The sequence below is a fragment of the Mesorhizobium sp. B1-1-5 genome (assembly GCF_006443065.1).
Classification (GTDB): domain Bacteria; phylum Pseudomonadota; class Alphaproteobacteria; order Rhizobiales; family Rhizobiaceae; genus Mesorhizobium.
Genome location: NZ_VFWS01000018.1, coordinates 1 through 56,570 on the forward strand (window position 1 = coordinate 1; position 56,570 = coordinate 56,570).

The window sequence follows — 56,570 nt, forward strand, 5'->3', positions numbered from 1 at the left end:
CGGGCGACCGCTCCGGCCGGCGGGGCTACACCGTCGCCCGGCCGGCTGCAATCCTCAGGCGAAGTACCGCCTAATCCTGGCAGTGCCGCGGAATGTGCACGCGCCGCCAACTGGTCGAACCTTCCCGCACCGCCACTCTACGCGCTACCGTCCCGTAAGACGGCGGGATTTCCCGGATGCGGACCTGTTGCGGCCGCACCAGCACTTCATGGGCAACCGCTTCAAATTCCGCCGGCTGAACCACGCGCCGGACGCGCTCCGGCTGGATCACGACCGTTTCGGCGACGCGCGCATAGCGGGCCTTGCGCCATACCTTGCACAGCACCTTGCGGCCATGGATGACGCGCCATTCCCAGGCATAGCCGGCATCGTCGACCTTGACCGTGTGGTAGATCGTGCGCGTCACCGCAGGCACCCTCTCATAAGTGACGCGCGCCGGCGCGATCTGCTCCACGCCCTGGTAGGTGCCGTAAATCGGCGCGTCGTAGTCGACCACCTGTCCGCCGGGGTTCAGCATCACGTCCTCGTAGACGGTATCGTAAAGTGCCGGCCTGTGGGTCGGCTCGTAGCATTCGAGCGCGCGGCTGCCTGCGGCGGTTTCACAGACGCTGGCAAGCATCGCGACTGCCGCCAGCGATGCGGAGCTTTTGCGGATCATGACATTCCCCCGTTGAAAAGGACGTCTTCACAACGCAGGACTGTAACGGAAGCTCCGGGGGCGGACAGCGATTTCAAGGCTTTTCGTTAAGCATTGCGGTTAAGGAATTGCTACCTTGCGAGCGGCTTTCGGGGGCCAGCCGAGACCGGGCCGTCCCATTAGGCCAGGGCGCCCGTGCTCCGCGGGCTTGCCGCGCTTGATTCGAGTTAACCAGATGGCTAGGAGAGGCGGCCTTGCGCTAGGGTGAGCCGGCATCCTATTTAGGTCGTAACCAATCCAGAACGATTCCGCGCGATTGCTGATATACCAAGGTGCCGGAATCCATCTCCAACAAGGGTAGTCCATGAAGAACCCCGTTGAAACCTACATGAACCTCGTTCCGATGGTGGTCGAGCAGACCAACCGCGGCGAGCGTGCCTATGACATTTTCTCGCGCCTCTTGAAGGAACGCATCATCTTCATCACCGGTCCGGTCGAGGACGGGATGGCGACGCTGGTTTGTGCACAGCTTTTGTTCCTCGAGGCAGAGAACCCCAAGAAGGAAATCAACCTCTATATCAATTCGCCGGGCGGCGTCGTCACCTCGGGCATGGCGATCTACGACACGATGCAGTTCATCAAGCCGGCGGTGTCGACGCTCTGCATCGGCCAGGCTGCCTCGATGGGTTCGCTGCTTCTGACCGCCGGCCACAAGGATATGCGCTTTGCCACGCCGAACGCCCGGATCATGGTCCATCAGCCGTCAGGCGGCTTCCAGGGCCAGGCCTCGGACATCGAACGTCATGCGCAAGACATCATCAAGCTGAAGCGCCGCTTGAACGAGGTCTATGTCAAGCACACCGGCAAGAGCTATGACGAGATCGAGAAGACGCTCGACCGCGACCATTTCATGACCGCGGACGAGGCCAGGGACTTCGGACTGATCGACAAGGTCATTTCCAGCCGCGAGGCGGTCGAGACAGCCACCGCTTCAGCCTGACCTCGACGGCAAATGGCAGCATAACGCGGTTTTGGCGCGTCTTGCGGCATTTCGGCCACATTTGGCTGTTCCCTCAGGCGTTGGGATTGCCTACGTTAAGGCTATGTTGATTTTCGACGGCTTAGCTTTGCGTGGGGTTGCTGCGAATCATTGCCGCGTTTTCTGATTTGTGTTTCGTACGGAATGCGCTGTGTGAGCCGGGACACTGGCGGCGGCGGATTCCCGCGATAGATTGGTGAAGACGTCACTCAAAGCCAGACGGTCGGCGGGCGTCGGTGAAAGGACAGAAAAATGAGCAAGGTCAGCAACGGCGGCGGTGATTCAAAGAACACCCTCTACTGCTCGTTTTGCGGCAAGAGCCAGCACGAGGTCCGCAAGCTGATCGCCGGGCCGACGGTCTTTATCTGCGACGAATGCGTCGAGCTATGCATGGACATCATCCGCGAGGAGAACAAGACCTCGATGGTGAAGTCGCGCGAAGGCGTGCCGACACCGCAGGAAATCCTCAAGGTCCTCGACGATTACGTCATCGGCCAGCCCTATGCCAAGCGCGTGCTGTCGGTGGCGGTTCACAACCACTACAAGCGCCTGGCGCATGCCGGCAAGAACAACGACGTCGAGCTGGCCAAGTCCAACATCCTTCTGATCGGCCCGACCGGCTGCGGCAAGACGCTTCTTGCGCAGACGCTCGCCCGCATCATCGACGTGCCGTTCACCATGGCCGACGCCACGACGCTGACCGAGGCCGGCTACGTCGGCGAGGATGTCGAGAACATCATCCTGAAGCTGTTGCAGTCGGCCGACTACAATGTCGAGCGGGCGCAGCGCGGCATCGTTTATATCGACGAAATCGACAAGATCTCGCGCAAGTCGGACAATCCCTCGATCACCCGCGACGTGTCGGGCGAGGGCGTGCAGCAGGCGCTCCTGAAGATCATGGAAGGCACGGTCGCCTCCGTGCCGCCGCAGGGCGGCCGCAAGCATCCGCAGCAGGAATTCCTCCAGGTCGACACCGCCAACATCCTGTTCATCTGCGGCGGCGCCTTCGCGGGGTTGGACAAGATCATCTCGGATCGCGGCCGCAAGACCTCGATCGGCTTCGGCGCCACCGTGGCTTCGCCCGAGGATCGGCGTACCGGCGACCTGTTCCGCCAGGTCGAGCCGGAGGATCTCCTGAAATTCGGCCTGATCCCGGAATTCGTCGGTCGTCTGCCGGTCCTGGCGACGCTGGAAGACCTCGACGAGCCGGCGCTGATCCAGATCCTGACCGAACCGAAGAACGCGCTGGTCAAGCAGTATCAGCGGCTGTTCGAGATGGAGAATGTCGACCTGACGTTCCACGAGAACGCGCTGTCGGCGATCGCCAAGCGCGCCATCGAGCGCAAGACCGGCGCGCGCGGCCTGCGCTCCATCATGGAAGCTATCCTGCTCGACACCATGTTCGAGCTGCCGGCGCTGGAAGGCGTGCGCGAGGTGGTGATTTCGGAAGAGGTGGTGTCCGGCAACGCCCGGCCGCTCTACATCTATTCCGAACAGAAGGAAAAGAAGGGCAATGTCAGCGCCTGAAATGGCACTGTGCCCGACAATTTTCATGGAACGGCGCCCGCGTGGCGCCGTTTTGCTGTCAAGGGCGGGGAGGCGAGCAGTGGAAGGGCTCGAAGGACCGTGTTAACCCTTGATCTTTGCCTCGGCTACATCCACCTAACAACAGAAGGCCGAGGCGCCGAATTCTGTGCTGTAAAATTCCCGTCACAAACGGTGGTAGGCGGAACGACGCTCGGTCGTTAATATGAGATTCGCGGTTGGCTAAATAAGCGGCCGCGACATGAAAGGTTGGACAATGGCCAAGATATCCAAGGCTTCCGGCGACGGCGTTTTCGCAGTCCTCCCACTGCGCGATATCGTCGTGTTCCCGCATATGATCGTTCCGCTCTTCGTGGGCCGTGAAAAGTCGATCAAGGCGCTGGAAGAGGTGATGGGTCAGGAAAAACAGATCCTGCTTGCCACCCAGATGAATGCAGCCGACGACGATCCTGAGCCCGGTGCGATTTTCGACATCGGCACGCTCGCCAATGTGCTGCAGCTTTTGAAGCTTCCCGACGGCACGGTGAAGGTGCTGGTCGAGGGCGCCTCGCGCGCCAAAATCGTCTCGTTCACCGACCGTGCCGATTTCCATGAGGCCCGCGCCACGGCGCTCGCCGAGCCGGAAGAGGAAGAGGTCGAAATCGAGGCGCTTGCCCGCTCGGTCGTCACCGACTTCGAGAATTACGTCAAGCTGAACAAGAAGATCTCGCCCGAAGTGGTGGGTGCCGCCAGCCAGATCGACGATTATTCCAAGCTCGCCGATACGGTTGCATCGCATCTCGCCATCAAGATCCCCGAGAAGCAGGAGATGCTTGCAACGCTTTCCGTCAAGGAGCGTCTGGAGAAGGCGATGGGCTTCATGGAAGCCGAAATCTCCGTGCTCCAGGTGGAAAAGCGCATCCGTTCGCGCGTCAAGCGCCAGATGGAGAAGACGCAGCGCGAGTACTACCTCAACGAGCAGATGAAGGCGATCCAGAAGGAGCTCGGCGAGGGCGAGGACGGCCGCGACGAGGCCGCCGAGATCGAGGCGCGCATCAAGAAGACCAAGCTTTCCAAGGAGGCCCGCGAAAAGGCGGAGGCCGAGTTGAAGAAGCTGCGCTCGATGTCGCCGATGTCGGCTGAATCGACGGTCGTGCGCAACTATCTCGATTGGCTCTTGTCGATCCCGTGGGGCAAGAACTCCAAGGTCAAGCAGGACCTCGCCTTTGCGCAGGACGTGCTCGATGCCGATCACTTCGGCCTCGACAAGGTCAAGGAACGCATCGTCGAGTATCTCGCCGTGCAGAGCCGCCAGAAGAAGCTGAAGGGGCCGATCCTGTGCCTCGTCGGCCCGCCCGGCGTCGGCAAGACCTCGCTCGGCAAGTCGATCGCCAAGGCCACCGGCCGCGAGTTCATCCGCATGGCGCTCGGCGGCGTGCGCGACGAGGCCGAGATCCGTGGCCACAGGCGGACCTATATCGGCTCGATGCCCGGCAAGGTCATCCAGTCGATGAAGAAGGCCAAGAAGTCCAACCCGCTCTTCCTGCTCGATGAGATCGACAAGATGGGCCAGGACTTCCGCGGCGATCCGTCGTCGGCTCTGCTGGAAGTGCTCGATCCGGAACAGAACTCGACGTTCATGGATCATTACCTCGAGGTCGAATACGACCTGTCGAGCGTGATGTTCGTGACGACGGCGAACACGCTGAACATCCCTGCGCCCTTGATGGACCGCATGGAAATCATCCGTATCGCCGGCTACACCGAGGACGAGAAGATCGAGATCGCCAAGCGTCACCTGATGCCCAAGGTGATCCGCGACCATGCCCTGCAGCCGAACGAATTCTCGGTCGGCGAGGACGCGATCCGCGGCATCATCCAGACCTACACGCGGGAAGCCGGCGTGCGCAGCCTGGAACGCGAGCTGATGAAGCTCGGCCGCAAGGCGGTGACCGAGATCCTGCGGACGAAGAAGAAGACGGTGAAGATCACGGCGGACAACCTCGCCGATTATCTCGGCGTGCCGCGCTTCCGCTTCGGCCAGATCGAGGCCGACGATCAGGTCGGCGTGGTCACGGGTCTTGCCTGGACGGAAGTCGGCGGCGAGCTGCTGACGGTCGAAGGCGTCATGATGCCCGGCAAGGGTCGCATGACGGTGACCGGCAATTTGCGCGACGTGATGAAGGAATCGATCTCGGCGGCGGCGTCCTACGTCCGCTCGCGCGCCATCGATTTCGGCATCGAGCCGCCGCTGTTCGACAAGCGCGACATCCACGTGCATTTGCCGGAGGGTGCCACGCCGAAGGACGGCCCGTCCGCCGGTGCGGCCATGGCCACGGCCATCGTGTCGGTGCTGACGGGTATTCCGGTCCGCGCCGATGTGGCGATGACCGGCGAGATCACGCTGCGCGGCCGTATTCTGCCGATTGGCGGCCTGAAGGAGAAGCTGCTCGCGGCGTTGCGCGGCGGCATCAAGAAGGTCCTGATCCCGGAAGAAAACGTCAAGGATCTGGCGGAGATTCCGGACAACGTGAAGAACGGCATGGAGATCGTCCCGGTCTCGCGGGTCGGCGAGGTGCTCGCTCACGCGCTGACCAGGATGCCGGAGCCGATCGAGTGGGTCGAGCCGGTCAATGCGCCGGCTCCGGTCGACAGCGGCGACGAAGCCGGAAAGTCGCTTGCTCATTAGTTCTTTCTAATATTGCAGCGCACAAAGAGAGAGCCGGGCTTCAAGCCCGGCTTTTTCATGTGAAAAGCCACGAAAAAGTGGAAAAAAGCCCGGAATTCCGCGGTTTTCGGGCTTGGGTTCCGGAGCGCTTCTTTCTAAAGTCCGTTTCCTGCCGGATGAGTCGTGGTTCCGGTTTTCTCATGGAAGGGAATTTTTATGAACAAGAACGAACTGGTGTCCGCCGTCGCCGACTCCGCAAGCATTTCGAAGGCTGATGCGCAGTCCGCCGTCGATGCGGTGTTCTCCGTGATCACTGGCGAACTGAAGAAGGGCGGCGATGTCCGGCTTGTCGGCTTCGGAAATTTCACCGTGTCAAAACGCGCTGCTTCGACCGGCCGCAACCCGCAGACCGGCGCGGAAGTGCAGATTCCGGCGCGCACCGTGCCGAAGTTCTCGGCCGGCAAGGGCCTCAAGGACGCGGTCAACTAAGACCTTTTCTTTTAAGACCAGAAAAGCCGGGCAAGCCCGGCTTTTCTTTTTTGCGGCTGTTCGCGGCCGCTCAGGCCGTCGGCGCGTCGGCGCGCATCAGGCCTTCCTGTTTCAAATCCGCCCACAGCGCCGCAGGTATCTTGGTGTCGAGCAGGGCGCGGTTGCTTTCGACTTCGGCCCGCCGCTGGCCGCCAGGGATCACCGACACCACCGAAGGATGCTGCAGCGGGAATTGGAGCGCCGCCTCGATCAGGCGCACATTGTGGCGCTTGCAGACGGCTTCGATACGCGCAACGCGATCCAGGATCTCCTTCGGCGCCTCGCTGTAATTGTAGAAGGCTCCGGGCTTCGGGCCGGTCGCCAGCACGCCCGAATTGTAGGGGCCGCCCAGCACGATGCCGATGCCGCGCTTCTGGCAAAGCGGCAGGAACGATTCCAGCGCCTCCTGCTCGAGCAGCGTGTAGCGGCCGGCGAGCAGGAACAGGTCGAAATCGCCGCGTTCGGCGAGTGTCTGTGCCACCTGCCACTCGTTGATGCCGCCGCCAAAGGCCTTGATGACGCCCTGGTCGCGCAGCGAAAGCAACCCGTAATAGCCGGACGACATGAACTCCTCTATCCGGGCGTCGGAGGCTTCCTTGCTGCCATGGGTAAAGATGTCGACGTCGTGGACGAAGAGGATGTCGATGCGGTCGACACCTAGACGTTCAAGCGAGGCCTCGAAGGAGCGCATGACGCCGTCATAGGAGTAGTCGTAGACCTCCCGGCGCGACGGCGTCTCGAAGAACTTGCCGATGCCGGTGCGCTGGTCCGGCGGGGCGACGCGCATGATGCGCCCGACCTTGCTCGACAGCACATAGTCGTCGCGCTTCCTGCCGCGCAGGAACGGGTTGAGGCGGGTTTCCGACAGGCCGAGGCCATAGAGCGGCGCCGTATCATAGTAGCGGCAGCCGGTCGCCCATGCCGCTTCCAAGGTGGCGTTGGCGTCCTCGTCGGAGATGGCGCGATAGAGATTGCCGAGCGGCGCGGTGCCGAAGCCGAGCTCGGTGAAGGTGATGCCGCCATTGCCGATGCGGTCGAAGTGCCGTGTCTTCATGTCTGACGATGTCCCGGAGTGATTTGTCTAACATGACACTATCACGCTCGTGGCCCAGCAAAAGTGCCGAGGCTCGTTGGACAGCGATTTTCGCGGTGGTAGCATGAACAAAAACAAGCCTTTCGTGGTCGCGAGCCGCAATTCCATAGAGGCAAGCGGCACCCCGGCAGGCAAGGTGAGCCGTCATGACCAAAGCCGCATCAGGCATGTTCGCGACTGCGCTGGACGAGCTTGGCGCGGTGCTGGCGCGCACGGATGAAGCTCGCATCGACGCCGCCTGCGAAATGCTTGCCGGCGCCGGCAGGATCGCCGTCTATGGCTGCGGCCGCGAGGCGCTGCAGGTCAAGGGCTTCGCCATGCGGCTCTACCATCTCGGCCTGCCGGTCTCGGTCGTCGGCGACATGACCACGCCGCCGCTGGGGCGAGGGGATGTGTTCCTGGCGAGCTCAGGTCCCGGCGAGACCACCACGGTGTTGACCTTGATGCGGGTTGCCCGCGATGCCGGCGCGACGGTGCTGCTCTTGACGGCAGAACCGGAAAGCAGCGCCGCCAAGCTCGCCGACTTCGCCCTCGTCATCCCGGCGCAGACGATGGCCAGCGACCAGGGCGAGGCAAGAAGCTCGGTGCTGCCGATGGGCTCGCTGTTCGAAGGCGCGCTGTTTCTTCTGTTCGAGATCATGGTGCTGAAGCTCCAGGCGCTGACCAATGCGACGCCGGAAGCGATGCGCGCCAGGCATACCAATATGGAGTAGAGGATGCGCTACGAGCTGATGCTGCCGCACCAGATCCGCAAGGCGATCGAGGAGAACTGGCCGGTGGTGCTGCCGCTCGGTGTGCTCGAATATCACGGCGAGCACATGGCGGTCGGCATGGACACGCTGGCGGTAATCAAGACGGTCGAACTGATCGAGAAGGAAAGGGAAATCGTTATCCTGCCGCCCTTCTATTATGGCGCGGCAAGCTATGCCGTCGCTGCGCCGGAAGGCAGCGGCTCGGTGCAGGTCGGCGGCCCGGCGCTTTCGCCTTTCGCGGAGGAATTGTTCTACGGGCTGCTGCGCATCGGCTTCCGCAACATCCACGCCATCATCCATCATCAGACCGAGAATTTCGCGGCCGGCATGCCGACCGATCTGGCCTTCAAGACCGCCGGCCGGCAAGCAATCTTCCGCTTCCTCGAAAAGGAGCGCGGCGAAGGCTGGTGGGGCTCGAACGCGATGGCCGATTACTATGCCGGCCATGCGCAGGGTGAGAATGTCTTCAACTGGGTGCAGGTGCACCCGCTGATGCCGGCCGCGATGAACGGCAAATATCCGTTCGACCATGCCGGCATCGGCGAAACCTCGCTGATGCTGGCGCTATGCCCGGAGGCGGTGGACGAGAAGCATTTCGCCGACAACACCGGCTGGTACACGAAAAGCGCCGCGGAAGCCTCGGAGGGTCTCGGCAAGATCGGGGTCGCGATGATCCTTGACCATTTGCGGTCGATCCTGGTGCAATAGGCGCGGTTCTTCCTTCTCTCCTTGTGGGAGAAGGTGGATCGGCGCGCAGCGCCGAGACGGATGAGATGAGGGGTGTTCCAGCGGAGTGAGACGTCGGCTTTCCCTGGAACACCCCTCATCCGGCCGCTTCGCGGCCACCTTCCCCCACAAGGGGGGAGGGGAAGTCATCCTACTTCACCGAGCCGGCCGTCATGCCCATGATCAGATAGCGCTCGAGCGCGATGCCGATGATCGCCAGCGGCGCGATCGCGGCGGTGGCCAAGGCCGCCATCGACCACCAGTTGATGCCTTGCGAGCCGGTCTGGCTCGCCACCATGACGGGGATGGTCTTGGCATCTGTCGACGTCAGCAGGGCGGCGAAGAAATACTCGTTCCAGCACAGCACCATCGCCAGGATGAAGGCGGCGACCATGCCGGGCAGCGCGATCGGCATGACGATGCGGAAAAAGGCGCCCCAGATCGACAGCCCGTCGACAAGGGCTGCTTCCTCCAATTCAACGGGTATCGAATTGAACTGATCGCGCATGATCCAGATGACGATCGGCAGCACCATCAACGTATAGAGGAGCACGAGCCCGATGCGCGTATCGAGGAGGGCCACTTCGCGGTAGAGCACCAGGAAAGGCAGCGCCAGCACGACCGGCGGCAGGATGAGCTGCGACAGGAAGAAGAAGGAGATGTCCTCGTTCTTGAACCAGGCGAATTTGTAGCGGTAGCGGACAAGGCCATAGGCGGCGAGGCTGCCGATGATGATGGCGAGGCTCGATGCGCCGACCGAGGTGATGACCGAATTCATGAAGCGTTTGAGGAATTCGTCGCGCACGGTCGAGGTCTGGGAGATCGAATCCGGCGACAGGCCGAGCGAGCGCCAGCCCTTCCAGTCAGGCGTGAAGTCGACGAAGGGAATGAGATGACCTTGGGTGACGTCGACCGCCGATTTGAACGAGGTGGTGATCGTCCAGTAGATCGGGAACAGGCAGACGAAAGCCCAGAAGATAAGCGCGCCATAGATGAAGACGCGGCTGGCGATGAAGGCCGCCGGCGAGCGGATTTCGGAAACGGTGTAGTCGGTGGTCTGGACGCTCATGATGCCGCTCAGTTGACGTTGCGCACGAAGCGACTGGCGAATTTCAGCAGCCAGGTCACGAACACGACGATGATGACCAGATAGGCCATGGCCAGCATGGTGCCGTAGCCGACATTCGAGCGGTCGCGATATTCGCGGTAGATGAAGCTCGAAACGGAATCGGTGGCGCCGCCGGGGCCGCCGGAGGTCACCGTGATAATGATGTCGGCGAGCTTCAGCTTGAAGATAACGCGCAGGATCAACGCGGTCACCGACACCGGCAGCATCAGCGGAAAGGTAACCTGCCAGAAACTCTGCCACGCATTCGCGCCATCGACGCGCGCCGCCTCGATCACCTCCCGCGACATCGCCTGCAGGCCGGCGAGCAGCATGATCATCATGAACGGAATGAAGGTCCATGCGTCAAGCACCATGATCGAGATGCGGGCGGTGATCGGATCGGAGAAGAAGGCGGGATTGTTCCAGCCGAGATGACGCGCCAGCGTCGCCGCCGGTCCGAACCGGTACTCCATCAGCGATTTGCCGATCATCCAGGAGACTGCGACCGGCGACAGCATCAGCGGCAGCAGGAAAACGACGCGGAAGAATTTGCGGGCGCGGATCTGCGCATTGAGCAGCAGCGCCAGGCCGAAGGCGATGACATATTCGACCAGCACCGCAAGCACATAGAGCACCATGTTGAACAGAGCGTTGCGGTAGTAAGGGTCGGCCAGCATCTGCCAGAAATTGTCGAGGCCGTTGAACCTGCGCCCGCTAAAGGAACTGAGGTTCCAGTCGGTGAGCGCGATGTAGAAGCCGAACAGCGTCGGGAAAATCACCATGGCGATGGTGAACAGCAGGGCCGGCAACAGGAACAGCGCGCGCTGGCCGTCCTCGCCGCGCGTCAGCACCTGCCAAGCGCCGAGCGCTGCGCCCCACAGCACATAGGCGTAGATCACCGGGCGCCAGGTGTCGAAGCCGACCGTGGACATCTCGGTCTTGTAGAGGATCTGCACGACGATGATCGCCAGCAGGCCAAGGGTTGCAATGGCCAGCAGGCCCCAGCCGAGGCGCTTGCGGCCTGCCGGGATCAGGTCGGCCGGATGTGCCGCCCACGCATTCACGGTCGAAGTCTGCTCAGCCACGCCTCTCGCCTTCTGGAGCGCTTCACCGTTTCACGGAAACGGCGAAACGCTCTATCTCTTTGTTTTTACGCAATTCCGGACGGAAAACCGCTCACACTTTTCCTGGAATTGCTCTAACGCATCAAACCGGCCGAGCCGGTAAAAATGCGGCCCGGTGACGATGTGCCACCGGGCCGCGACGTCTCATAGGCCAGCCTACATGCCGAGCGAGGCTTTGTAGAGCTTGATCTGGTTTTCGCGGCCGATCTGGTCGGTCAGCTTTTCCCAGGCGGCGGCGATGGCGTCGGCGCCTTCCTGCGCCTTCATCTTGCCGGCAAAGGTGTTGGCCAGGATGTCCTCGGCGGCAGAATAGTACTGGAAGATGCCGGGGATGCGCGGCTCGATCGCCGCGTTTGGATGGTTGTAGCTGTCGGCTTCAGACTTCAGATACGAACTGATGAAAGCCTCGTCATAGCCGGCTGCCACCCATTCCGGGATATTGAAATGGGAGTTGCGGTAGGGCTGGAAGCCCGACGGGTAGGCCGCGCACCACAGCGACAGGTCCTTGCCGCCGAGATGAGCCGCCGCCGACCATGCGGCCTTCTTCTTCTTTTCGTCGGAATCGACGCGGGCCATGACATAGACGCCCCAGCCGAGATAGGCGCAGTTCGGCGCGTAGTTCGGACCGCTGGCGAGCTTTTCCCACTTGCCGGTCTTGGAATTGTAGACGTCGTCAGAGCCCGGCAGGATCGAGAAGCCGGTGACGTCGCCGACGACCGAGGAGTCGTTGGTCTTCGCATTCGACCCAGCATCTCCCCACCAAGCCAGCATCGAACCAGTGCCGCCCAGGAATTGGGAGAAGCAGGTCTGGTTAGGGTCGGCGTTAATTTGATCTTGGGGTTCGAAAGGCAGCGCATCGATGACGTCCTGAATCGCCCGCACCCAAGCCGGGTTGTTGACGCGCGGTTTCATAGTATCCGGATCGAACAGCCATGCCTTGTCATCGGGGTGCTTGGCATAGGCGCTGGCACGGCTGCCAAGGAAGTAGAAGCCGAAACCGCCCCAGGGCTTGGGCGCATCGAGATAGCCATAGACGTCTTGGCCCTTCATCTGCTTACCCTTGAGGAATTTGGTCACAGCCTGCACCTGCTGCCAGGTCTTCGGCACGCCCCATTCCGTAAGGCCTGCCTTGTCGCCGCTGTCAGCTTTCCAAGCCGCCGCCAGGTCGGAGTCGGAGAACACGTCGGTGCGGTAATTGAAGTTGTGCGTGTCGCCATCGACGGTCACCCGATACTGCTTCCCATTCCAGGTGCCGACCGGCGGCTTCAGATAAGCCACCAGATCGTCCATATCGATCTGCTTCTTCACCCAGTCAGGCATTTCGGAGGTAAGGCCCTTGCCGCAGACATCGCCTTCGAAAGGCGCGCCCATCTCGACGATGTCAAAATCGACTGTGTTGGTGGCGATGGCCTGCTGCAGACGCGGGTTGTAGTCAGCCTGCGCCAGGTCGATCCAATTGATCTTGGCACCGGTATAAGTTTCCCATGGCTTCAGGAAGCCGCGGAACAGCACGTTGTGCAGGTTCTGGTTGTTGAGGCCCATGAAGGTGAGCTCGACACCGGCAAACTCGCCTTCCTTGACATTGGCCTTGGTCGCCTCGAGGCAGAGCTCGCCGACCTTCTGGAAGTCGGCATCCGTCGGCTGGCCCTTGCCGACGCCCGGTATCTGCAGGATCTTGGCGCGCAGATCGTCGGCGGCCGCAGCCGGCCTGGTCAGCGCACCGAGCCCGGTGCCGGACGCCGCAGCAAGTGCCGCCATGCTGGCGGCGCCCTTCAGCAAATCGCGGCGCGTCGCCCCGGCTCGCACCAGTTTTTCGTAAAGATCGACTCTCATCTCAATGTTCCTCCCAGAACTTCAGTCGTGAATTGACTTGCCAATCTGTCGGACGCCGAAGCGTCTGTGGTTCTCCTATACCATAGGAGGACGGGGGGCCCATCCTGCGTCGCCTGGAGCTCCGATTTTCCGGGACAAGAACCGGCTGTCGGATTGGCACTCGCAACTATTCGCGTAATCGATTACCTTGTCAACAAGATTGGCTTTTTATCCATAAGATACCGACTTGCCGTTGCCGTTCGCAATGGCTAGCTTCACCGCAAACGATAAAGGGGAGACGATGGCTCAAGTCGCGATCAGCAGTGTGGCCAAGGCGTTCGGAACCGTCAAGGTCCTGCATGAGGTCAGCGTCGATATTGCCGACGGACAGTTCGTCGTGCTGGTCGGTCCGTCGGGGTGCGGCAAGTCCACGCTCTTGAGGATGGTGGCCGGTCTGGAGACCGTTTCCGGCGGCACCATCTCGATCGGCGACCGCGTCGTCAACAACCTGCCGCCGGCGAAGCGCGACATCGCCATGGTGTTCCAGAACTATGCGCTCTATCCGCACAAGACGGTGGAGCAGAACATGGCTTTCGCGCTGAAGCTGCGCGGCACCGATCCGGCCGTCGTCGCCGAACGGGTCAAGCGCGCCGCCGATATTCTCGACCTTGCGCCTTATCTCAAGCGCTATCCGCGCCAGCTTTCGGGCGGCCAGCGCCAGCGCGTCGCCATGGGCCGCGCCATCGTGCGCAATCCGCAAGTGTTCCTGTTCGACGAGCCGCTTTCCAACCTCGACGCCAAGCTGCGCGTGCAGATGCGCACCGAAATCAAGGAGCTGCACCAGCGGCTGAAGACGACCACCATCTACGTCACCCACGACCAGATCGAGGCCATGACCATGGCCGACAAGATCGTCGTGATGCGCGACGGCCGCATCGAGCAGGTCGGCGCGCCGCTGGAGCTGTTCGACCGGCCGGCCAATCTGTTCGTCGCCGGCTTCATCGGCTCGCCGGCGATGAATCTGCTCAAGGGCACCGTGAAAAAGGGCGAGAAGCCCGTGGTCGACATTGCAAGCTCGGCGTTTCCAATGCCGACCAGTATCGCCGCGGCGGACGGCCAGGCCGTCGTCTATGGAGTGCGCCCCGAGCACCTGGAAATCCATCCCGACGGCGTCGCATCGACGATTTCGGTGGTCGAGCCGACTGGCTCGGAGACGTTGGTGTTCCTACGGTTCGGCGAGGGCGAGATGGTGGCGCTATTCCGGGAGCGTCACGACTTCAAGCCGGGCGACACGCTCAAGCTCAAGCCGCGTCTCGACCAGGTCCACCTCTTCGACGCCGCAACCGGCAAGCGTCTCTAACCGCACACAACCCTTCAAGAGGAAACCATGCTCAAAGGGATCAACCCGCTGCTCAATGCCGATGTGCTCCAGGCGCTGCGGGCGATGGGCCATGGCGACGACCTGATAATCGCCGACACCAATTTCCCGTCCGATTCCGTGGCCAGGCAGACGGTGCTCGGTAAGCTGTTGCGCGTTGATGCGACGGCGGCGGAGGTGGTGAAGGCGGTGCTGTCGCTCTATCCGCTGGATACCTTCGTCGACGATGCGGCAGCGCGCATGGAGATCGTCGGCAAGCCGAACGAAATCCCGCCGGTGCAGAGGGAGGTTCAGAAGGAGATCGACGCGGCCGAGGGCAAGCCCTGGCCGATGATCTCTATCGAGCGCTACGCCTTCTACGATCGCTCCAAGAAAGCCTATTGCGTGATCCAGACCGGCGAGCGCCGCTTCTATGGCTGCTTTGCCTTCCGCAAGGGCGTCGTGCCGCCGGATGCCGAATAAGGACATGGCTACCGGCAAATCCATCATCATCCTAGGCGTGTTCGTTGCCGACACCGCCTATCGCGCCGACCGCCAGCCGCGCCTGGGCGAAACGATCCTCGGCAATTCCTTCAAGCTCGGCCCGGGCGGCAAGGGCTCGAACCAGGCCGTGGCGGCAGGCAAGCTCGGCGCCGACATCACCTTCCTGACCAGGCTCGGAGTCGATGCCTTCGCCGACATGGCGAAGCAGACCTGGAAGGACGCAGGCGTGAAAAGCGCCGTCATCGACACACCGGACAGCTATACGGGCGCGGCCTATATCTTCGTCGAGGAAGGCAGCGGCAACAACGCCATCATCGTCAGCCCGGGCGCGGCGATGCTGATCTCGCCTGCCGACATCGAAGCGCATGCCGGTCTGATCCGGTCCGCCGGTGTCTTCGTTACCCAGCTCGAACAGCCGATCGACGCAGCATTGAAGGCGCTCGAGGTCGCGCGCGGGGCAGGGGTGACGACCATCCTCAATCCCGCCCCGGCCGCCAGCCTGCCCGACCGCATCTACACACTCTGCGACTATGTCACGCCCAACGAGACAGAGGCCGAAGGGCTGACCGGCATCAAGGTTTCGTCGATCGACGACGCCCGTCGCGCCGCCGACGCGCTGCTGGCCAAGGGTGTCGGCGCAGTCATCGTGACGTTGGGAGAAAAGGGCGCGCTGCTGCACACCAAGGCCCGCTCCGAACATGTCGGCGCGGTCAATGCCGGCCCCGTGATCGAGACGACGGGGGCAGGTGACGCATTCAACGGCGGTCTCGCAGCCGCCCTGGCAAAAGGCGTCGAGCCGCTGGAGGCCGTACGCTTTGCCTGCGCGGTCGCCGGCATCTCGGTGACCCGCCCCGGCACCGCGCCGTCGATGCCGACATCGCAGGAGGTCGAGGCGCTGCTCGCCGGGGCCTGAGACCTCCGCCTTCCATTTTTGCGGCTTTTTAGCGGCCCCTTATCGCGGAACGCAACTGACGCGAGCGCGTTCATCGTCCTGTCTGCGCGCCGATTTGGAACGGGTAGGATGAAAAAGCCTTACGAAAAGCCCACGCTGGTAAAGCGCCAGAAGCTCACCGAACGGACGGCCCAGATTGTCGCTTCCGGGGTTGTGCTGGGCGAATGATTCGAGGGGGCAGCGCTAAAGAATCCTGCTGGTCAGCTCCAGCATCGTCGTTGCGCCTTGCTCGCTGCCGGGCATATGCACGACACGGAGCACACGAAGGTCCCTGCTCGACCCTTCGACCGGCATCGACACGCTTTCGCCGACCCGCGGCAATTCCTGGAAGGCGAGCTCGTCGACATCCCTCTCATCGTCGATGGAAATCCGACATCTCACAGCCATCTTATCTCTCCCGTCTTTTCGCCCGTTGGCTGAACGGGACAAGATTGGAATGGTTCCGGGATCAAGGCCGAGAGCCGGATGATTTCAGGTCGAGTCGACCTGAAATCTGAATCCGGCTCTAAATCAAAGAGATAGAGCAGGATGTCGTCCGAAAACCGCTCCACACTTCTCGACATCATGCTCTGGAGCGCACTTACGGTCTACTTGGCGCGGTACGAGCTGCCGACGCCTACGGCGCAAAGGCCGCAATTGCTCGGCCAAGGACGCAAAGTTGAAACTTTTTTGGAGGGAAAGGACCTAAGCCCTTGAAAAGATGGCGCGAGTGACGGGGCTCGAACCCGCGACCTCCGGCGTGACAGGCCGGCACTCTAACCGACTGAGCTACACCCGCGCACTTGACGAGCACGTGTCAGGCGTGTTCGTCGTTGGGCGGTGGATAAGGGGTTCGCCTGCGGGTGTCAAGCGCGGCATTCAAGCATTACAGCAATCAGGAGAAGGTTTTTTGACAGCGGCGCCGAGGCTGGGGAAATCCGCGCCCCGACGGGTGCGCGGTCCGTTCATTTAGCCTTGCGAACGCGGCCCTAACTGCTTAAAGGTCCGCGCTCAAGCGGGCGATTAGCTCAGTTGGTAGAGCGCTTCGTTTACACCGAAGATGTCGGCGGTTCGAGCCCGTCATCGCCCACCAGCCTGCCGGACAAGCTGAAGCAGAATGCGGCGACGGCCCTCGCTGGGGCCGCCACCTTATTGCGCGCCGGCTTCAGGCGCGGCTACTGCCTGACATAGCAGCGCTTGTGAGCGCCAGGAGCGGGATCATCGCCGAAGGCGTCGTTGCCGCATCTGACACCGTTCCTGAAAACATCCTGCGTGTACTGGCCACGTGCGCCGTATCTGACCATCGCGCGGCCGCGGAAATCGCAGAACTCACCCTCCCTGGCGCAGGCGGCCCATCCGCCGCGGTCCGGGCGGGAACCGTAATCGTCGTCCCCGTAGTCGTTGTCGCCATAGTCGCCGCCACCGCGCGCCACGAAATAACAAGCCTTTTCGCGGCCGGGGGCGGGGTCGCCAAACAGGCGATTCGAGCAGGGCACAGCCTGACGGTCGAAAAACCGTGCGGTGGTTCGGCCCCGCGCGCCGTAGATCACTTGGGTGGGGTAGGGCAAGCGACATATGCCGCCCTCATTCGCGCATCGCCGCAGTTGCTGCGCCGAGGCGGTGGCGGGGAAAAGGGCGGACGCCACGGCGACCAGCCCGGCCAGACATATGAAGGCCAGCGTCGTTCGGATCGAGACGTGAAAAGTTTTTGACACGAATTGTCTCCCGGTTTGGTTGCACGCCGGCATCCTACTGCAGGCCGAATAAATGCGCGATGAACGCCTTGGTTGCCTCGGAGCCTGACATTTATTTCGATGTGAGAGCAGCGCGCCGCGGTCCGACCGACCGGCTCAGCATTTGATCCGGTTCAGTACAGGCCCTGCCTATGCGTCGGCCTGGCCGATTGCCGGCCGCCAAAAGCACCGCGATGGTGGGCGGCAGGAGAAAGCCTGCGGCTCGTCCCCGACCAGATCGATCCCGATGAGGAGAAAAGATGATTGAGCTGCCTTTTGCCCGCGAAGAGTACCAGCGGCGGCTCGCAAGAATCCGCACCGAGATGGCAAAGCGCGGCATCGAGCTCCTGATCGTCAACGACGTCGCCAACCAGCACTACATCACCGGTTACGATGGCTGGTCGTTCTACACGCCCCAGGTGGTGCTCGTGCCGATCGAGGACGCCGAGCCGGTCTGGATCGGCCGCGCCATGGATGCGGCCGGCGGGCTGCTGACGGCCTGGATGAGGCCGGAAAACGTGGTCGGGTTTCCGGAGGACCATGTTCAGCGCGCCGATCGGCATCCCATGGACTGGATCGCGGCGTGGATCGTCGCCAAGGGCTGGGGCAGCCGCCATATCGGCGTCGAGCTCGAGGCCTATTATTTTTCGCCGAAGGCACATGCGCGGCTGTCGGCGGATTGCCCAATGCGAAATGGCACGACGCCGACCTGCTCGTGAACTGGATCCGCGCGGTGAAATCGGCGCCGGAAATCGCCTATCTGCGCAAGGCTTCGATGCTGGCCGAAGCAGCCGTCGCGCGTGCATTCGAAGTTATCGCGCCGGGGGTGCGCGAATGCGATGCGATCGCCGCCATCCAGGCAGCGCAGATTGCCGGCAGTCCGGATTTCGCCGGCGACATCACGGCGCTGCCGCCGACGATCCTCGGCGGCGAGAACGCTTCCGCGCCGCACATCATGTGGAGCGACCGGCGGCTCGGAAAGGACGAAACGATCGCGCTCGAACTGGCCGGCGTCTGCCGCCGCTACGCCGCCGGGCTCGCCAGGACCATGCAGCTCGGCAAGACGCCGACCCGCGTCGCGGACACGGCAAAGGCGGTGATCGAGGGCATGGATGCGGTGCTCGAAACCGCACGTCCGGGAACGGCCGCTGAGGCGGTCGAAGCTGCCTGGCGCAAGGTCATAGAGCGCCACGGGCTGAAGAAGGAATCGCGCATCGGCTATTCCATCGGCGTCGCCTATCCGCCGGATTGGGGCGAGCATACGATCAGCCTGAGGCCCGGCGACAAGACGGTGCTCCAGTCCGGCAATGTCGTTCATTCCATCCTGGGCATGTGGATGGACGGCTGGGGCATCGAGATCAGCGAAACCATTCTGGTGACCGATACTGGCAACGAGACGCTGACGAAATTCCCGCGGGATATCCATGTCAAAGCCTGACTGGCCGGCGCGAGCGGTCCCGCGGCCGATATCGATGCCGGGATTCCCGATCGGATGATCGAGATCGGGCACGGCGCAGGTTTGGATCAGCCGGTCAAAGGTACTGCGCGACCTTCTTGCCAACGGTAAGGAAGCGCAGCGGGTCGACCGCCTCGCCATCGTGGCGCACTTCGTAGTGCAGGTGCGGACCCGTCGAGCGGCCGCTGCTGCCGGTCTTGCCGATGACGTCGCCGGCGGCGAGCTTCTGGCCGACACTCACATCGATCTCGCTCAGATGTCCGTAGCGTGTGGCAAAGCCGTTGCCGTGGTCGACCTCGACCATGCGGCCGTAGCCGCCGGCCCAGCCGGCTCTTGTGACGACGCCGGCGGCGGTGACCTTGGCCGGCATGCCGATCGGCGCCCTGAAATCCATTCCCGTATGCAGGGCGGCGCTGCCCAGGATCGGATCGGTGCGCACGCCGAAGGGGCTGGTCACCGCGTGACCCGGGGCGGGATTGGCGAGCGGCAGCTTGCGCGCCTCTTTCTTGACCTGGTCGAGCGCATCGAGCGCCTCGTCCAACTCCTTGACCTTGCTGTCGAAACCCATGGAGGGATCAAGCGGAACCAGCGGGCCGCCGACATCGCTCTTGTTCAGTTCACCGTCGACCGGCAGGCCGGCCGCTTCCAGTGCCTGCGCTATGGCATCGGCATTCTTGTAGGCGTTGTCGGCAAGCGTGGCGATGCGCGAAAGCTGCTGGCCCTCAATGGCCTTCAGTGACGCACTGATCGAGACGAACAGCTTGTCGGCGCGATCGGCCGCCGTTTCGCTGTCCAGCGGATCGGACCGTGTCGACCAGAGCGAGAAGGGCCTTGTGTCGCCGGCGCTCAAGGATGCGACGGAATAGGTGGGCGCCTGCGAAAGGCTGCCTGTGACCTCGGCGTGCTCGTCGGGCTTGGGCGTCACCGCGTTCGTCGCGGGCGCGTCGCCGACCTCGTTCTCCGCGCGCTCGAGGATCGGCCCAAGCCGTCCGTGCCGTTCACTGAGCTGGGTCTGCCTGGCCAGCAGCTCGCTGACCTTGGTCTCCATCAGCTGCTGATCAAGAAGCTGGCGGCTGGTGATGCGGTCGACCTGGGCACGAAGTGCCGAGATACGGTCCTCATAGGCCTGCTGCATGCGCGCCTGCCGTGCCGTCGTGGCGCCGATCAGGTCGTCGCGCAGCACCAGATAGGATGTCGCGAGCAGATAGCCGATGGCGATCGCCGCCAGCGCCGAGCCGATGAGGGCGGCGAGCCAAGGGCGGATGGTGAAATGCCTTATCTCATTGCCCCTGGCGATGATGACCGTGTGCGGTTCCTTACGCCTGCCGAAGACAGCTGACTGACCGGTTGGTTTCACGGGGACCAAGCTTTCGTTACGGGACCAACGACAAGCCTGATTACACATTATTAGGGTTAACAAAGTTTTGCCGGCCGCAGCGTCTGAAACAACCATCTCGCGCATTGCGCGTGGGAGGTTGCAATGGCCGGGCTGACGGCCGACGATACCGCGAAAGCGTGCGCCTGCTTCTAAGGTATGTTGATATTCAGGTGATGCCGGCCTGCAAACGCCGGTTTACTGCGCTTCCGGTGCTCACGTACTTAAGTACGCTCCGCTCCGGTTCTCGAAAACCGCCGTTTTCGGCGCGGCCTGACCTGAATCTCAACACACCTTAGAGCGTGCGCACGGCCTCAAGCACCTCTTCGGCGTGGCCCTTGACGCGAACCTTGCGCCAGATACGGGCGATCCGCCCGTCCTTGCCGATCAGGAAGGTGGCGCGCTCGACACCCATATATTTGCGCCCATACATCGTCTTTTCGACCCACAAATGGTAGGCGTCGATCACTTTGCGCTCCTCGTCAGCGATGAGATCGACGGTGAGATCGTGCTTCGCCTTGAATTTGTCGTGTTTCTTCACGCTATCAGGCGACAGCCCGATCACCACGGCACCGGCCTTCTCGAACTCCGGCTTCAACTGCGAGAAGCTGATGGCCTCGGCGGTGCAACTTGTGGTGTCGTCCTGCGGATAGAAGTAGAGTACAACTGGCTTGCCCAGGAACGCCGCGAGGCTGAGGGAGCCGCCGCCGTCACGCGGAAGATCGAATTGCGGCGCTGCGTCGCCCACGTCGAGGTCAGCCATATCGATGCCCTTGTTTGCGGTTACGCGCGGGAAATCATCGATATAACGTGAGGCGGGGATTCGTCCACGACGAGTTCGTCACAACGGAATATTGCTTGGATCAGGAAGCACCGCAGCACGAGAAGATCAGGTTCAGGCGTGACGAGATCACCGACCTGGCGAGGCTTCCGTCCGCGTGCAGCGTGCCGCCGCTCGGCCGGGCAGCCGTGCGGCGGCGTTTCCGCATCCTCAGCCGGGTGTTTGCCGGGTTTTGCGCGCTCATGCTTCTGGCGGCGGCAGGTGTCTATGTCCTCGGCGCCTCCGGCATCGGCACGGAGCGCCTGCGGACGGAGGCGGAGACAGCCATCGAGAAGCTGGCCGGCGTCGATGTCAATGTCGCCGTCGGTGCGGCTCGGCTGACGCTGGACGGGTCGAGCTTCGTCGCCCTGCAGGTGAACGATGTCAGCCTGAAGACGGCCGACGGCAAGCCGATGGCCGATATCGGACGCGTGCGTTTCGGCATGCGCCTGCTGCCGCTGCTTTCGGGCGACGTCCGGCTGACGAGCGCCAGGTTTTCCGATGCCCATATCGTGGTGGCCGCCATGCCCTCCGGCGGCAGCGACTGGACGGCGGCGCTGCGCAACGCGGATGGCCTTGTCGACCCGGAGAAAGTGTCGGCGGCGGTGTTTTCAGGCGTCAACGATGCGCTTGATGCCGTGCGCGAGGATTCGATGCGACAGATCGATCTGCGCAATGTCGAGTTCAAGCTGCCGGACACCGGACTGGTCAAGCGCGTGACCGTCGCCTCGGCGACCGTCGCGCAGACAGGCGCGGGACGTATGCAGGTCTCCTACGATGCCGATGTCGATGGCCGGCACGCGACTTTGACCGCCTCTGCGACGCGCGATGCGACGGCAAGGCGCATTTCGTCGCTGGACGCCAATCTCAAGATAGAAGGCGCCCCCGGCGAGGGCAGTTCGACCGAGGCCGCCCGGGCGACCGATGGCGCCAAGCTGGGTTCGGTCGCGTTGAAGCTTTCCGGCTCGGAAGCGTCGGGCGACAACCCATCGCGCCTGGCGGCTTCGCTCTCGCTCAACGGATCCGTGCTCGACCTGGACGAGCGCGGGCTGCTGCCGACCGATGTCGATGCCGATGCCACGCTGGTGGCCGGTTCCAATAAGATCTCGGTCGACCGGCTGCTGATCAGGAGCAGCCGCTCCAGCTTCGACTTTGCCGGATCGATCGGGCCGAAGCCGGCAGTGGCGGGGGAGGAGCCCGCCTACCGCTATGACCTCACCAGCGACGGCTCGACGCTGGCGCCTTCCGAATCGCCGGAACCGGCGCTTCAGTTCCTGGCCCGTATCGCCGGGGTCTACCAGCCGAAGAGCCGCAAGCTCGTTGCCGAGCAGATCGGCGTACGCTCCGGCGGACCGGGCGAGGTGCTGGGCGCGGCCACCGTCGCCTTCATCGACAACGGCCCGCCAGGGGTATCGCTGTCGCTCAACGTGCACGACATGCCGGTCTCGCATGTCAAGCAATTGTGGCCGTGGTTCTCGGCCCGCAACGCGCGGCTTTGGGTGCTGGGCAACCTGTTCGGCGGCACGGTGACCGACGCCAAGCTGCAGTTCCAGGTCGCGCCGGGGCGCCTCGGCAACGGCGTGCCGCTTACCGGCGACGAAGTGTTCGGCCGTTTCCAGATCGAAGGATCGCGCTTCGATACCGCCGGGCGCATCCCGCCGGTCCGCGACGCCGTCGGCGTGGTTGTGTTCCACGGCAATGATGTCGATATCGCGCTCTCCTCGGGCAGCGTCTATATGCCGAGCGGCCGCACCGTGGCGGCAAGCGGCGGCACGCTGACGGTCAAGAATGCAAACCGACCGATTGTGATCGGGGGGCTCGACATCGACGTGGCGGGCGAGGCGCCGGCGATCGCCGAGCTGGCCTCCTATGAGCCGATCAATGCCATGCGCCATGTCGGACTGGCACCGGAAGACCTGTCCGGCACCGTCACCGGCCATGTCAGGGCGGACATTCCGCTGACCAAGGGCATGGATACCTCGAAGCTCGATTGGCTGGTTTCGCTCAACTACCAGGACCTGTCGCTGGCGAAGCCTTTCGAGGACCAGACCGTGACCGAGGCCGATGGCTCGATCACCGTCGGGCCAAAGCAGGCGGTGATTTCCGCCGAGGCCAAGCTCAACGGCATTCCGGCCGAGCTCGACCTCGTCGAGCCGCTCGCCGATGACGGGCCGGCGCGAAGCCGCAAGGTTACGCTAGTCCTCGACGACAAGACGCGCAACGCCAGCATGCCTGGACTGTCGGCCCTGCTTTCAGGAACCATCAAGGTGGCGATCGATAAGAGCGGCGAGGGCGCCCAGCAGGTTTCGGCGGACCTGACCAATGCCAGGCTCGACATTCCCTGGGCAGGCTGGAGCAAGGGCGCCGGCATTCCCGCCAAGGTCACTTTCGACATGGCGAAGTCCGGCAGCACTACCACGCTGACCGATTTCGCTCTCGACGGAAAAAGCTTCTCGATCGACGGCAATGTGACGCTGGTCAACGGCTCGCTGTCAGCGGCCCGTTTCAGCAAAGTCGCGTTGAACAGGGGCGACGACATCGCCGTTTCGGTCAAGCGTTCCGGCAAGAGCTACGCTGTCGATGTCAGCGGCGCGTCGCTCGACGCCCGCTCGCTGATCAAGCAGTTCACCTCGGATGTCGATACAGCCACGAAGGGCGCCGGCAGCGACGCGATCTCGGTGAGCGCCGATGTGGCATCGCTGACCGGTTTTCATGACGAGGTGCTTTCCAACCTCAAGCTCGAATACAGCGCCGCCGGATCGCGGGTGAACGGGCTAAACGTCACCGCCGCGGCAAGCTCGGGCGCCGCGATCGCGATCAACAACACCACCAGCGAAGGCGGCCGCGTGCTCAGGGTGAAGTCTGCCGATGCCGGCGCGATCCTGCGTTTCCTCAATGTCTACGAGCATATGGAAGGCGGCGCGATCACGCTCTCGCTCTCCGGCGCCGGCGACGGGCCGATGAAGGGTCAGGTGGATGCCCGCAACTTCTATGTGGTCAACGAGCCCAAGCTGGCCTCGATCGTGTCGACGACGCCGGCCGGCGATACACGCAGCCTGAACGAGGCGGTCAAAAGCAAGATCGATACGTCCAGGGTGCAGTTCGAGCGCGGCTTCGCCGAGATCGACAAGGGCTCCGGCTATCTGAAACTGGCGAACGGCCTGCTGCGCGGCCCGCGCATCGGCACGACCTTCCAGGGAACGCTTTACGACCCGAACAACAACATGGACATGACCGGCACCTTCATGCCGGTCTATGGTCTCAACCGCATCTTCGGCGAGCTGCCGCTGTTCGGGCCGTTGCTCGGCAACGGGCGCGACCGCGGCCTGATCGGCGTCACCTACCGGCTGCGCGGCAACGCCAACAAGCCGACGCTCAACATCAATCCGCTATCGGTGGTGGCGCCGGGCATATTCCGCTCGATCTTCGAATACAGGCAGCAACCGTCCCAAACTGCGCAGTAAGTTCGGCCGATCAGCTCGGCCGCACCAGCACGTGCTTTTTCTTGCCGAGCGAAAGCTTCACGACGCCTTCCGGGCCGACGTCCTTAAGCGTGACGACGCGCCGGTCGTCGGTCAGCGGCTGGTCGTTGATGCGCACGGCGCCGCCTTGGACATGCCGGCGCGCTTCGCCGTTCGAGCCGGCCAGACCGGCGCTTACGAACAGCGCCAGGATGCCGATGCCTGACTCGAGGTCCGATTTGGCTACCTCGACGCTGGGCAGCGTGTCGGCGAGCGCGCCCTCCTCGAAGGTCTTGCGCGCTGTCTCGCTCGCGGTCTCGGCCGCCTCGCGGCCGTGCAGCATGGCGGTGATCTCAGTGGCGAGGATCTTCTTCGCCTCGTTGATCTCCGAGCCGCCGAGCTTTTCAAGGCGCGCCACCTCGTCGAGCGGCAGGGTCGTGTAGAGCTTCAGGAAGCGCCCGACATCGGCGTCCTCGGTGTTGCGCCAGTACTGCCAGAATTCGTAAGGCGAGAGCATGTCGCCATCGAGCCAGACCGCGCCGGAAGCCGACTTGCCCATCTTGGCGCCGGACGAGGTGGTGAGCAGCGGCGTGGTCATGGCGAAGAGCTGCACGCCCTCCATGCGGTGGCCGAGGTCGATGCCGTTGACGATGTTGCCCCACTGGTCGGAGCCGCCCATCTGCAGCCGGCAGCCGACGCGCTTGTAGAGCTCGACGAAGTCGTAGGCCTGCAGGATCATGTAGTTGAATTCGAGGAAGGACAGCGACTGTTCGCGATCGAGCCTCAGCTTCACGCTATCGAAGGCAAGCATGCGGTTGACGGAGAAATGCCGGCCGACATCGCGCAAAAAATTGACGTAGTTGATCTGCATCAGCCAGTCGGCATTGTTGACCATGACCGCGTCGCCCGGGCCGCTGCCGAACTTCAGGTAAGGCGCGAAATTGCGGCGGATGCCGACGAGGTTGTCGTCGATGTCCTTGGGAGTGAGCAGCTTGCGCGCCTCGTCCTTGAAGGACGGGTCGCCGATCATCGAGGTGCCGCCGCCCATCAGCGCGATCGGCCGATGGCCGGTCTGCTGCAGCCAATGCAGCATCATGATCTGGATCAGCGATCCAGCATGCAGGCTCTTGGCGGTGGCGTCGAAGCCGATATAGGCGCTCACCGTTTCCTTGGCGAAGAGCTGGTCGAGGGCGGATTCATCCGAAATCTGATGGATGAAGCCGCGCTCGCTCATGATGCGCAGGAAATCGGATTTGAAGGCGGACATTTTTTCTTCCTGGAGGTCGCCGGGCGCTTGGCCATGCTTGATATGAAGGCGCGCGTTTAGCATCCAAGCGCGATCAGCAAAAGTGGTTTCCGGTTTTGTGTCCGATCGCGCCTCAACCAACAAACACGCGATCAGCAAAAGTGGTTTCCGGTTTTGCGTCCGATCGCGTGCGGCGCGGCGCGTCCTTGCTTCGCCCTTTTTGCTGGCGTAATGAGGCGCCGCGCAAAGACATGGCGCCATGCACCGCGACGGGGCCATCCCGCAGTTTCAGATCGGAAAAGCTCCCGCGATGAACAGGAACACCCTCTTCCTCTTTCTGTTCAGCATCGTGATGACCGTCAGCGGGCTTGCCAGCCTGCCGCCGGTGGACCGCGATGAATCCCGCTTCGTCCAGTCGACCAAGCAGATGGTCGAGACCGGCGACTATGTGGATATCCGCCTGCAGGATGTCACGCGCTACAAGAAGCCGATCGGCATCTACTGGCTGCAGTCGGCTGCCGTGGCGTTGAGCGGCGAGGGGGCCGCGGCGCCGATCTGGGTCTATCGCCTGGTCTCGATGCTTGGCATCGCGCTCGCGGTCGTCGGCATCGGCTGGACCGGGACAAAACTCTTCGGCGCCAGTGCCGGGCTGGCCGCCGGACTGATGATGGCGGCGATCTTTGCCACCGCCTTTGAGGGGCGCGACGCCAAGACCGATGCCATGCTTCTCGCCTGCTGCGTGATTGCGCAAGGCGCGCTGGCGCAGGTCTATTGGGCTTCGAAGCGCAACGATCCGGTTCCCGGGCATCTGCCGTGGATCTTCTGGATCGCGCAAGGCTTCGGCATTCTCATCAAGGGCCCGGTTTCACCGCTTTTGTCGCTGCTGACCGCCGCTGCCCTCTTTGCCTTCGACCGCGATTGGCGCTGGCTGGCCAAGATGAAGCTGGTGCGCGGCGTCGGCATCGTGCTGGTCATTGTTCTGCCGTGGCTGATCCTCATCACCTGGAAGAGCGGCGGCGCCTTCTTCCAGGAAGCGGTCGGCAAGGACATGCTGAACAAGGTGGCGCAGGGCGAGGAATCGCACGGCCTGCCGCCCGGATTCTATATGCTGACTTATTCGCTGTTCATGTGGCCCTTCGGGCTGATCGCGGTCGGCGCCGGGCTCCAGGCTATCAACCGGTTCTGGGACGATCCGCGCCTGCGCTTCTGCCTGGCCTGGTACATCCCGTTCTGGCTGGTGTTCGAGGCGATCCCGACCAAGCTGCCGCATTATGTGATGCCGGCCTATCCGGGCATGGCGCTTCTGGTCGGCTGGCTGCTCACCTTGCCGGCGGACAAGGCCAACGCGCCGCTGAAGCGCTGGCAGACATGGCTGTGGTGGGCGACGGCTTTCGGCCTTGCCGTGGTGGCGATCGGCCTTGCCGTGGTCTGCGTCGGCGCGCCGCTTTACCTCGCCAAGACCTTCTCCTGGTGGAGCATACCGGCAGCGATCGCCGCTCTGGTCACCGGCTATCTTGCCTTCCCCAGACAGCTTCAGGTGCCGCTGCCGCGCATCGCGGCGATCGCCGTCGGCGCCGGCATTACCTTCAGCCTGCTGTTTGGCGTCATTGCGCCGTCGCTGAAACCGATCTGGCTCAGCCCCGCCGTCAAGGCCGCCGTCGACGCCAACCGTCCTTGCGACACCACCGTGCTTGCCTCGGCGAAATTCCAGGAGCCGAGCCTGGTCTTCCTGGTCGGCACCAAGATCGTGCTGACCGACATCGAGGGCGTGGGGCAACATCTGCTCGCCGATCCATCCTGCGCGCTTGGGCTGGCGCCGATCAAGGACGAGCAGAAGCTTACCGATGTGCTGGCCGCTCAGGGCAAGTCTGCAAAGCGGCTGACCGAGATCGACGGCATCAACTATTCGTCGGGAGACAAGCTGTCGCTCGGGCTTTACCGGGTGGCGCCGTGATGAATAGCGTCGGGCATCGAATGTCCCTATAAGCGCCAAGCCATGTCCGCCGCGCCGCCCCTTGCCCTCTACCGCCGCTCGCTCGGCAATTTCCGCGACACGATGTCGATCGTGAAGCGACGCTTTGCCGTGCGGCCGGCGCGCTATCCAAGAATTTTGTGGAACGTCTGGCTCATAGCCTGGGCGCTGCTCACCATGGCGATCTTCCTGCGCCTCGACGCCGGCGCGGGCGAGATGCGCGGCGAATGGTCCCCCGGCTTCGTGCGCTTCACCGATTTCTTCACGCAGTTCGGCCTCGGCGGTTGGTACCTCATTCCGGCGGCGCTCTGCCTTGTCGCCGCCAATCTGACGGATTGGCGCGGCCTGTCCCGGCATGGCCGGATGATCGTCTACAACTGGACGTGTTTCGCGTTCCTGGTGCTTTGCGCCGTCGGCCTGTCCGGTCTTGCGGTCAACGTGCTGAAATACGGAATCGGCCGCGCTCGGCCGCTTTATTTCGACAGTTTCGGCGTCCTGTCGCTACATCCTTTCGCCATGGACGCGCGCTTTGCCGGTTTCCCGTCCGGCCATGCCACGACGATGGGCGCGGTCTTCGGCATCCTGCTGCTGTTGTTCCCGCGGCGCTGGACCATCGCGCTGGCGGTCACGGCCTGCGTCGCCTCCACACGCATCTTCGTCGGCGCGCACTATCCCAGCGACACGGTCGCGGGCTTCGGGCTCGGACTGGCGTTCGCGGTGCTATCGGGACTGGTGTTTGCCCGGCTCGGCTTTATCTTCGGCCAGGCAGGCTCGAAGCTGCCGGTGCGCAAGCGGACATTCCGGTTGGTACCGTCCCGTGCGCCAAGAGGCAGGGCTTCGACGGCCGATTCGGTCGAGGCCGGAGTCGATCAAACCCAGATTCCTTAAGACGCCTGGAGTGGCGGCCCTCCGCGCTTAGCGCAGCCGCTTCGGCCTCGGATCGGCCAGCTCGCCCGCTAGGCGACGGTCGAGATAGTCGGCGCACTCCTGGATCAGCAGCTCGGAATCGTTGGCGAAGAAATGGTTGGCGCCTGGGATCGTCTTCTGCGTGATGGTGATGCCCTTTTGCGTGTGCAGCTTATCGACCAGGCCCTGCACATCCTTCGGCGGCGCCACCTTGTCGGCATCGCCATGGATGATGAGACCGGACGACGGACAGGGCGCCAGGAACGAGAAGTCGTAGGTGTTGGGCTGCGGCGCGACCGAAATAAAACCCTCGATCTCGGGCCGGCGCATCAGGAGCTGCATGCCGATCCATGCGCCGAAGGAATAGCCGGCGACCCAGCAGCTCTTCGAATCCGGATGCAGCGACTGCACCCAGTCGAGCGCGGCGGCCGCGTCCGACAATTCGCCGGTGCCATGGTCGAACTCGCCCTGGCTGCGGCCGATGCCGCGGAAATTGAAACGCAGCGTGGTGAAATCGCGCTTCTGGAACATGTAGAAGAGGTCGTAGACGATCTTGTTGTTCATCGTGCCGCCGAATTGCGGGTGCGGATGCAGCACGATGGCGATCGGGGCGCTCTTTTCCTTCGAGGGCTGATAACGTCCCTCCAGGCGACCAGCCGGACCGGCGAAAATGACCTCAGGCATAAAATACTCCACATGGCATATGAATGCGCTAGCCCGGAACTTTCCTGATCCCGACTCACCCGCGGCCCCACATCTTCTGTGGCCTTGACGCCGGGCGAGCGTGTTCCTAGAAGCTGGTTTAGAATTGTTCAAAACTGGGAGGCCGAAACCCGATGGTCCGGCCGCCCGCGCCGCAAGCCGGGTAAATAGGACGGCTTGCCTTGCAATTTCAAGGAAATAACGCGCTATCCTGGCGGGATAGTCGGCGGAAGGACGAACTGAGCGAAAATGGCCGCAACCCGCGCCTATCTCGACTACAACGCCAGCGCGCCGCTCATTGCGGAAGCGCGGGCAGCGATGGTCGCCGCGCTCGATGCCGCCAACCCGTCATCCGTCCACACGGAAGGGCGCGCCTCGCGCCGGCTGGTCGAGGACGCGCGCCGCGACGTGGCGCGGCTGGTCAACGCCAGGCCTGAACATATCGTCTTCACGTCCGGCGCCACTGAAGCCGCCTCGACGCTGCTTACGCCCGACTGGCAGATGGGGCGCGGGGCTATCCGCATGAGCCATCTCTACGTCTCGGAAGCCGACCATCCCTGCATCCTGCATGGTGGACGCTTCGCGCCGGCGCAGGTGACGAAGATCGGCGTCGACCGGAACGGCATTGCAGATCTCGACGGGCTGGCCGCCGCGCTTGCCGCGCATGACAAGGCCGCCGGCCTGCCGCTGGTGGCGATCCACGCCGCCAACAACGAGACCGGCGTTATCCAGCCGATCGGGCGCATCTGCGAGATGGTCAAGGCAGCCGGCGGGGTGCTGGTCGTCGACGCCGTGCAGGCTGCCGGGCGGATTCCGCTCGATATGTCAATTCCTTATGCCGATTATCTGATCCTTTCCTCGCACAAGATCGGCGGCCCGAAGGGCGTCGGCGCGATCGTGGCGGCATCCGACCTGATGATGCCGCGCCCGCTGATCAATGGCGGCGGCCAGGAGAAGAGCCACCGCGCCGGCACGGAAAACGTCGCCGGGATCGCCGGTTTCGGCGCCGCGGCGCGTGCCGCGCTGGCCGGTCTCGCCGACATGGACGCCATCGCGAGCCGGCGCGACGAGGTCGAGGCGATTATGCGCGACCTCGCGCCGGACGCGGAAATCTTCGGAAATGACGCTGCCAGGCTTGCCAACACGACATTCTTCGCTATTCCCGGCGTCAAGGCCGAAACGGCGCAGATCGCTTTCGATCTTGCCGGCGTCGCGCTGTCTGCGGGTTCGGCCTGCTCGTCGGGAAAAGTCGGGCCAAGCCATGTGCTGAAGGCGATGGGGCATGGCGACAGCCTGGGCGCCTTGCGCGTCTCGATCGGCCGTGCGACCGGCGCCGAAGATATCGCGGCGTTCCGGGCGGCACTGGCCGGCATCGTCGCGCGCCGCGCGGGCAAGGAAGAAGCCGCCTGACGGCGGAGCATCGGAGCGAGAAACGCCTTGCGGTTCCCGGATTTCCGCTGCTCGAACAAGAATTCAGGCTTTAGGGCCTGGTAGAGCCGTGCGTTTTGTCCTGGCCGGGTGAATTTCCGGCGGACACGCACTATATGGAGCTTACTCCGCCGCGAGTCCCTCCCTGGGGCGCGATTTCGGCGGTGCCATAGTTTGAAAACTGCCGGGCCTTGACCCCGGCGTGGATGGAGAACGCTTATGCCTGCTGTGCAGGAGACGATCGATCGAGTTCGAAAGATCGACGTCGACCAGTATAAATATGGATTCCAGACAGAGATCGAGATGGACAAGGCCCCCAAGGGCCTTAGCGAAGATATCATTCGCTTCATCTCGGCCAAGAAGGATGAGCCGGACTGGATGCTGGAATGGCGTCTGGGGGCGTATCGCCGTTGGCTGACGCTGGAAGAGCCGACCTGGGCGCGGGTCCACTATCCGAAGATCGATTTCCAGGACATCCACTACTACGCCGCGCCGAAGAGCACGCCGGGGCCGAAGTCGCTGAGCGAAGTCGACCCTGAACTGCTCAAGGTCTATGAAAAACTCGGCATTCCGCTCAAGGAGCAGGAAATCCTGGCCGGCGTGCAGAAGACCGATGCCTCGGAGCTCGAGGAAGCCAGCGACAACGTCTACAAGTCGGGCCGCGTCGCGGTCGACGCCGTGTTCGATTCCGTTTCGGTGGTCACCACCTTCAAGAAGGAGCTGGCTCAGGCCGGCGTCATCTTCTGCTCGATCTCGGAAGCGATCCGCGAGCATCCGGAGCTGGTGAAGAAATATCTCGGCTCCGTCGTGCCGACCTCGGACAATTTCTACGCGACGCTGAATTCGGCGGTGTTCACCGACGGTTCGTTCGTCTTCGTGCCGAAGGGCGTTCGCTGCCCGATGGAGCTGTCGACCTATTTCCGCATCAACGAGAAGAACACCGGCCAGTTCGAGCGCACGCTGATCATCGCCGAGGAGGGGGCCTATGTCTCCTATCTCGAAGGCTGCACGGCGCCGCAGCGCGACGAGAACCAGCTGCATGCCGCGGTGGTCGAGCTGATCGCGCTCGACGATGCCGAGATCAAATATTCGACGGTTCAGAACTGGTACCCTGGCGACGCCGAGGGCAAGGGCGGCATCTACAATTTCGTCACCAAGCGCGGCGATTGCCGCGGCGATCGCTCGAAGATCTCGTGGACACAGGTCGAGACCGGTTCGGCCATCACCTGGAAATATCCGAGCTGCATCCTGCGCGGCGACGATTCCAGCGGTGAGTTCTATTCGATCGCGGTGTCGAACGGCTATCAGCAGGTCGATAGCGGCACCAAGATGATCCATCTCGGCAAGAACACGTCGAGCCGCATCATCTCCAAGGGCATCGCCGCCGGCTTCTCGCAGAACACCTATCGCGGTCAGGTCTCGGCGCATCGCAAGGCGACCAACGCGCGCAACTTCACCAATTGCGACTCGCTGCTGATCGGCGACCAGTGCGGCGCGCATACTGTGCCTTACATGGAAGCCAAGAATTCGACGGCGCAGTTCGAGCACGAGGCGACCACCTCGAAGATCTCCGAGGACCAGAAGTTCTACGTCATGCAGCGCGGCATCCCCGAGGAAGAGGCGATCGCGCTGATCGTCAACGGCTTCGTCAAGGACGTCATCCAGCAGCTGCCGATGGAGTTCGCCGTCGAGGCGCAGAAGCTGATCGGCATCAGCCTCGAGGGTTCGGTAGGATAGGGTAGAAGGATTTGAAAAGCATGGGTGCGATTGCAGTGGGCGCGCAAAAAGCGCTGGCCGAATTGACTCAGAAAGATGCCGAGGAAAGACAAAAGGCGAGCTTTGAAGCGGGTAGGAACAAGGAACTGCTTAACCTCGCTTTGCAGGATGAGGAGGCTGTGAAAGGGCTTGGTTACCGCCTGGAAGCAAATGACGGCCCGATCGGTTTCTTTGAAATCGATGGTAATTCACAACAGCCAGGTATAGTTGTCGGATACGACGCTAAGTCAAAGCAATATATCTTTACTGCATTCGGAGTTACTAAGGAATTTAAAACAGCTGATGAAGCACTTCAAGAAATCGGCGTAGCTCTTCAAACAAAAAAATGGGGTGGCGAATATGGCGTCATCCGCCTTTGGGATTAGGATAGATGCTTGAAATCAGAAACCTTCACGCCCGCATCGTCGATGACGGCACCGAGATCATCCGCGGCCTGACCCTCTCGGTGAAAGCCGGCGAGGTTGCCGCCATCATGGGTCCGAACGGCTCGGGCAAGTCGACGCTGTCCTATATCCTTGCCGGCCGCGAGGACTATGAGGTCACCGAGGGCGACATCCTCTACAACGGCCAGTCGATCCTCGAAATGGATCCGGCCGAGCGCGCCAGCGCCGGCATCTTCCTCGCCTTCCAGTACCCGATGGAGATACCGGGCGTCGCGACCATGGAATTCCTGAAGGTCGCGATGAACGAGCAGCGCAAGGCGCGCGGCGAGGAGCCGCTCAAGGTGCCGGAATTCCTGAAGCGCGTGAAGGAAGCCGCCGCCTCGCTCAATATGGATATGAACATGCTGAAGCGGCCGCTCAATGTCGGCTTCTCGGGCGGCGAGAAGAAGCGCGCGGAGATCCTGCAAATGAAGCTGCTCGAGCCCAAACTCTGCGTGCTCGACGAGACCGATTCCGGCCTCGATATCGACGCGCTGAAGATCGTCTCGGACGGCGTCAACGCGCTGCGTTCGCCGGATCGCGCCATTGTCGTCATCACCCACTACCAGCGCCTGCTCGAGCACATCGTGCCTGATACGGTGCACGTGCTCTACAAGGGCCAGGTCATCAAGTCGGGCGACAAGTCGCTGGCGCTCGATCTCGAGGCCAACGGCTATGCCGGCGTGATCGGGCAAGCCGCGTGAGATGGGAGCAGTCGAGGCGAAAGTCATGAACATGCATGCACAGCCCCAGCGGACCTTGGCCGAGACGGCGCTGATCGACACCTTCGGCGAGCGGCTGTCGCTGCTGCCCGGCGACGGCGCGGTGATGGTCAAGCGCGACGACGCGATCGAGGCGATCAAGCACGGCCTGCCGACGCGCCGCGTCGAATCCTGGCATTATACGGACCTGCGCCGGCTGCTGACTTCGGTGCCGGCTTTCGAGGCCGGCGCCGTCGTCAAGGCACTTGCACCGATCCTTGAAGGCTCGGCCGTGCTGCCGGTGCTGAACGGCGTCTCGCAGACGAAGCTGCCGGAGATCGACGGCGTGACAGTGCAGCGCCTGTCGGAGAAGCTGACCGACGGCAGCGTCGCGCCCGGGCTCGATCCCTATGGCAGTGACGACGCGATCGGCGCGCTGAACACGGCTTTCGTCGCCGACGGCTATTTCGTCGACATCGCCGATGGCGCCGAGCTGGAAAAGCCGGTCGAACTGCAGAACCTGCAGGCCGGTGGCCAGTCGCATGTGCGGCTCTTGGCGCGCGTCGGGGCCGGCGCCAAGGCAGTCATCGTCGAGCGTCAGAGGGGTGAGGCAAGCGAAGACGGCGAGGCGCTCGTCTCTTCGGTCAGCCAGCTCGTGATCGGCGACGGCGCCGAGGTGACCTGGCTGATCGTGCAGGAGCAGCCGGACACGGCCACGCATCTCGCACAGTTCAAGGCGCATATCGGCAAGGACGCCAAGCTGACGCTGTTCGTCATGAACGCCGGCGGCAGGCTCGTTCGCCAGGAGGTCGTCGTCAGGACGACAGGCGAGGGCGCCGACTTCAAATTGCGCGGCATCAATCTTCTGGCCGGCGACACCCACACCGACGTGACCATGGTGCTCGACCATGCCGTGCCGCACACGACGTCGACCGAAGTGATCCGCAACGTGGTGACCGGCAAGGCGCGCGGCGTCTTCCAGGGCCGCATCAACGTGCATCAGTACGCGCAGAAGACCAACGCCAAGATGGCCTGCAACACGCTGCTTCTGTCTGACGACGGCGAGTTCTCGACCAAGCCGGAGCTGGAGATCTTCGCCGACGACGTCGTCTGCGGCCATGGCGCAACCGTCACCGAGATCGACCACGACCATCTGTTCTACCTGATGGCGCGCGGCATCGACGAGAAGTCGGCGCGGGGTCTTCTGGTCAAGGCGTTCGTCGCCGAAGTGATCGAGGAACTGGACGACGAGGCGCTGGTCGAAGCGTTGGAAGCCCGGCTCGACGGCTGGTTTTCGACGCACGGGTAAGCGCCTTTCCTTCTCCCCTTGTGGGAGAAGGTGGCCGAGCGAAGCTCGGACGGATGAGGGGTGTTGGAAGGATCGCGGCCTTGGCCGACAAGGACTTCGAGATGGACCAGAAGATCGAAACCACACCATACGACGTCGAGGCGATCCGCCGCGACTTCCCGATCCTGTCGCGCCAGATCTATGGCAAGCCGCTGGTCTATCTCGACAATGGCGCCTCGGCGCAGAAGCCGCAGGTGGTGCTCGACACCATCCAGCACGCCTATTCCCAGGAATACGCCAACGTGCATCGCGGCCTGCATTTCCTGTCGAATGCCGCGACCGACGCCTATGAGAACGCCCGCAAGTCGGTGCAGCGGTTTCTCAATGCGCCGAGCACCGACAACATCGTCTTCACCTCCAACACCACGTCGGCGATCAACACCGTCGCCTATGGCTGGGGCATGCCGCGGATCGGCGAGGGCGACGAGATCGTGCTGTCGATCATGGAGCACCACTCCAACATCGTGCCGTGGCATTTCATCCGCGAGCGGCAGGGCGCCAAGCTCGTCTGGGTGCCGGTCGACGATCTCGGCGCCTTCCACATCGAGGAATTCGAAAAGCGCCTGACCGACCGCACCAAGCTCGTCGCCATCACTCATATGTCCAATGCGCTGGGCACGGTGACGCCGATCAAGGAGATCGTGCGCATCGCGCATTCGCGCGGAATTCCTGTGCTCGTCGACGGCAGCCAGAGCGCCGTGCACATGCCGATCAACGTGCAGGATCTCGACTGCGATTTCTTCGTCTTCACTGGACACAAGGTCTACGGCCCGTCGGGCATCGGCGTGCTCTACGGCAAGAAGGACAGGCTGGAGGAGATGCGGCCCTTCATGGGCGGCGGCGAGATGATCGAGGAGGTGACGGAGGACATCGTCACCTACAATGAGCCGCCGCACCGCTTCGAGGCCGGTACGCCGCCGATCGTGCAGGCGATCGGTCTGGGCGCCGCGCTCGACTACATGGAAAAGGTCGGCCGCGAGCGGATCGCCGCGCATGAGGCGGACCTCAAGGCTTACGCGCATGAGCGGCTGCGCGCCATCAACTCGCTGCGCATCTTCGGCGATGCGCCCGGCAAGGGCGCCATCATCTCGTTCGAATTGCAAGGTATCCATGCGCATGACGTGTCGATGGTGATCGATCGGCAAGGTATTGCTGTCCGGGCCGGAACGCATTGCGCCCAGCCGCTGTTGAAACGCTTCGGCGTCACCTCCACATGCAGGGCATCGTTCGGCATGTATAATACCAGGGCCGAAGTCGACGCTTTGGCCGAGGCGCTGGAAAAGGCGCGAAAGTTCTTCGGGTGACGATGATGGACGACGTGAGCACCACCGCGGAAAAAGCGCCGGAAACGGCCGCGAACGGCATCGTTTCGGCCTCGGCGATCCCCGCCGACGAGCTGGCGCGGCTGACCGACGACATCGTTTCGGCGCTGAAGACCGTCTACGACCCGGAAATTCCGGCCGACATCTATGAACTCGGCCTCGTCTACAAGATCGATATCGAGGACGACAGGTCGGTCAAAATCGACATGACGCTGACCGCCCCAGGATGCCCGGTGGCCGGTGAAATGCCCGGATGGGTCGAGAACGCCGTCGGCGCCGTGGAAGGTGTGTCCGGTGTCGAGGTCGCCATGGTGTTCGATCCGCCCTGGACGCCCGACCGCATGTCGGAAGAGGCGCAGGTCGCGGTCGGGTGGTATTGAGGCCTGTACCCTTGCGCCAGTCGTAAAACTTCACCATTTTAGGTGAGAATCATTCGGCAGGCCTTGAACCTGCATGGAATGGAGTAGGAAAAACATGGGACGCTTCGCCGTCATCACGATGACCGACAAGGCCGCCGACCGGGTGCGCGAGATCGTCGCCACGCGGGAAGGTGCGCATGGCATCCGGCTCGGCATCAAGAAGGGCGGCTGCGCCGGCATGGAGTATACGGTCGACCTTGTGACCGAGCCGAATCCCAAGGACGACCATATCGAACGCGACGACGCGCATGTCTATGTAGCGCCGGAGGCGGCACTTTTCCTGTTCGGAACCGAGATGGATTTCGAGCAGACGACGCTGCGCACCGGCTTCACCTTCAAGAATCCGAACCAGAGCTCGGCCTGCGGCTGCGGCGAATCCGTCGAATTGAAGCCGGCGGACTTGAAGGCGCTTGCCGAGGCGCGCGCCTCGGCCTGACCAGGCCCGCCAGCGCTTCCACTCAGTCCGGCAGCGCGGCGATGACGACAAGCTCGACGACGAGATCAGGCTGCGCCAGGGCGGCGACACCGATCACCTCCGATGGCGGCGGGTTGTTGTAGCTGCAGTGCTTCGGGCAATGTTCGGCAAAGAATTCGTCCAGCACGTCCAGACGAAAGTTGGGTGAGCTGAGAACGCCGCCGGACGGAAAAGGCCCTTTGACGTAGAACGTCACCTTGACCAGATGGTCGAGCGAGCTGCCGAGTTCCTCCAGATCCGACTTGATGTTGGCCAGGATTTCGCGCCACTGCGTTGCCGCGTCGCCGACAGCGCCGCCCTGGTGTTTCGAGGGATCGTAGTCGTCGACCGTGGCGGTGTTGCCGGACAGAAAAACATATCCCTTGGCGTCCGAGACGACCGTTCCCTTGCCCCAAGGCATCAAACGATCGCCTTTGAATTTCTTGTGCGTCGTGAGGTTCATTTCTGCCTCCTGTCGCCAGATGCTTGTCTTGATGCAATTCCAGGCGGAAACCGCTGCGCAGTTTTTCTGGAATTGCCCTAATCAACCCACATGCCGGTTCGCTTGTGCCAGTCGGCAATCGATTCCTCCGGATAGACGTCGAATACCTTGTCGTTCTTGCCGACGACCGGCTCGACCCAGTTCGCCTTGTATTTCAGCATCAGATGCACCTTTTCCGGCGGTTCCGGCAGGTCGGTGTCGATCGCCGAAGCGAAGGGGTGAACGAGGTCCGGCCAGGTCGGGTCGTAGAGCCAAAGTGCTGCGCCGCATTTCCGGCAGAAATTGCGCTCGCCGGTCGAGACCTCGCAATGCGGATGCTCATCATCCTCGATCTCGGCCCGGTAGACGCCGAGATTGCGTTTGCCCCTGATATCGAGCGTCTCGTAGTCGGCGCCGAGATTGATGGCGAAACCGCCGCCGCCTTGCTGCTTGCGGCAGATCGAGCAGTAGCAGAGCATGAATGGCACGGGCGTGTGGCTTTCCACCTCGAAGCGGACGGCGCCGCAGCGGCAGGAGCCTTTGAGCAGGACGGGCATGGCGGGAACTCCGTTTCCCGGTTTCAACCTGTCAGCATGCCTTTGGTTGCGGCGATGACAAGGCCGGTGACGGATGAGATGATCGCGGCATGGACAATGCGCGTCTTGAAGAACTGTTCGAAAGCCTGGGACCGATCGCCATCCGAAAACTGTTCGGCGGCAAGGGCATCTATTGCGACGGCGTCATCGTCGCGGTCGTCGTGCGTGGCGAGCTGATGCTCAAGGCGGACGAGGAGAGCATCCCAGACTTCGAAGTCGCCGGCTGCCGCCAGTGGACCTATACCGGCTCGCGCCACGGCAAGGAGGTGGCGATGCCATATTGGAGCGTGCCCGACGAGGCCTTCGACGATCCGGACGAGATGGCAGTGTGGGCGCGGCGCGCCTATGAGGCGGGACGAAGGGCGGGGAAGTAATAATCCGGCGTCAAAATCCAGCCAGCAGCTGGCACGCCAATTTCGGCGGAAGCGGTCATTGGCGACCTTGCTGAGAGAACGGTAGTTTGCAAGGCTGTATCGTCGCGGCGAGACTTTCCGCAGCGCTCAAGAACCTAAGTTAACCGTACTTGAAGCCCAATTTTCATGGCAGTAATCATTAGACCAGAGCAACTTGGCGACGTGCGGGTCATTCACGACCTGACTATTGCCGCTTTCGAACCCATGTCGTTTAGCGATGGTTCGGAGGCCCCGATCATTACCGCGTTGCGGAATGATGGCGACCTGACGGTTTCACTTGTTGCCGTCAGTGGCGGAGACATTGTGGGACACGTGGCCTTCTCACCGGTGACAATTGGAGCTGAAAGCCATGGATGGTACGGGCTTGGTCCGGTATCTGTATGGCCGGATAAGCAGCGGCAAGGCATCGGAAGTGCATTGATTAACGAAGGGCTTGCAATCCTCAGGGCGAACGGAGCAAAAGGCTGCGTGTTGATCGGTGATCCGGCCTATTACGGGCGGTTCGGCTTCAGAAGCGACGGCAACTTGAGCTATCAAGATCTGCCCGCGCAATATGTGCAATCACTGCCTTTCCAGAGCGAACCCGCCAACGGACAGCTGAAATTCAGCCCTGCATTCAACCGGTAGAACGGATTCAAAGCTGAGGGGATTAGATTCTGCCCTATAAAGCTTTGGCGATCTCCGCCGCCAGCCGCGCATTGTTCTCGACCAGCGCGATGTTGGTCTTGAGGCTGCGGCCGCCTGTCAGCTCAAGGATCTTCGACAAAAGGAACGGCGTCACCGCCTTGCCGGTGACGTTTTGCGCCTCGGCCGCTTTTTGCGCGGCCTGGATATAGCCGTCCATCTCGGCGGCCGGGATTTCGTCATTCTGCGGCACCGGGTTGGCGACGAGGATGCCGCCGCCCAAGCCCAGCGCCTGACGCGTACGGTAGAAATGCGCGATGTCTTCCGGCGCATGAAGGGTCAGCGGCGCGCGGAAGGGCGACTGCCTCGACCAGAAGGCGGGCATCGTCTCGCAGCCATGGCCGATGACCGGCACGCCGCGCGTTTCCAGCACTTCCAGCGTCTTTTCGATGTCGAGGATCGCCTTGGCGCCGGCCGAGACGACGATGACCGGCGTGCGTGCCAGCTCGTCGAGGTCGGCCGAGATATCGAAGCTTTTCTCAGCGCCCTTGTGGACGCCGCCGATGCCGCCGGTGGCGAACACTTTTATGCCGGCCATATGCGCGGCGATCATGGTCGCCGCAACCGTGGTGCCGCCGGTGCGCGTTTGAGCGACCGCGAAACCGAGATCGGCGCGCGACAGCTTCATGGCATCGCCCGTCATGGCAAGCGATTCGCGCTCGCCGTCGGAGAGGCCGATCTTGATGCGGCCCTCGACCACGGCGATCGTCGCCGGTACCGCGCCGCCATCGATGATGATCTGCTCGATCTTGGCGGCCATGGCGCCGTTGTCGGGGTAGGGCATGCCGTGGGTGATGATGGTGCTTTCCAGCGCCACCACGGGCCGGCCGGCGGCAAGCGCCTCCGCCACGGGCGGATGGATGTCGACAAAGGGGCGGGCGGTGTCAGGCGTCATGGCTGTCTCCGATCCGAGGGATTGCTCCGGCAGTGGTGGCCCTATGCCACTTCCCGCGGCTCCGGCACAAGGGCAAGCGCCTGCGTGAAGGTGGTGATCGTGAAGGACGGCACGGCCTGCGGGCTCTCTATGGCGAGCATTGCCGCGGCAAGGCCTTCGCGTAGTGCTGCGCGCAGTGGCAGGCCGCGCAGCAAGGCGGCGACGGTTGCGCCGGTCAAGGCGTCGCCGGCGCCGGTCACGTCGGCCACCTTGCGCGGCGCGGGCGGGTCGATCTCGAAGATGCCGGTGTCGTCGAAGCCTAGCACCGGAGCGCTGCCGGACGTGACCACGCCGGCATTCAGGCCAGCGCGCCTGAGCGCGTCGACAAGGGTCTTGCCGGATGGCTCGGCGCCGACCAGCGCGGCGGCCTCGCGACGGTTCATGAAGAGCAGCGACAGACGGTCGAGCAGCGGCGCCAGGCGGACGACCTTGGCCGGCGAGACGGCTATGGCGAAGACCGGCCGGCCCCCGGCAAGCGCCAGCAGGCGCTCCAGCGCCGCCGTCGGCAGGTTGGCGTCGCACATGATGGCGTCGGCGGCGGCGATCGCCTCGCGCACCTTGGCGCGCCTTATTTGCTTGGGGAAGGCAAGGTCGTAGAGCGCCATGTCGGCAAGCCCGACGATCAACTCGCCTTCGGCATCGATCAGCGCCGTGTAGCTCGGCGTCGTGCGGTCGAGGAACACCACCGAAAGGTCGGTTATCCCGGCGTTGTCGATCGCCGAGGCGACCGTGTCCGCCGCAGCGTCGCCGCCACGCACCGAGATCAGCGAGGCCGACACGCCGCGCTTCACCACGCTGCGCAGCGCGTTGAAAACCACGCCGCCGACGTCCTCGCGCATGATGCCGGGATTCGAAGCCGCGGGCACATAGATGCCCGAGACCTGGCCGCGCCGGTCGATATGGGCGCCGCCAAGCGCCAGGATTGTTGGGGATGTCGGCATTTCGGGTCGGTGACTTTCGTTGGTCGCGCGGCTGCGCACACTAGAGCGGTTCAGCGTTTCACGGAATCGCCGAACTGCCCTAAGTCTTTATCCCGGACGGAAAACCGCTACGCACTTTTCCTGCAATTGGTCTAGGTTTCCTCAGGTCGCCCTGCAATCGGGGTCGCGATTCGGACGGCCGGATATCGAAATCTCTTCTGGACCGGTGGCTGCACCCTGTACCAGCCTTGGTGAGACAAAAATAGAACAAATCCAGATATTGATTATTTTTCAGATATTTGTTGCCCCTTGCCAAATGAGAACAAAAAAGGTACAAAACAAGCAGGGATCACGGATTGTCCGGCCTTCATTGACGACCAAGGGGTGATGTATCATGGCTCAGAATTCTTTGCGGCTTGTAGAGGATAAGGCAGTGGACAAATCAAAGGCTCTGGACGCGGCGCTGTCGCAAATCGAGCGCGCGTTCGGCAAGGGCTCGATCATGCGGCTCGGCGCCAACGAGCAGGTGGTCGAGATCGAAACCGTGCCGACCGGCTCGCTCGGCCTCGACATCGCGCTCGGCGTCGGCGGCCTGCCGCGCGGCCGCATCATCGAGATTTACGGGCCGGAAAGCTCGGGCAAGACGACGCTGGCGCTGCACACGGTTGCGGAAGCCCAGAAGAAGGGCGGCATCTGCGCCTTCGTCGATGCCGAGCACGCGCTCGATCCGGTCTATGCCCGCAAGCTTGGCGTCGACCTCGAGAACCTTTTGATCTCGCAGCCCGACACCGGCGAGCAGGCGCTGGAGATCTGCGACACGCTGGTGCGTTCGGGCGCCATCGACGTGCTGGTCGTCGACTCGGTGGCGGCACTGACGCCGCGCGCTGAAATCGAAGGCGAGATGGGCGATTCGCTGCCCGGTCTTCAGGCTCGCCTGATGAGCCAGGCGCTGCGCAAGCTGACCGCCTCGATCTCGCGTTCCAACACCATGGTCATCTTCATCAACCAGATCCGCATGAAGATCGGCGTCATGTTCGGCTCGCCCGAGACGACCACCGGCGGCAACGCGCTGAAATTCTACGCCTCGGTGCGCCTCGACATCCGCCGCATCGGCTCGGTCAAGGACCGCGACGAGGTCGTCGGCAACCAGACCCGCGTCAAGGTGGTGAAGAACAAGCTGGCCCCGCCCTTCAAGGTGGTCGAGTTCGACATCATGTATGGCGAGGGCGTGTCGAAGACCGGCGAGCTGATCGATCTCGGCGTCAAGGCCGGCGTCATCGAGAAGTCGGGCGCCTGGTTCTCCTACAATTCCCAGCGCCTCGGCCAGGGTCGCGAGAACGCAAAACTGTTCCTGCGCGACAATCCCGACACGGCGCGTGAGGTCGAGCTTGCATTGCGCCAGAATGCCGGGCTGATCGCCGAGAAATTCCTTGAGAATGGCGGCTCGGAAGGCGGCGACGACGGTTTCGAGGACGAAGCCGGCGCCCTGTAAAGTGCGTTTACGCCTGGGATTTTGGGCTCTGCGCGACCCGAGGGCGGCCGAGGATAGTTGGTTGGCTTAGCCGGAGTTCGGCCACAATCCTGGTTTATCGTCTTATGCTTATGTAATCGAGTTCTTGTATTGCGTAACCCGAACCGCCGGCCTTCGTGCCGGCGGTTTTGCGTTTCGCGGGCAGCGCTGAGCCGCCGCTCGTCGGCCGATTGGCCGCGCTGCAATGAATTCAGCAATGCGCTTTGGTCCATGCTTGTGCATGTCGTTTTCCCAAAACCGCTTGCGCAGTTTTGAGCGACACGCCTGTTTTGCGTGTTTCTGGACAGGCTCAAGAGCTATCGCTAAAAGGCCAATCTATCTTCTGAAACACCAAAGCCCATTTGCCGCCGGCCGGGCCGGCGGTTCTTGCGAAAAAGGCAGTATGCAATGAGTGGCGTGAACGACATCCGGTCGACATTCCTCGACTACTTCCGCAAGGAGGGCCACGAGATCGTCGCCTCCAGCCCGCTGGTGCCGCGCAACGATCCGACGCTGATGTTCACCAACGCCGGCATGGTGCAGTTCAAGAACGTCTTCACGGGCCTGGAGAAGCGTCCCTATTCGCGGGCCTCTACCGCGCAAAAGAGCGTGCGCGCCGGCGGCAAGCACAACGACCTCGACAATGTCGGCTACACCGCGCGCCATCTGACCTTCTTCGAGATGCTCGGCAATTTCTCGTTCGGCGACTATTTCAAGGAGCGCGCGATCGAGCTTGCGTGGAACCTGATCACCAAGGGTTTCGGCCTCAAGAAGGACAAGCTGCTCGTCACCGTCTACCATACCGACGACGAGGCGGCGGCTTACTGGAAGAAGATCGCCGGCTTCTCGGACGATCGCATCATCCGGATTCCTACCTCGGATAATTTCTGGGCGATGGGCGACACCGGCCCCTGCGGCCCGTGCTCGGAAATCTTCATCGATCGCGGCGAGCATATCTGGGGCGGACCGCCCGGCAGCCCGGAAGAGGATGGCGACCGGTTCCTGGAATTCTGGAACCTGGTGTTCATGCAATACGAGCAGGTGACCAAGGATGAGCGCGTCGACCTGCCGCGTCCCTCGATCGACACCGGCATGGGCCTGGAGCGCATGGCCTCTATCCTGCAGGGCGTCGAAAGCGTCTTCGAGACCGACCTGTTCAAGCATCTGATCGACGCTGCGTCCTCCGCGCTCGGCCAGGGGCCAAGCCAGGAGAACGTCGGGTCGTACCGCGTCATCGCGGATCATCTGCGCTCGTCCTCGTTCCTGGTGGCCGACGGCGTGCTGCCGTCGAATGAGGGGCGCGGCTATGTGCTGCGCCGCATCATGCGCCGTGCCATGCGCCACGCGCAGCTGCTGGGCGCCAAGGAGCCGCTGATGTGGCAGCTGGTGCCGTCGCTGGTGCGCGAGATGGGCCAGGCCTATCCCGAGCTGGTGCGCGGCGAGGCGCTGATCACCGAAACGCTGAAGCTTGAGGAAAGACGCTTCCGCAAGACGCTGGTGCGCGGCCTCGGCCTGCTTTCGGACGCGACCGAGACGCTCAAAGCCGGCGACATGCTGGACGGCGAGACGGCCTTCAAGCTCTACGATACCTATGGCTTCCCGCTCGATCTGACCCAGGATGCGCTGCGCCAGCGCAGCATCTCGGTCGATATCGCCGGCTTCACCGACGCGATGGAGCGGCAAAAGGCCGAGGCGCGCGCGCATTGGGCTGGCTCGGGCGAAGCCGCGACCGAGACGGTGTGGTTCTCCGTGCGCGAAAAGACCGGCGCGACCGAATTCCTCGGCTATGAGACTGAAGCTGCGGAAGGCATCGTCCAGGCCCTGGTCAAGGACGGCAAGACCATCGACAGCGCGAGCCAGGGCGATGCGGTCGCCGTGGTCGTCAACCAGACGCCGTTCTACGGCGAATCCGGCGGCCAGATGGGCGACACCGGCGTGATTTCCGGCGAGGGTTTTTCAATCGAGATCTCGGACACGCAGAAGAAGGCCGATGGTTTGTTCGTGCATCTCGGCAAGGTGGCCAAAGGCACGGTCAAAACGGGTGATGCCGTCGAGCTGAAGGTCGATCATGCCCGCCGCTCGAGGCTGCGCGCCAACCACTCCGCGACGCATCTCATCCACGAGGCGCTGCGCGAGGTGCTGGGCACCCATGTCGCGCAGAAGGGGTCGCTGGTTGCGCCCGAAAGGCTGCGCTTCGACATCTCGCACAACAAGCCGATCTCGGCCGAGGAACTCGAGGAGGTCGAGCGCATGGCCAACGAGATCGTCGTGCAGAACAGCCCGGTGACGACGCGGCTGATGTCGGTCGACGACGCGATCGCCGAGGGCGCCATGGCGCTGTTCGGCGAGAAATACGGCGACGAGGTGCGTGTCGTGTCGATGGGCACCGGCCTGCATGGCGCCAAGGCCAATCGGCCTTATTCCGTCGAGCTTTGCGGCGGCACGCATGTGAAATCGACCGGCGATATCGGCCTGGTGCGCATCCTGTCGGACAGCGCGGTGGCGGCCGGTGTGCGCCGCATCGAAGCGCTGACCGGCGAGGCGGCGCGCAAGCATTTGGACGAGCAGGACAGGCGGCTGAAAGCCGCGGCAGCGACCTTGAAAATCGCGCCGGCCGATGTGCCGTCGCGCGTCGAAACATTGCTTGAAGAGCGCAAGAAGCTCGAAAAGGAGCTTACGGAAGCGCGCAAGAAACTGGCGCTTGGCGCAGGCCCAGCCGTATCCGATGCTCCGCCCACCAACGAGACTGTCGCAGGCGTCGGCTTCCTCGGCAAGGCGGTCAGCGGCGTCGCGCCGAAGGACCTGAAGCCGCTGGCGGATGCCGGCAAGAAGACGCTCGGCTCCGGCGTGGTCGTCTTTGTCGGCGCCGGCGAGGACAACAAGGCAAGCGTGGTCGTTGGCGTCACCGACGATCTGACCGGCCGCTTCAGCGCCGTCGATCTCGTCCGCGTCGCGTCCGCCGCGCTTGGCGGCCAGGGCGGCGGCGGCCGGCCCGACATGGCGCAGGCCGGCGGCCCCGACGCGTCGAAGGCCAACGACGCGATCGCGGCGGTGAGAGCGGCGCTGGAGGCAGCTTAAGCGAGCGGGTTTGAATTTACCGCACGCTTGGCGGGACAGCGCCCCCTCTGTCCTGCCGGACTATCTCAAGAGGGGAGATTAGCTGCGTCAGCCACTCGCCTTTTTCTGCGTGGTTGTATTTCAACGTGGGAGATTGGCGAAAGCCGATGCGCCGTCCGATCTCCCCCCAAGTGGGGGAGATGTCCGGCAGGACAGAGGGGGGCGCTGTCCCTCGACTGTCCTGATTCTTATCAGCCAGGCTTTTCTGTCAGCGCAAAGCTCGGCCGTCCAGCTATTCGCGCATACCAATCCCGGATATCCGCAAAGCGCGCCAGCAGATCGCGTCCTTCCGCGACTTTGACGAAATAGGCAATGATCGGCGCCGCATGCAGGTCCGCCAACGTCAACTGGTCGCCGAGCAGCCACGGGCCCTTGTGCCTTCAGCGAGGTCAGAACCTTGAGCACCGTCTCAGCCTGGCTCAGCCCGCCGGCAATCAGCGCCTCATCCGGCGGCACCTTCTCCAGCCGCTCGACCGCCACGTCCCAGACCATGGCACGATAACCATAGGCGTCGAGCATGCCGGTTATCTGGATCATCCTGGCGCGGCCGCGCGCGTCGGCCGGCTGTAGGGCCGGGCCGTCGAAGGCTTCGTCGACATAGCGCGTGATAGCACCGGTCTCGAACAGACGAAAACCATCGTGCTCGAAGGCCGGGATGCGGCCGAACGGATGATGCTCCAGATACCAGGCCGGAATGCCATCGGCGGCGAAGATGTCGAGCGGTACCAACTCGTAGTCGACGCCTTTCTCCCTCAGCGCCATCCGCGCGATGCGCACATAAACGCTGTAGTCGGCGCCGTAGAGAGTTGGCTTGGCCATCGATCAGCGCTCCCCTCCGCTCGTCGGAGTACCAAAAAAGAAGGCTCCTTCCGGAGCCTTCGGTATGCCGAATGTGGGTTTTACCCCATGGCCTTCTGCAAATTTTCGTCGATCTTGTCGAGGAAGCCGGTGGTCGAGAGCCAAGGCTGGTCGGGGCCGATCAGCAGCGACAGGTCCTTGGTCATGAAACCGCTCTCGACCGTCTGAATGCAGACCTTTTCCAGCGTCTCGGCGAAGCGCTTGAGCTCGGCATTGTCGTCGAGCTTGGCGCGGTGGGCGAGGCCGCGCGTCCAGGCGAAGATCGAGGCGATCGAATTGGTCGAGGTTTCCTCGCCCTTCTGATGCTGGCGGTAGTGGCGGGTGACGGTGCCGTGCGCGGCTTCCGCCTCCACCGTCTTGCCGTCCGGCGTCATCAGCACCGAGGTCATCAGGCCGAGCGAGCCGAAGCCTTGCGCCACGGTGTCGGACTGCACGTCGCCGTCATAGTTCTTGCAGGCCCAGACATAGCCGCCCGACCATTTCAGGCTGGAAGCGACCATGTCGTCGATCAGGCGGTGCTCGTACCAGAGCTTCCTTGCCTTGAACTCGGCCTCGAACTCCTTCTCGTAGACTTCCTGGAAGATGTCCTTGAAGCGGCCGTCATAGGCCTTGAGGATGGTGTTCTTGGTGGACAGGTAGACCGGGAAATTGCGCAACAGGCCATAGTTCAGCGAGGCGCGGGCAAACTCGCGGATCGACTCGTCGAGATTGTACATGGCCATGGCCACGCCGGCGCCCGGCGCGTCATAGACGTCGTGCTCGATCACCTGGCCGTCCTCGCCGACGAACTTGATCGTCAGCTTGCCTTTGCCGGGGAAGCGGAAGTCGGTGGCGCGGTACTGGTCGCCGAAGGCATGACGGCCCACGACGATCGGCTTGGTCCAGCCCGGCACCAGGCGCGGCACGTTCTTCATGATGATCGGCTCGCGGAAGATGGTGCCGCCGAGGATGTTGCGGATGGTGCCGTTGGGCGACTTCCACATCTTCTTCAGCTTGAATTCCTCGACGCGCGCCTCGTCGGGGGTGATCGTCGCGCATTTCACGCCGGCGCCCCATTTCTTGATGGCATTGGCCGAATCGATCGTCACCTGATCGTTGGTGGCGTCGCGGTGCTCGATGCCGAGGTCGTAATATTCCAGTTTCAGGTCGAGATAGGGGTGGATCAGCTTGTCCTTGATGAACTGCCAGATGATGCGGGTCATCTCGTCGCCGTCGAGCTCGACGACCGGGTTCGCCACCTTGATCTTCGCCATGGAAAGAATGCCTCGTTGCTGGGGGATCTGAACGGCCTTGCCCGCATGGCTTCGGCCCGGGATGCGGAGCGTATATCAAAGGCTTTTTCAGCGCGCAAACCGTGATGCGCGCCGGGGCAGACGGGTGCCGCTGTTGTGAATGCTTCATTTTCCGGTCCGGATGTGGCAGGGACGCCGAAACGCCGCAAACCCCGGTTACCCAAAGCCATGCCAGCCTTCGAAGACACAACCAAGATCGCTTCCGCCGGACCGGCGATCATCCTGGTCGAGCCGCAGCTCGGCGAGAATATCGGCATGGTCGCGCGGGCCATGGCGAATTTCGGCTTGTCCGAGCTCAGGCTGGTCAACCCGCGCGACGGCTGGCCGAGCGAGAAGGCGCGCGCAGCCGCCAGCCGCGCCGATCACGTCATCGACGCCACCAAGGTCTTCGACGATCTGCCCTCGGCGGTCGCCGACCTGAACTTCGTCTTCGCCACGACAGCGCGCGAGCGCGACGGCTTCAAGCCGGTGCGCGGTCCGGTGGAAGCGGGCAGGGCGCTCAGGGCGCGCAGCGAGGCGGGGCTGCGCACCGGTATCCTGTTCGGCCGCGAGCGCTTCGGCCTCTATAATGACGAGGTCGGGCTCGCCGACGAGATCGTCACCTTTCCGGTCGATCCCAGCTTTTCCTCACTCAACATCGCCCAGGCGGTGCTGCTCATGTCCTATGAATGGATGAAGTCTGGCCTCGCCGACGAGACCCAGACCAACTTCTCCGGGCCGGAGCTGGCGCCGGCGCCCAAGGAGCAGCTGCACAGCCTGTTCGCCTATCTGGAAAACGCGCTGGAAGCGCGCGGCTATTTTCGCCCGGAAGAAAAGAAGCCGAAGATGGTCGACAATCTGCGCGCGGTGCTGACGCGCGCGGGCTTCGCCGAGCCCGAACTCAAGGTGCTGCGCGGCATCATCTCGTCGCTCGACAGGTTTTCGCCGGCCATGCCGCGGGGCGATGGCTCGCCCGGGGACGATCCGAGACGGTTGCCGGCCGGCGCGCGCAGTCGCGCCAAAGACGAAGAAAGTTAAGATCGGTAAGCTGCGAGCATTTGAAGTAACCGAATTTTATTCGGTTGCGCCTCATCCTTGCTGCAATAGTGGGGGTGGCACATGTTTACGTCCAATATTGGTCGACTGCGCTTTTTCCTTTACTCTCTCGGTCTCGCCGTAGCCGAAACCGTGGTGATCGTCATCTGCATTGTCAGCACGATCGGCTTCGAAGGGCTGATCAATTCAGGACCCGGCCCGGCGCGCCAGGGCATGGCAGGCGCGGTGCTCATCGCCTCCCTCATCTTCGTCGCGCTTCGCGGCAACATCGCCTCGTGCCGCTCCCGCGACGCCAACGGACGCCGCTGGATCCTGTGGGCCTACATCGCCCTTTCGGCCGTCTATGCCCTTCTGCAGGCAGGCGTGCTGCTGGTCGTCAAATTCGACGATCCCGAGAGCATTCCCGGCGGGCTGAACCTGCTTGGGCTTTCGGTATTCGGCCTCTGGTGCACGATTTGGTGGGCGAAGCCCGTCGCGGGCAGCAACATCGATGAATTGACCGATGTCTTCGACTTCGATGGCCCGCTGCCGGCATCGACGCGCGCCGCACGCACCGCTGTGCCGGCCGCTCCACGCGCCGCGGTTGCCGCTTCAGCCGCTCGCATTCCGCCCGCGCCGCAGCCCTTCGGCAGGCCGCGCCCCGCCGGTTTCGGCAAGCGCGGGATATGAGTGAGACAGAGCATGATGTCGTCCGAAAACCGCTTCACACTTTTCGGCATCCTGCTCTAGCGATTGCGCGAAAGCTGCTCGCATTCGCCTCTTCAAGACCACGATCATTCGCGATAGAAGCGCGTCGGTCCAATTCCGGGCCCTGCCGCTTCTCTTTGTTTTGACGCAATTCCGGACGGAAAACCGTTTCACACTTTTCCTGGAATTGCTCTGGTAACCGGATGACAATGAGCGATCGATCAAGCCAACGCCCGATCCTGATGTTCGATTCCGGCGTCGGCGGGCTGACCGTGCTGCGCGAGGCGCGCGTGCTGATGCCCGACCGCCGCTTCGTCTATGTCGCCGACGACGCGGCTTTTCCCTATGGCGCCTGGGAGGAACCGGCGCTCCAGGAACACATTCTTGCGCTGTTCGGCAAACTGCTCGACCGACTTCAGCCGGCGATTTCGGTCATTGCCTGCAACACCGCCTCGACCCTGGTGATCGATGCGCTGCGCGACAAATTCCCCGGTCATCCCTTTGTCGGCACCGTTCCGGCGATCAAGCCGGCCGCCGAACGCACCCGCTCCGGCCTGGTCTCGGTGCTGGCGACGCCCGGCACGGTGAAGCGCCAATACACGCGCGACCTGATCAGCAAGTGGGCGCAGAAATGCCATGTGCGCCTGGTCGGCAGCGATCGGCTGGCGGGGCTGGCCGAGATCTATATGCGCCAGGGTTTCGTCGACGAGGAAGCCGTGCGCGCCGAAACTGCGCCCTGCTTCATCGAGCGCGACGGCAACCGCACCGACATCGTCGTGCTTGCCTGCACGCATTACCCGTTCCTCGCCAACCGCATGCGCAAGACCGCGCCCTGGCCGGTCGACTGGATAGATCCCGCCGAGGCGATTGCGCGGCGCGCCATGTCGCTGCTCGAACCCGTTGGGGAGACATCCGGCGACAGCGAGCCCGATCTGGCCGTCTTCACCTCGGGCAAGGTGGATTTCGCCACGAGGCGGCTCATCCAGGGTTTTGGGCTGACCGCACCTTAGTGCTCAAGGGGGGTGGCGGGCTCGAAGACGATGCTGCGCTGATCCGGGTCGGCCGAGACCAGCTTTAGCGTCAGGCCGTCTCCCTGCCGGAGCCCTGAGGCCCTTACATTGGCAACGACAGGCATATCGGCAAGCTGCACGCGCACGCCATGGTCGACGAAGTCGGTGACGATGGCCTTGAACGTCTCGCCCTCATGTCCCTTGAGCATGACGGCCTCGGCAAGGTCGATGGCAGCGTGATTGATCTGCGAGGCGCGGGCATCCGCACGCCCCATCACCTTCGGCAATCTGGCGAAGGCGTCGGTGACGGCCTGGGGCACGGGCTGGCCGTTGGCGATCGCCAGCGCGCAGCGCACGACGTAGCGGTCGGCCAGCCGCCTGAGCGGCGCGGTGGCATGCGCGTAGGTCGCGGCCATCGCCTCATGCCAGGGGACGATGCCCTCCTGATAGGGTTGGTAGGACGCGCCATTGCCCGCGCGGCGGATTTCCAGCATTAGCGCCGCCTGTTTCGGGTCGGCCGGATCGAGTGTGCGTTGATAGTCGCGCAAGCTGGTGGAGGCTGGCCAGGGCAGGCCGAGCGCCTGTGCCGCGTTGCGCAGCCTTTGCACCTTGGAAGCATCCGGCCCCGACATCACCCGGAACAACCCGGTCTTGTGCGCCAGCATGGCGTCGGCAATCGCGATATTGGCGGCCAGCGAAAGTGCTGCATTGTCCTGCTCGGATTGCTGCAGCGGCCTGAACGAAAGCCGGAACGTGCCGTCGACGAGCCTTTCCACCTCCTGCTCGGGCGGATCGACGCGCGAAGCGCCGCGGCGCTCTTCGTTCGTCGCCATGCGCCGCGCCAGTTCCGCGAAGCCGGCCGGAACGTCGGCGGCCTTGACGCTGTCATAGGCGAGCTTGGCGCGGCTTTGAATGATTGCCCGCTCCGCGCCGTCCAGCTTCACCGCACCGTCTCCAGCAACCCGAACCGTGAAGACGACCGCCGGACGCGGTCCATCGGGCAACAGGCTCGCCGCGGCCTCGGCAAGCAGTGGCGGGTAGAGCCCGGCCTTGCCGTCCGGCAGATAAAACGTCTCGCCCCGGCCCCAGGCTTCGCCATCAATCGTATCGCCGTCCTCGACGAACCAGGCCACGTCAGCAATGGCATAGTGCAAGAGAAGATCGCCGCCGCTGGCCTCTATCGAGAAGGCCTGGTCGAGATCGGTGGAACTCGCCGGATCGAGCGTGACGAAGGGCATTGCCGTCCGGTCGGCATGCTGCCCGGGCACACGCTTTGCCGCCGCCTCCGCCACGGCCATCACCGCAGGCGGAAATCCACCCGGCACATGGAATTCTGCGCGGATTTTCGCAAGGCCGGAGGAAAGCGCCTGTGAGGGATCGTTCAGGGATTTCATGCGACCGTCCTACACTGGCGTTCCGGGCGCGGGAAGGCTTGCCAGGATACCGCCAAGGTCGGCCGCCTAATGGCCAACTCAAGCAGACCGGCGGGCCGAGCCGCTGCTGCTGGAACTGCCGGTTCAGCCCGGCGTTTCTTCTCACAGCAAAGGAGAAATCGCCATGCCCGCCAAATCGCAAGCCCAGCAAAAGGCTGCCGGCGCAGCGCTGTCCGCCAAGCGCGGCGAGACGAAGAAGAGCGAGCTCAAGGGCGCTTCGCGCGAAATGTATGAATCGATGAGCGAAAAGCAGCTCGAAGAGTTCGCCGAGACCAAGCGCAAAAGTCTGCCCAGCAAGAAGTCGTAGGTCGAATGAAAGGCCCGCGGCGTCGGCCGCGGGCCTCCGTCAACCCCTTTTGGCGCAAGATGAGCTAGCGGCGCCACCAGCAGCGTTTGGTCTTGTAGCGGATGACGTGGCGATGGCCGTGGCGCCAGACCACTCTTTTCGTCACCACGACGCGGCATATCTGCCTGTGGCCGCTCCAATGCCTGGCCATGGCAGGTTCCGGCGTCATGACCGCCATAGATCCCGCCAATACAGCGGCCCCGGTCAGGGTAAGGAAGAACTTCTTCATGGGAATTCCTCTGCTCCAGTCCCTTCATTAAGATGGCAGAGCAGCGCGGCTCCTTGAAAGCACAAGCCGCTCTGCTGCCGGTGGCCTTCGCCACAACCGGCACCGCACGCCACGCGGGAAATGTATCGGGTTGCGACCCGCGCTGCCAGCCGTAAGCTTGACAGCGGTTAAATCTCTGTTTAACAGGCCACCAACACCGGGTGGCGACGCCCGGTGGTTTCTTTTGACGTGTCCCGTGGGTTTTCCGTCGCTTTGCGTGGAAAACCCTGTCAGGTCTCGAAAACGGAGGCCAGAGGAGGGCGCGTTTCCTTCGCCCGGAGCCATGGGGTTCCGGGTATATTGTTTTGAAAGGGAATGCGATGAGCAAGCGCGAATCCGCGAAATACAAGATCGACCGCCGTCTCGGCGAAAATATCTGGGGCCGTCCGAAGTCCCCGGTCAACAAGCGTGAATACGGCCCCGGCCAGCACGGCCAGCGCCGCAAGGGTAAGCTTTCCGACTTCGGCCTACAGCTGCGCGCCAAGCAGAAGCTGAAGGGTCACTATGGCGACGTTTCGGAAAAGCAGTTCCGCAAGGTTTATGAAGAGGCCAACCGACGCAAGGGCGATACCTCCGAGAACCTGATCGGCCTACTCGAGTCGCGTCTCGACGCGGTGGTCTACCGCGCCAAGTTCGTGCCGACCATCTTCGCCGCCCGTCAGTTCGTCAACCACGGCCACGTCAACGTCAACGGCAAGCGCACCAACATCGGCTCGTATCGCTGCAAGCCGGGCGACATCATCGAGGTGCGCGAGAAGTCGAAGCAGCTCGTCATCGTGCTGGAATCGGTCGGTCTCGCCGAGCGCGACGTGCCGGACTACATCGAAGCCGATCACAACAAGATGACCGCGACCTTCGCTCGCGTTCCCGGCCTTTCGGACGTTCCGTTCGCCGTGCAGATGGAACCGAACCTGGTCGTCGAATTCTACTCCCGCTGATCGGTATCAATCAGCCGCAGCATTCAAGGCCGCCCCTCGAGGCGGCCTTTTCTTTGGCGGTCAGGGCTATTCACTTCGGCCGCATTTATGCGACGCCATGTGATTTCACTCGGCTGCAAAGTGCTCTAAAGCCGAGCGCAAACAGAACTCGGGGCCAGCGTCATGAACATGCTGCCAGATGTGAAATCCATCGAGCCGATCGGCGATGAGACCGACGGCGGTTTCCATCCGCTGTTCCGCGACGTGCCGTCCTCGGTCGAGTTCAACAAGCTGCGCAAGCGGCTGTTGAGGCTCACCCGCCAGGCGATCGAGGATTTCGCCATGGTGAAGCCGGGCGAACGCTGGCTGGTGGCGCTGTCGGGCGGCAAGGATTCCTACGGCCTGCTGGCGCTTTTGCTCGATCTCAAATGGCGCGGGCTGCTGCCGGTCGAGCTGCTTGCCTGCAATCTCGACCAGGGCCAGCCGAATTTCCCGAAGCACATCCTGCCCGACTATCTCAACGGCAACGGCATCGCCCACCGCATCGAATACCAGGACACCTATTCGGTGGTGACCGACAAGCTGCCGCAGGGCAGCACCTATTGCTCGCTCTGCTCCCGGCTGCGACGCGGCCATCTCTATCGCATCGCGCGCGAGGAAGGGTGTTCGGCGCTGGTGCTTGGCCATCACCGCGAGGACATTCTCGAGACCTTCTTCATGAACCTGTTCCATGGCGGGCGTCTCGCCGCCATGCCGCCCAAGCTTCTCAATGACGAGGGCGACGTCATGGTGCTGCGCCCGCTCGCCTATAGCGCTGAGGCCGATCTCGAAAGATTCGCCGGCGCGATGAAATTCCCGATCATCCCGTGCGACCTGTGCGGCAGCCAGGAAGGGCTGCAGCGCAACGCCATGAAGGCGATGCTCGACGACATCGAGAAGCGCATGCCGGGCCGCAAGGACACGATGATCCGCGCCATGGCCAATGTAAGGCCCTCGCATCTCCTGGACAGGAAGCTGTTCGACTTCGCGGGCCTCGACGCAAACCCAGGACAAGACATACCCGATGCGATTTGACGATAACGCGATCGACTGGCTGGCCGAGCTTCTCGCCGATACCGCAAACGCCGAAATCATGCCGCGCTTCCGGCGGCTGGGCGAGGGCGACGTGCGCCAGAAGACATCCGCCGCCGACCTCGTCACCGAGGCGGACGTCAACGCCGAGAGGCTGATCACAGCCAGGCTGCGCGAGCGCTTTCCAGATGCCATGGTGGTCGGCGAGGAAGCCTGCTCCGACAACCCGGCGCTGCTGTCCGGCCTTGGCGATGCCGCGCTTGCCTTCGTCATCGATCCGGTCGACGGCACCTTCAATTTCGCTTCCGGTGTGCCGCTGTTCGGCGTCATGGCAGGCGTCGTCGTCAATGGCGAGACCGTTGCCGGCATCATTCATGACCCGACGGGCAAGGACTGGCTGATCGGCGCCAAGGGCGCCGGCAGCCATATCCGCCATGCGCATGGCGCGCTGGAAAAGGTCGGCGTCGCGGCGCCGGTGCCCATGTCGCAGATGACCGGTTCCGTTTCCTGGCAGTTTCTCCAAGAGCCCGAACGCTCGCGGCTCGCCCGCAACCAGACCAAGACGCTGTCGCAATTCGCCTATCGCTGCGCGGCGCATGAATACCGGCTTCTGGCCAGCGGCCATGCCCATTTCGTGCTCTACAACAAGCTGATGCCCTGGGATCATCTGGCGGGCGCGCTGATCCACCAGGAGGCCGGCGGCCATGTCGCGCGCGTCGACGGCAGCGCCTACCTGCCGTCGCATGTCGATGGCGGCCTGCTGGTGGCACCGGACAAGCAAAGCTGGGACGAGTTGCGACGCGAGCTCTGGGCGGAATAGGGCAATCCTGCTGCGCTAAGGCCGGCGCCGTCTGCCAGATAACAACTAATGCAGATCGGTGACGTGCCCTGAAACGGGGGGATTTTGAGGCTGGAACATCTTGCCCCGCTCGGCAATCAGGATCATCAGCAGAGCTGCGACCGAGACACTGCAGAAGCCGGCGGCCAGAGGCGTCACCGTGCCGTTATAGGCCTGGCCGATCAGCGCGCCGATGATGGCTCCGAGGAAGGTCTGCATGAAGCCCAGGATGGACGCGGCGGTGCCGGCAAGTTCGCCGAGCGGCTCCATGGCCAAAGCGTTGAAATTCGCACCAAGTCCGCCGAACGGCAGCATCGCGCCGGCAAAAAACGCGATGAAGAGCCAGAGCGGCATCCGCATCTCCAGCGAGACGACGAGCCAGGCAAGGCTGATGCACAGGAAGACGAGCAGCGCGCCTTGCGACAGGCGGCGCATGCCGATCTGTCCGACCAGCCGCGAATTCAGATAGTTCGAAAAAGCCAGCACACCGGCGACGCCGGCAAAGATCAGCGGGAACAATTCGCCGACATGGAAGACGTCGATATAGATCTGCTGTGCCGAGCTGATGAAGCCGAACATGGCCGCGAAGATGAAGGTGCTGGCAAAGGCGTAGCAAAGCGTGAGGCGGTTGGTGAGCACGATGCCGAAGCCGCCGGCGACGGAGCTCACCGTCAGCGGCCGGCGATATTCCGGATGCAGCGTCTCGGGCAGGCGCAACAGAGCCCACGCCGACACGACCAGCGCGCCGACGGCCATGGTCACGAAAATCCAGTGCCAACTGGCAAACAGCATGACGAACTGGCCGATGCCGGGCGC

51 protein-coding genes, 2 tRNA genes and 2 pseudogenes (1 of these 55 running past the window's edge) are annotated in these 56,570 nt (G+C 63.1%); 34 read left to right on the forward strand and 21 right to left on the reverse strand.

The genetic code is table 11. The features are described from left to right. Positions 1-70: 70 nt before the first annotated feature. Entirely contained in the window at positions 71-658 is a 588-nt protein-coding gene (locus tag FJ980_RS09245) for a hypothetical protein (RefSeq protein ID WP_140542608.1), read from the reverse strand. Positions 659-1,001: 343 nt separating this feature from the next. Between FJ980_RS09245 and FJ980_RS09250 the strand changes: the two genes are divergently transcribed. From FJ980_RS09250 to hupB, 4 genes are all read left to right on the forward strand, one after another. Continuing rightward, positions 1,002-1,637: an ATP-dependent Clp protease proteolytic subunit gene (locus FJ980_RS09250; RefSeq protein ID WP_095765152.1), complete on the forward strand. Its 636-nt coding sequence runs from the start codon at positions 1,002-1,004 to the stop codon at positions 1,635-1,637. Positions 1,638-1,928: 291 nt separating this feature from the next. Next, the gene (clpX, locus tag FJ980_RS09255; protein ID WP_040981372.1) at positions 1,929-3,203 is read left to right on the forward strand and encodes an ATP-dependent Clp protease ATP-binding subunit ClpX; all 1,275 of its coding nucleotides are present in this window, start codon (positions 1,929-1,931) and stop codon (positions 3,201-3,203) included. 274 nt (positions 3,204-3,477) lie between these two features. Further along, positions 3,478-5,889, forward strand: coding sequence for an endopeptidase La (lon, locus tag FJ980_RS09260; protein ID WP_140542609.1), 2,412 nt, complete (start codon positions 3,478-3,480; stop codon positions 5,887-5,889). A 195-nt stretch (positions 5,890-6,084) separates the two neighbouring features. Then, positions 6,085-6,357, forward strand: a complete 273-nt coding sequence (gene hupB / locus FJ980_RS09265) for a DNA-binding protein HupB (RefSeq protein WP_140532907.1) — start codon at positions 6,085-6,087, stop codon at positions 6,355-6,357. Positions 6,358-6,427: 70 nt separating this feature from the next. Here the strand turns inward: hupB and FJ980_RS09270 are convergent, their stop codons facing one another. Continuing rightward, positions 6,428-7,450, reverse strand: coding sequence for an aldo/keto reductase (locus tag FJ980_RS09270; protein WP_140542610.1), 1,023 nt, complete (start codon positions 7,448-7,450; stop codon positions 6,428-6,430). A gap of 185 nt (positions 7,451-7,635) precedes the next feature. On the opposite strand from FJ980_RS09270, the gene hxlB reads away from it, so the two are divergent. Together hxlB and FJ980_RS09280 are read left to right on the forward strand one after the other, a co-directional pair. Beyond that, on the forward strand, positions 7,636-8,202 hold the full coding sequence (hxlB, locus tag FJ980_RS09275; protein WP_140542611.1) for a 6-phospho-3-hexuloisomerase: 567 nt from the start codon (positions 7,636-7,638) through the stop codon (positions 8,200-8,202). 3 nt (positions 8,203-8,205) lie between these two features. After that, entirely contained in the window at positions 8,206-8,949 is a 744-nt protein-coding gene (locus FJ980_RS09280; protein WP_140542612.1) for a creatininase family protein, read from the forward strand. Between the two features lie 169 nt (positions 8,950-9,118). Here FJ980_RS09280 and FJ980_RS09285 read toward each other — a convergent pair whose 3' ends face one another. From FJ980_RS09285 to FJ980_RS09295, 3 genes are all read right to left on the reverse strand, one after another. Next, positions 9,119-10,036 (reverse strand): carbohydrate ABC transporter permease, encoded by a 918-nt coding sequence (locus FJ980_RS09285; RefSeq protein ID WP_140542613.1) that lies wholly within the window; start codon positions 10,034-10,036, stop codon positions 9,119-9,121. Positions 10,037-10,044: 8 nt separating this feature from the next. Beyond that, positions 10,045-11,160: a sugar ABC transporter permease gene (locus tag FJ980_RS09290; RefSeq protein WP_140542614.1), complete on the reverse strand. Its 1,116-nt coding sequence runs from the start codon at positions 11,158-11,160 to the stop codon at positions 10,045-10,047. Between the two features lie 195 nt (positions 11,161-11,355). Next, the gene (locus FJ980_RS09295; RefSeq protein ID WP_140542615.1) at positions 11,356-13,032 is read right to left on the reverse strand and encodes a sugar ABC transporter substrate-binding protein; all 1,677 of its coding nucleotides are present in this window, start codon (positions 13,030-13,032) and stop codon (positions 11,356-11,358) included. Positions 13,033-13,312: 280 nt separating this feature from the next. On the opposite strand from FJ980_RS09295, the gene ugpC reads away from it, so the two are divergent. From ugpC to FJ980_RS35080, 4 genes are all read left to right on the forward strand, one after another. Further along, complete coding sequence (gene ugpC / locus FJ980_RS09300) at positions 13,313-14,371, forward strand: sn-glycerol-3-phosphate ABC transporter ATP-binding protein UgpC (RefSeq protein ID WP_140542616.1); 1,059 nt, start codon at positions 13,313-13,315, stop codon at positions 14,369-14,371. A gap of 27 nt (positions 14,372-14,398) precedes the next feature. After that, positions 14,399-14,851: an RbsD/FucU family protein gene (locus tag FJ980_RS09305; protein WP_140542617.1), complete on the forward strand. Its 453-nt coding sequence runs from the start codon at positions 14,399-14,401 to the stop codon at positions 14,849-14,851. Positions 14,852-14,855: 4 nt separating this feature from the next. Further along, positions 14,856-15,785 carry a ribokinase gene (gene rbsK / locus FJ980_RS09310; RefSeq protein ID WP_140542618.1) on the forward strand — a complete coding sequence of 310 codons (930 nt, stop codon included), beginning with the start codon at positions 14,856-14,858 and terminating at the stop codon, positions 15,783-15,785. Between the two features lie 108 nt (positions 15,786-15,893). Beyond that, positions 15,894-15,992, forward strand: coding sequence for a putative RiPP precursor (locus FJ980_RS35080; RefSeq protein WP_208648418.1), 99 nt, complete (start codon positions 15,894-15,896; stop codon positions 15,990-15,992). Positions 15,993-16,007: 15 nt separating this feature from the next. Here the strand turns inward: FJ980_RS35080 and FJ980_RS09315 are convergent, their stop codons facing one another. Then, on the reverse strand, positions 16,008-16,211 hold the full coding sequence (locus tag FJ980_RS09315) for a hypothetical protein (RefSeq protein WP_140542619.1): 204 nt from the start codon (positions 16,209-16,211) through the stop codon (positions 16,008-16,010). A gap of 314 nt (positions 16,212-16,525) precedes the next feature. Beyond that, positions 16,526-16,602: transfer RNA gene (locus FJ980_RS09320), tRNA-Asp, on the reverse strand. Positions 16,603-16,820: 218 nt separating this feature from the next. Here FJ980_RS09320 and FJ980_RS09325 point away from each other — a divergent pair. Next, positions 16,821-16,896, forward strand: a tRNA-Val gene (locus tag FJ980_RS09325). 82 nt (positions 16,897-16,978) lie between these two features. On the opposite strand, the gene FJ980_RS09330 is transcribed toward FJ980_RS09325, so the two are convergent. Continuing rightward, on the reverse strand, positions 16,979-17,518 hold the full coding sequence (locus FJ980_RS09330; RefSeq protein ID WP_246676368.1) for a hypothetical protein: 540 nt from the start codon (positions 17,516-17,518) through the stop codon (positions 16,979-16,981). Between the two features lie 278 nt (positions 17,519-17,796). Between FJ980_RS09330 and FJ980_RS35925 the strand changes: the two are divergent. Further along, positions 17,797-18,974 (forward strand): annotated as a pseudogene (locus FJ980_RS35925) (M24 family metallopeptidase). Between the two features lie 94 nt (positions 18,975-19,068). Here the strand turns inward: FJ980_RS35925 and FJ980_RS09340 are convergent. Both FJ980_RS09340 and FJ980_RS09345 read right to left on the reverse strand, forming a co-directional pair. Next, a complete protein-coding gene (locus FJ980_RS09340; RefSeq protein WP_140542620.1) occupies positions 19,069-20,349 on the reverse strand; it encodes a M23 family metallopeptidase in 1,281 nt (426 codons plus the stop codon). Positions 20,350-20,662: 313 nt separating this feature from the next. Next, positions 20,663-21,130, reverse strand: coding sequence for a peroxiredoxin (locus FJ980_RS09345; protein ID WP_140542621.1), 468 nt, complete (start codon positions 21,128-21,130; stop codon positions 20,663-20,665). Positions 21,131-21,225: 95 nt separating this feature from the next. On the opposite strand from FJ980_RS09345, the gene FJ980_RS09350 reads away from it, so the two are divergent. Continuing rightward, on the forward strand, positions 21,226-24,651 hold the full coding sequence (locus FJ980_RS09350; RefSeq protein WP_140542622.1) for a DUF3971 domain-containing protein: 3,426 nt from the start codon (positions 21,226-21,228) through the stop codon (positions 24,649-24,651). 10 nt (positions 24,652-24,661) lie between these two features. Here FJ980_RS09350 and tyrS read toward each other — a convergent pair whose 3' ends face one another. Beyond that, positions 24,662-25,915 (reverse strand): tyrosine--tRNA ligase, encoded by a 1,254-nt coding sequence (gene tyrS / locus FJ980_RS09355; protein ID WP_140542623.1) that lies wholly within the window; start codon positions 25,913-25,915, stop codon positions 24,662-24,664. Positions 25,916-26,204: 289 nt separating this feature from the next. Here tyrS and FJ980_RS09360 point away from each other — a divergent pair, with 289 nt between their 5' ends. After that, positions 26,205-27,848, forward strand: a complete 1,644-nt coding sequence (locus FJ980_RS09360; RefSeq protein WP_140542624.1) for a glycosyltransferase family 39 protein — start codon at positions 26,205-26,207, stop codon at positions 27,846-27,848. 42 nt (positions 27,849-27,890) lie between these two features. After that, the gene (locus FJ980_RS09365; protein ID WP_181181157.1) at positions 27,891-28,754 is read left to right on the forward strand and encodes a phosphatase PAP2 family protein; all 864 of its coding nucleotides are present in this window, start codon (positions 27,891-27,893) and stop codon (positions 28,752-28,754) included. A 27-nt stretch (positions 28,755-28,781) separates the two neighbouring features. Here FJ980_RS09365 and FJ980_RS09370 read toward each other — a convergent pair whose 3' ends face one another. Beyond that, the gene (locus FJ980_RS09370) at positions 28,782-29,456 is read right to left on the reverse strand and encodes an alpha/beta hydrolase (protein ID WP_095765174.1); all 675 of its coding nucleotides are present in this window, start codon (positions 29,454-29,456) and stop codon (positions 28,782-28,784) included. Positions 29,457-29,723: 267 nt separating this feature from the next. Between FJ980_RS09370 and FJ980_RS09375 the strand changes: the two genes are divergently transcribed. From FJ980_RS09375 to sufA, 8 genes are all read left to right on the forward strand, one after another. Then, on the forward strand, positions 29,724-30,884 hold the full coding sequence (locus FJ980_RS09375; RefSeq protein ID WP_140542625.1) for a cysteine desulfurase family protein: 1,161 nt from the start codon (positions 29,724-29,726) through the stop codon (positions 30,882-30,884). Between the two features lie 237 nt (positions 30,885-31,121). Beyond that, positions 31,122-32,639 (forward strand): Fe-S cluster assembly protein SufB, encoded by a 1,518-nt coding sequence (sufB, locus tag FJ980_RS09380; protein ID WP_140542626.1) that lies wholly within the window; start codon positions 31,122-31,124, stop codon positions 32,637-32,639. 20 nt (positions 32,640-32,659) lie between these two features. Next, positions 32,660-33,043 carry a hypothetical protein gene (locus FJ980_RS09385; protein WP_140542627.1) on the forward strand — a complete coding sequence of 128 codons (384 nt, stop codon included), beginning with the start codon at positions 32,660-32,662 and terminating at the stop codon, positions 33,041-33,043. Between the two features lie 5 nt (positions 33,044-33,048). Next, complete coding sequence (gene sufC / locus FJ980_RS09390) at positions 33,049-33,804, forward strand: Fe-S cluster assembly ATPase SufC (protein WP_140542628.1); 756 nt, start codon at positions 33,049-33,051, stop codon at positions 33,802-33,804. Positions 33,805-33,829: 25 nt separating this feature from the next. Then, positions 33,830-35,110 (forward strand): Fe-S cluster assembly protein SufD, encoded by a 1,281-nt coding sequence (sufD, locus tag FJ980_RS09395; protein ID WP_140542629.1) that lies wholly within the window; start codon positions 33,830-33,832, stop codon positions 35,108-35,110. 101 nt (positions 35,111-35,211) lie between these two features. Next, positions 35,212-36,453, forward strand: a complete 1,242-nt coding sequence (locus FJ980_RS09400; protein WP_140542661.1) for a cysteine desulfurase — start codon at positions 35,212-35,214, stop codon at positions 36,451-36,453. Positions 36,454-36,458: 5 nt separating this feature from the next. Further along, a complete protein-coding gene (locus FJ980_RS09405) occupies positions 36,459-36,851 on the forward strand; it encodes an SUF system Fe-S cluster assembly protein (protein ID WP_095765178.1) in 393 nt (130 codons plus the stop codon). Between the two features lie 94 nt (positions 36,852-36,945). Continuing rightward, the gene (sufA, locus tag FJ980_RS09410) at positions 36,946-37,326 is read left to right on the forward strand and encodes a Fe-S cluster assembly scaffold SufA (RefSeq protein ID WP_140542630.1); all 381 of its coding nucleotides are present in this window, start codon (positions 36,946-36,948) and stop codon (positions 37,324-37,326) included. Between the two features lie 22 nt (positions 37,327-37,348). On the opposite strand, the gene FJ980_RS09415 is transcribed toward sufA, so the two are convergent. Further along, positions 37,349-37,807 carry a RidA family protein gene (locus tag FJ980_RS09415; RefSeq protein WP_095765180.1) on the reverse strand — a complete coding sequence of 153 codons (459 nt, stop codon included), beginning with the start codon at positions 37,805-37,807 and terminating at the stop codon, positions 37,349-37,351. A gap of 77 nt (positions 37,808-37,884) precedes the next feature. After that, positions 37,885-38,382: a GFA family protein gene (locus FJ980_RS09420; protein WP_140542631.1), complete on the reverse strand. Its 498-nt coding sequence runs from the start codon at positions 38,380-38,382 to the stop codon at positions 37,885-37,887. A gap of 89 nt (positions 38,383-38,471) precedes the next feature. On the opposite strand from FJ980_RS09420, the gene FJ980_RS09425 reads away from it, so the two are divergent. Both FJ980_RS09425 and FJ980_RS09430 read left to right on the forward strand, forming a co-directional pair. Next, entirely contained in the window at positions 38,472-38,795 is a 324-nt protein-coding gene (locus FJ980_RS09425; protein WP_140542632.1) for a TfoX/Sxy family protein, read from the forward strand. Between the two features lie 165 nt (positions 38,796-38,960). Continuing rightward, the gene (locus tag FJ980_RS09430) at positions 38,961-39,461 is read left to right on the forward strand and encodes an N-acetyltransferase (RefSeq protein WP_140542633.1); all 501 of its coding nucleotides are present in this window, start codon (positions 38,961-38,963) and stop codon (positions 39,459-39,461) included. Between the two features lie 34 nt (positions 39,462-39,495). On the opposite strand, the gene FJ980_RS09435 is transcribed toward FJ980_RS09430, so the two are convergent. Continuing rightward, the gene (locus FJ980_RS09435) at positions 39,496-40,413 is read right to left on the reverse strand and encodes a pseudouridine-5'-phosphate glycosidase (RefSeq protein WP_140542634.1); all 918 of its coding nucleotides are present in this window, start codon (positions 40,411-40,413) and stop codon (positions 39,496-39,498) included. Between the two features lie 41 nt (positions 40,414-40,454). Then, positions 40,455-41,393 (reverse strand): carbohydrate kinase family protein, encoded by a 939-nt coding sequence (locus tag FJ980_RS09440; protein WP_140542635.1) that lies wholly within the window; start codon positions 41,391-41,393, stop codon positions 40,455-40,457. Between the two features lie 373 nt (positions 41,394-41,766). Here FJ980_RS09440 and recA point away from each other — a divergent pair, with 373 nt between their 5' ends. Together recA and alaS are read left to right on the forward strand one after the other, a co-directional pair. Further along, positions 41,767-42,864 carry a recombinase RecA gene (gene recA / locus FJ980_RS09445; RefSeq protein WP_095765184.1) on the forward strand — a complete coding sequence of 366 codons (1,098 nt, stop codon included), beginning with the start codon at positions 41,767-41,769 and terminating at the stop codon, positions 42,862-42,864. 426 nt (positions 42,865-43,290) lie between these two features. Next, positions 43,291-45,960, forward strand: a complete 2,670-nt coding sequence (gene alaS, locus FJ980_RS09450; protein WP_140542636.1) for an alanine--tRNA ligase — start codon at positions 43,291-43,293, stop codon at positions 45,958-45,960. Between the two features lie 230 nt (positions 45,961-46,190). On the opposite strand, the pseudogene FJ980_RS09455 reads toward alaS, so the two are convergent. Both FJ980_RS09455 and FJ980_RS09460 read right to left on the reverse strand, forming a co-directional pair. Continuing rightward, positions 46,191-46,818: pseudogene (locus tag FJ980_RS09455) on the reverse strand (glutathione S-transferase family protein). An 80-nt stretch (positions 46,819-46,898) separates the two neighbouring features. Beyond that, positions 46,899-48,110 carry an NADP-dependent isocitrate dehydrogenase gene (locus FJ980_RS09460; RefSeq protein ID WP_140542637.1) on the reverse strand — a complete coding sequence of 404 codons (1,212 nt, stop codon included), beginning with the start codon at positions 48,108-48,110 and terminating at the stop codon, positions 46,899-46,901. A gap of 207 nt (positions 48,111-48,317) precedes the next feature. On the opposite strand from FJ980_RS09460, the gene FJ980_RS09465 reads away from it, so the two are divergent. From FJ980_RS09465 to murI, 3 genes are all read left to right on the forward strand, one after another. After that, a complete protein-coding gene (locus tag FJ980_RS09465; RefSeq protein ID WP_140542638.1) occupies positions 48,318-49,166 on the forward strand; it encodes an RNA methyltransferase in 849 nt (282 codons plus the stop codon). Between the two features lie 81 nt (positions 49,167-49,247). After that, on the forward strand, positions 49,248-49,853 hold the full coding sequence (locus tag FJ980_RS09470) for a hypothetical protein (protein WP_140542639.1): 606 nt from the start codon (positions 49,248-49,250) through the stop codon (positions 49,851-49,853). Positions 49,854-50,080: 227 nt separating this feature from the next. Then, complete coding sequence (gene murI / locus FJ980_RS09475) at positions 50,081-50,881, forward strand: glutamate racemase (protein WP_140542640.1); 801 nt, start codon at positions 50,081-50,083, stop codon at positions 50,879-50,881. Here the strand turns inward: murI and FJ980_RS09480 are convergent. Then, positions 50,878-52,275: an RNB domain-containing ribonuclease gene (locus FJ980_RS09480; protein WP_140542641.1), complete on the reverse strand. Its 1,398-nt coding sequence runs from the start codon at positions 52,273-52,275 to the stop codon at positions 50,878-50,880. The genes murI and FJ980_RS09480 overlap by 4 nt on opposite strands. A gap of 163 nt (positions 52,276-52,438) precedes the next feature. On the opposite strand from FJ980_RS09480, the gene FJ980_RS09485 reads away from it, so the two are divergent. Beyond that, positions 52,439-52,621: a DUF3008 family protein gene (locus FJ980_RS09485; protein ID WP_095765193.1), complete on the forward strand. Its 183-nt coding sequence runs from the start codon at positions 52,439-52,441 to the stop codon at positions 52,619-52,621. Between the two features lie 64 nt (positions 52,622-52,685). Here FJ980_RS09485 and FJ980_RS09490 read toward each other — a convergent pair whose 3' ends face one another. Next, positions 52,686-52,889, reverse strand: coding sequence for a hypothetical protein (locus FJ980_RS09490; RefSeq protein WP_140542642.1), 204 nt, complete (start codon positions 52,887-52,889; stop codon positions 52,686-52,688). A 359-nt stretch (positions 52,890-53,248) separates the two neighbouring features. Here FJ980_RS09490 and rpsD point away from each other — a divergent pair, with 359 nt between their 5' ends. The 3 genes from rpsD to FJ980_RS09505 all read left to right on the forward strand — a co-directional run bounded on the left by rpsD (position 53,249) and on the right by FJ980_RS09505 (position 55,736). Continuing rightward, positions 53,249-53,866: a 30S ribosomal protein S4 gene (gene rpsD, locus FJ980_RS09495; RefSeq protein WP_140542643.1), complete on the forward strand. Its 618-nt coding sequence runs from the start codon at positions 53,249-53,251 to the stop codon at positions 53,864-53,866. Positions 53,867-54,034: 168 nt separating this feature from the next. Continuing rightward, positions 54,035-54,919 (forward strand): tRNA 2-thiocytidine(32) synthetase TtcA, encoded by an 885-nt coding sequence (ttcA, locus tag FJ980_RS09500; protein WP_181181158.1) that lies wholly within the window; start codon positions 54,035-54,037, stop codon positions 54,917-54,919. Continuing rightward, positions 54,909-55,736: an inositol monophosphatase family protein gene (locus FJ980_RS09505; protein WP_140542645.1), complete on the forward strand. Its 828-nt coding sequence runs from the start codon at positions 54,909-54,911 to the stop codon at positions 55,734-55,736. Before ttcA ends, FJ980_RS09505 begins: the two co-directional genes overlap by 11 nt. A 45-nt stretch (positions 55,737-55,781) precedes the next feature. On the opposite strand, the gene FJ980_RS09510 is transcribed toward FJ980_RS09505, so the two are convergent. After that, a protein-coding gene (locus FJ980_RS09510) for a multidrug effflux MFS transporter (protein ID WP_140542646.1) crosses the window boundary here: on the reverse strand, positions 55,782-56,570 show its 3' portion. Its footprint extends 480 nt past the window's final position; the window shows 789 of its 1,269 coding nt (coding positions 481-1,269); the start codon falls outside the window, past its right edge — the gene reads right to left on this strand; its stop codon occupies positions 55,782-55,784.

Bases quoted from the DNA above. Each gene is read 5' to 3' on its own strand.
- FJ980_RS09505 (WP_140542645.1), top strand. From the start codon at position 54,909: ATGCGATTTGACGATAACGCGATCGACTGGCTGGCCGAGCTTCTCGCC.
- FJ980_RS09480 (WP_140542641.1), bottom strand. From the start codon at position 52,275: ATGAAATCCCTGAACGATCCCTCACAGGCGCTTTCCTCCGGCCTTGCG.
- FJ980_RS09465 (WP_140542638.1), top strand. From the start codon at position 48,318: ATGCCAGCCTTCGAAGACACAACCAAGATCGCTTCCGCCGGACCGGCG.
- FJ980_RS09385 (WP_140542627.1), top strand. From the start codon at position 32,660: ATGGGTGCGATTGCAGTGGGCGCGCAAAAAGCGCTGGCCGAATTGACT.
- FJ980_RS09365 (WP_181181157.1), top strand. From the start codon at position 27,891: ATGTCCGCCGCGCCGCCCCTTGCCCTCTACCGCCGCTCGCTCGGCAAT.
- sufD (WP_140542629.1), top strand. From the start codon at position 33,830: ATGAACATGCATGCACAGCCCCAGCGGACCTTGGCCGAGACGGCGCTG.
- ttcA (WP_181181158.1), top strand. From the start codon at position 54,035: ATGCTGCCAGATGTGAAATCCATCGAGCCGATCGGCGATGAGACCGAC.
- FJ980_RS09280 (WP_140542612.1), top strand. From the start codon at position 8,206: ATGCGCTACGAGCTGATGCTGCCGCACCAGATCCGCAAGGCGATCGAG.
- FJ980_RS09485 (WP_095765193.1), top strand. From the start codon at position 52,439: ATGCCCGCCAAATCGCAAGCCCAGCAAAAGGCTGCCGGCGCAGCGCTG.
- recA (WP_095765184.1), top strand. From the start codon at position 41,767: ATGGCTCAGAATTCTTTGCGGCTTGTAGAGGATAAGGCAGTGGACAAA.
- lon (WP_140542609.1), top strand. From the start codon at position 3,478: ATGGCCAAGATATCCAAGGCTTCCGGCGACGGCGTTTTCGCAGTCCTC.
- FJ980_RS09420 (WP_140542631.1), bottom strand. From the start codon at position 38,382: ATGCCCGTCCTGCTCAAAGGCTCCTGCCGCTGCGGCGCCGTCCGCTTC.
- alaS (WP_140542636.1), top strand. From the start codon at position 43,291: ATGAGTGGCGTGAACGACATCCGGTCGACATTCCTCGACTACTTCCGC.
- FJ980_RS35080 (WP_208648418.1), top strand. From the start codon at position 15,894: ATGAAAAAGCCTTACGAAAAGCCCACGCTGGTAAAGCGCCAGAAGCTC.
- murI (WP_140542640.1), top strand. From the start codon at position 50,081: ATGAGCGATCGATCAAGCCAACGCCCGATCCTGATGTTCGATTCCGGC.
- FJ980_RS09460 (WP_140542637.1), bottom strand. From the start codon at position 48,110: ATGGCGAAGATCAAGGTGGCGAACCCGGTCGTCGAGCTCGACGGCGAC.
- FJ980_RS09375 (WP_140542625.1), top strand. From the start codon at position 29,724: ATGGCCGCAACCCGCGCCTATCTCGACTACAACGCCAGCGCGCCGCTC.
- hupB (WP_140532907.1), top strand. From the start codon at position 6,085: ATGAACAAGAACGAACTGGTGTCCGCCGTCGCCGACTCCGCAAGCATT.
- tyrS (WP_140542623.1), bottom strand. From the start codon at position 25,915: ATGTCCGCCTTCAAATCCGATTTCCTGCGCATCATGAGCGAGCGCGGC.
- FJ980_RS09245 (WP_140542608.1), bottom strand. From the start codon at position 658: ATGATCCGCAAAAGCTCCGCATCGCTGGCGGCAGTCGCGATGCTTGCC.
- sufB (WP_140542626.1), top strand. From the start codon at position 31,122: ATGCCTGCTGTGCAGGAGACGATCGATCGAGTTCGAAAGATCGACGTC.
- FJ980_RS09345 (WP_140542621.1), bottom strand. From the start codon at position 21,130: ATGGCTGACCTCGACGTGGGCGACGCAGCGCCGCAATTCGATCTTCCG.
- sufC (WP_140542628.1), top strand. From the start codon at position 33,049: ATGCTTGAAATCAGAAACCTTCACGCCCGCATCGTCGATGACGGCACC.
- FJ980_RS09430 (WP_140542633.1), top strand. From the start codon at position 38,961: ATGGCAGTAATCATTAGACCAGAGCAACTTGGCGACGTGCGGGTCATT.
- FJ980_RS09250 (WP_095765152.1), top strand. From the start codon at position 1,002: ATGAAGAACCCCGTTGAAACCTACATGAACCTCGTTCCGATGGTGGTC.
- FJ980_RS09470 (WP_140542639.1), top strand. From the start codon at position 49,248: ATGTTTACGTCCAATATTGGTCGACTGCGCTTTTTCCTTTACTCTCTC.
- ugpC (WP_140542616.1), top strand. From the start codon at position 13,313: ATGGCTCAAGTCGCGATCAGCAGTGTGGCCAAGGCGTTCGGAACCGTC.
- rbsK (WP_140542618.1), top strand. From the start codon at position 14,856: ATGGCTACCGGCAAATCCATCATCATCCTAGGCGTGTTCGTTGCCGAC.
- FJ980_RS09285 (WP_140542613.1), bottom strand. From the start codon at position 10,036: ATGAGCGTCCAGACCACCGACTACACCGTTTCCGAAATCCGCTCGCCG.
- FJ980_RS09440 (WP_140542635.1), bottom strand. From the start codon at position 41,393: ATGCCGACATCCCCAACAATCCTGGCGCTTGGCGGCGCCCATATCGAC.
- FJ980_RS09435 (WP_140542634.1), bottom strand. From the start codon at position 40,413: ATGACGCCTGACACCGCCCGCCCCTTTGTCGACATCCATCCGCCCGTG.
- FJ980_RS09425 (WP_140542632.1), top strand. From the start codon at position 38,472: ATGGACAATGCGCGTCTTGAAGAACTGTTCGAAAGCCTGGGACCGATC.
- FJ980_RS09415 (WP_095765180.1), bottom strand. From the start codon at position 37,807: ATGAACCTCACGACGCACAAGAAATTCAAAGGCGATCGTTTGATGCCT.
- rpsD (WP_140542643.1), top strand. From the start codon at position 53,249: ATGAGCAAGCGCGAATCCGCGAAATACAAGATCGACCGCCGTCTCGGC.
- FJ980_RS09360 (WP_140542624.1), top strand. From the start codon at position 26,205: ATGAACAGGAACACCCTCTTCCTCTTTCTGTTCAGCATCGTGATGACC.
- sufA (WP_140542630.1), top strand. From the start codon at position 36,946: ATGGGACGCTTCGCCGTCATCACGATGACCGACAAGGCCGCCGACCGG.
- hxlB (WP_140542611.1), top strand. From the start codon at position 7,636: ATGACCAAAGCCGCATCAGGCATGTTCGCGACTGCGCTGGACGAGCTT.
- FJ980_RS09400 (WP_140542661.1), top strand. From the start codon at position 35,212: ATGGACCAGAAGATCGAAACCACACCATACGACGTCGAGGCGATCCGC.
- FJ980_RS09270 (WP_140542610.1), bottom strand. From the start codon at position 7,450: ATGAAGACACGGCACTTCGACCGCATCGGCAATGGCGGCATCACCTTC.
- FJ980_RS09405 (WP_095765178.1), top strand. From the start codon at position 36,459: ATGGACGACGTGAGCACCACCGCGGAAAAAGCGCCGGAAACGGCCGCG.
- FJ980_RS09490 (WP_140542642.1), bottom strand. From the start codon at position 52,889: ATGAAGAAGTTCTTCCTTACCCTGACCGGGGCCGCTGTATTGGCGGGA.
- FJ980_RS09295 (WP_140542615.1), bottom strand. From the start codon at position 13,032: ATGAGAGTCGATCTTTACGAAAAACTGGTGCGAGCCGGGGCGACGCGC.
- clpX (WP_040981372.1), top strand. From the start codon at position 1,929: ATGAGCAAGGTCAGCAACGGCGGCGGTGATTCAAAGAACACCCTCTAC.
- FJ980_RS09315 (WP_140542619.1), bottom strand. From the start codon at position 16,211: ATGGCTGTGAGATGTCGGATTTCCATCGACGATGAGAGGGATGTCGAC.
- FJ980_RS09305 (WP_140542617.1), top strand. From the start codon at position 14,399: ATGCTCAAAGGGATCAACCCGCTGCTCAATGCCGATGTGCTCCAGGCG.
- FJ980_RS09370 (WP_095765174.1), bottom strand. From the start codon at position 29,456: ATGCCTGAGGTCATTTTCGCCGGTCCGGCTGGTCGCCTGGAGGGACGT.